The sequence below is a fragment of the Hyalangium sp. genome, assembly GCF_045802625.1.
Taxonomy (GTDB): domain Bacteria; phylum Myxococcota; class Myxococcia; order Myxococcales; family Myxococcaceae; genus Hyalangium.
The window spans coordinates 1-57671 of the sequence record NZ_JBJMQP010000043.1; the positions used below are offsets into that span (position 1 = coordinate 1).

Genomic DNA, 57671 nt, shown 5'->3' on the forward strand with positions numbered 1-57671 from the left:
CTGGTAGCCCCCCTGCTCCCGAAAATCCAGGTGGGCCAGCACCGCCTCCACCCGCTCGGTGGCGATCCGGTAGGCCACGCCCCAGCAGCGCGCGCCGGGCTCGGGCACCAGCGTCACCACCCGCCCGGGGGCCTCCGGCACACCCCGGTGATCCGTCGAGCCCTGCCAGAATCGCCGCGCCCAGCCCCTCAGCCACGCCTCACGGCGCTCTTCGTACGGGAAGGAGGGACGGAAGATGAGTGAGCCGTAGCCGAAGATCCACATGGGTGCGTCCGCGGCACCCAGGCTCTCCAGGCTCTGCCCCCATGTCAAAGTCTTGTTGCCGGAATGGGCACTCCCGGAGTGATGGCCGCGGTGCCCGGGGGAAGGGGCACCTCGTTGAGGGTGAAGGAGAAGCAGGCGCCCTGCCCGGGCTGGCCTCTACCCCAGATGCGGCCACCGTGGCGGCGGATGATGCGCTGCACGGTGGCCAGCCCCACGCCGTTGCCCTCGAACTCCGCCTGCGCATGCAGCCGCTGGAAGACGCCGAAGAGCTTGTCCTGGTACGCCATGTCGAAGCCGGCGCCGTTGTCCCTCACGAAGTAGGTGAGAACGCCTTGCTCCTCCTTCGTGCCGAACTCGATCTCGGCCACCGGGCGCTCGCGCGTGAACTTCCAGGCGTTGCCCAAGAGGTTCTCCAGCACGGAGCGCAACAGGTGCGGATCCCCCCGCTCCACCAGCCCTTGCTGGATGGTGAAGCGCACCTTGCGCTCGGGCTGCTGCTCCTGAAGCTGCCCGGCGACGATTCGCGCCAGGATGGACAGATCGCACAGGCTGGTCACCAGCACCGTGCGGTTGACCCGCGAGAGCGCCAGGATGCCGTCGATGAGCTCGGCCATACGCTGGGCTCCGCCGCGGATGCGCCTCAAGTAATCCAGGCCCATCTCGTCCAGGCGGTCGGCGCAGTCCTCCGTCAGCGCGTCGCTGAAGCTGGCGATGCTCCGCAGCGGAGAGCGCAGGTCATGCGCCACGGAGTAGGCGAAGGCCTCCAGCTCGCGGTTGGAGAACTCGAGCTGGGCGGTGCGCTCGACGATACGGCGCTCGAGCTCGGCGTTGAGCTGGCGCACCTGCTCCTCGGCGTTGCGGCGGGCGGTGACGTCGGCGATGGTGGCCAGCGAGCCCGCGTAGCGGCCGTGCTCGTCGACAAACGGCGAGGTGGACATGTTGGTCCAGATGGACGAGCCGTCCTTGCGCAAGAACCGGAAGTCCATGACCTCGGCGACGCCCTGACGGCGCCGCTCGATGTTCCGCGCGGCCAGCTGTCTTCCCTCCTCGTCCATGAAGGAGAAGATGGGCCGGCCCAGCATCTCCTCCACGGTGTAGCCGAGCATCTCGGCCATGAAGCGGTTGACGTAGGTGGTGCGGCTCTCGGTGTCGATGCTCCAGATGCCTTCCCGGGCCGTCTCCACCAGGAGCTGGAAGCGCTGCTCGGTGCGGCGCTTCTCCTCTTCGCTCTGGCGGACCTTGTCCATGTCCTTGATGAGCGCCATGCCCCCCACGAGCTGGCCCTGCTCGTCGCGCAGGGGGATGCAATGACAGCGGATGTGCCGGCCCTGCGGCACGTTCGAGTTGCGGACGAACATGTCCACGTCCCGGACCTCCTCTCCCTTCAAGGCGCGCCAGATGGGCATCTCATCGATCGGATAGGGCGTCCGTTCGTCGGACCGGAAGATCCCGGCGACATGCCACTCCGAGGGAGGAATGGGCTCGCTGGAGGCGCCAAACAGCCAGTCGGAGTAGGGACTGGTGTAGATGAAGTTTCCCGTGACATCCGCAATGGAGATGCCTTCGGAGAGGTTGTTCAGGATGGCTCGGATGAGGTGCCGATTCCGGACATGGAACAGCTCCACGCTCAGCGTGTCCCGAATAAGCGTCGCGGGCGCATTGGCGGTCATGGCCGCCTCCGTACCCATAGAACGCGCCTGGATTGTGACATGGCTACCCCCGGTGCATGCCCCGCAGCGTTCAGTTCTATAAAGCGTTGGCCGAACTCCTGTCATCGCACCGCCGGGCACTCCTTGTTCTAGAAACCGACACTCGAGAGGCCCATCCTCGAAGCGCCCGAGAGGATGCTTGCAGTGCCTGGGAGACGGGTTTCGTGCTACCGGAGGGCTGTGGAGACCTGGGTCACTCCCATCCAGCCGCAACCCATCGCTTGCGACGACGCCGAGGCGTTCCCGAGCCCCTTTGACGAGCTCGGTCCCCACCCGCTCGCGCGGCGGGCCGCGGAGCTGATGCAGGCGGAGCTCCGGGCCGGCTTCATCGCTCCAGGCCTTCCTTCCTCGACGCTCGAAGGCCCCGAGGGCGGGAAGATGTTCGGCGTCCTCGTCGTGCAGGAGCCCCAGGGACGCATCGGGTTCCTCCGCTCCTTCTCCGGCATGCTCGATGGGAAATGGGAGCTCCCTGGCTTCGTCCCGCCGCTCTTCGACCGCGACGCGCGAGCGCGGGTGGAGCCCGCGGGCGAGGCCGTGGTCAAAGCGCTGCTCACGCGCGCCGAGGAGCTCCGAAGCTCGCCGGAGTTCGTCGCGCTCCGGGCTGCCCATGAAGCCCAGAAGGCACGCCATGCTCAGGAGCGCGAAACGCAGCGTGTCCTGCACGAAGAGCGGCGGCGGCAGCGCCACGTACGGCGGGCGGAGCTCTCAGCGTCGACAGGGCTCTCGGAAGAAGAGAAGCGCCAGGCCCTCCATGCGCTCGATCAGGAGAGCCGAGGCGACAAGGCGGAGCGGCGCCGGCTGGAGGCGCTCCAGGAGGAGGAGCGGCGAGCCATCGAGCCCAAGCGGGCGAAGCTCGAGCGGCGCCTTCGAGCTCTGGAGCGCCTGCGGAGGATCGTCTGCCGCGCGCTGATGACGCGCATCCACGACACCTATGTGGTCCCCAATGCGCGGGGCGAACGCCGTCCCCTCCGGAGCCTCTTCTCCAGTGGAGAGCCCCCCTCGGGCGCCGCCGACTGCGCGGCACCCAAGCTCCTGGCCCACGCCTTCACGCATGGGTTGCGTCCGCTGGCGCTCGCCGAGTTCTGGTGGGGCGCTCCGCCGCCTGCGGGAGGGCGCATCGCCGGAGCGTTCTATGCCGCCTGCCGGGACAAGTGCGGCCCCCTGCTCCCCTTCCTGCTCGAAGGGCTGCGTGTCTTGCCCCCGAGGGCCTTCGCGCCACCGGCGGTCGCGGCCGAGTACCTGTCCGTCCTCTTCGAGGACGCGTGGATTGTCGTGATCGACAAGCCCTGCGGCCTGCTCTCCGTCCCCAGCCGGGACACCTCGGTGACGGACTCGGTGCTCGCTTGGCTGCGGACACGGTATCCGCAGGCGACGGGCCCGCTCCTCGTGCACCGGCTGGATCTGGACACCTCGGGCCTGCTCGTCGCGGCGCTCGATGCTCGGACGCACGCGGATCTCCAGCGGCAGTTCACCCACCGCGAGGTTCAGAAGCGGTACGTGGCCTGGCTCCAGGGCACCGTCCGTGGCGAGCGAGGCACCATCGACTTCCCGATGCGCGTCGATCTCGAGGACCGGCCCCGGCAGATCTACGATCCCATCCACGGCAAGCCCGCCGTGACCGAGTGGCACGTCCTGGCCCGCAGCCAGGAGCGAACCCGAGTGGCCTTCTTCCCTCGCACCGGGAGGACCCACCAGCTGCGCGTCCATGCGGCGCACCCGCTCGGCCTCGGCGCGCCCATCGTCGGGGACCGCCTCTACGGGCACGAGGCGGACCGGCTGCACCTGCATGCGGAGTCCCTCTCCTTCCGGCATCCGCGGACGGGACAGCGCGTCTCCTTCGAGCGGCCCGCTCCGTTCTGAGCGGCCCCTCTCTCCGTGGCATTGAGGAGAGAGACACCCGGAGCGCACTGAAGTATGCCGGAGAGTGATGAGCGCTCCCCTCCAGTTGGATGACTGGGGCGGCACCGGACCGGTGCTGCACCTCGCCCACGCCAACGGCTTCCCGCCGGGCAGCTACCGCAAGCTCATCGAACTCCTCAAGCCGCGCTACCACGTCTTCACCCTCCGCAGCCGCTCCCTGGTGCCGGGGACGGATCCGCTGGCGATGCGGACCTGGGACGACCTGGCGGACGATCTGGCTCAGGCCCTGCGGGCGCAGGGGCTGGAGAACGTGCTGGGCGTGGGGCACAGCATGGGCGGCGTGACCACCCTGCTCGCCTCCGCGAACCACCCGGGGCTCTTTCGAGCCGTGGTCGCGTTGGATCCGGTGCTGTTCACAGGCCACAGGCACCTGCTGCACCATGCGCTGCTGCTGCTCGGGATGCAGAGCCGGATCCCTCCCGCGCGCCTCGCCCGTCGTCGCCGGGAGTCCTGGGGCTCTCGCGAGGAGGCCGCCACGAGCTACCGCAAGAGGGCCCTCTTCCAGCGGTTCGATCCCGAGTGCTTCCAGGACTACCTCACCCATGGGCTCACCGAGGTGCCCGGCGCAGGCTTCCGCCTCACCATCCCCACCGCCTGGGAGGCCCGCATCTTCGAGACCGCAGCGCGTGCCGTCTGGAGCCGGCTGCGATCCGTGGAGGTGCCAACGCTGGTGATGCGCGGAGGCGACTCGGACACGCTCACCCCGGCGGCCCTGGAGCGCGTGCGCCGCACCGTGCCGGGGGCCCGCACCGAGGAGCTCCCCGGCACCAGCCACCTCTTGCCGCTGGAGCAGCCAGCGGAGTGCGCGCGGCGGATCCTCGCGTTCCTCGACGCGGTGGATGAGGAGCGGCCCTCGGGGAGTTGAGCCGGCGTTACGGCGCAGCGGGGCTCACTTCGGCCAGAGCGTCACGGCCCGAGCGGTCTCGGAGCTCCAGACGAGCTTGCGGCCCCGGTACATCCGTGGATGCGCGCCGGAGTCCGCCAGCGAGACGAGCAGGTACTGCCCACGCGTCCGCAGGCTGATCATGTCGTTTGGCCGGTAGGGGTACGCGGGGAGCGCCACGGCCTTCCCGTTCTCCAGGCGGCGGATGAGCCCGGTAGCCAGCGTGTCCTTCCCGAAGGGCGTGCCCCAGACGGCCAGCGTATAGGCCCCGCTCTTGAACTCGGCCCACTGTCCCTCGGGCTGCTCGGGCGAGAGCTCGTACAACGAGTCCAGGATGGCGTCGTCCTCGACCTCGTGGGTCTCGATGCGGGGATCCAGCGTGCGGATCGAGCGCTCGCCCAGCTCCTTGCGCAGCTCCAGGGCCGCCGTGCCCAATCCCTCCGTGGAGTCCTTCGATTCCATCCGGAGCCACTTTCCGCCCAGGAAGGCGAAGCCGTGGGCCTTGAGCCGAGTGCCGCCTGCGCCGCCGACGGTGGACTGACGCCCCACCCCATCCAGCTCCACCGTGTGAGCGCCCTCCTGGGCCGGGGCCGCGCCCTGCAGCGAGAGCCCCACCAGCCTGCCTCCGGGATCGAAGCCGTACTCGATGAGCTCTCCTTCCGGAGGCAGCGGCAGCTCCTCGACTCCGCCCGTGACGAGATCCACGAGGAACAGCCGATCCCGGAACGCGTGCGAGGGGAACGGCTCCGGGAAGGTGGGCTTGCCCACGATGGGCATGCTGACCGCGCCGCGCCAGAACCGCACCGCCCCCCGCTTGCCGTCCCGGCTCAGCGCGGTGCTTCCACCCTGGCAGTCCGCCGCGAGGCGCGCGAGCACCCGGCGCTTCGATGAGAGGGGATCCCACTTGCTCCACTCGCACTGGCCCCGCGCGGGCTCCAGCACCGAGACGGTGGTCTCGGTCGTGGGGAAGTCCGGCGCCATCGGCTCGGTGGGGGCGGGGTGTTCTTCCGGGGGGTTCGCCGCGTGTCCTGGAGCGAAGGGAGCAAGCAAGAGCGCGGCGAGCAGGACCTGGCGGAGTGTCTTCAAGGTGCGGACATTGTTCCACAAGCCCTCGCGCTCGCGGGAGCCCAGCCTGGGAGCTGGGAGTAGACGGGAGCGGAAAGACAGGCCACTCTCCAGATCTGGAGGCTGTATCGCTGATGCCGGATTCCCCCAGTCACGAGAGTCGCTTTTACACCGAGGTCCTCAAGCTGCTGTTGCAGGTCATCACGAGCGATGGGGAGCTGGCTCCCGAGGAGCTTCAAGAGTTCTCCACGGTGGCCAGCCAGTGGAAGGTGCCGGCCTCGGAGCTCACGACGCTCCTGGGGTACTTGAAGGAGGGCAAGCCGCTGCCGGCGCCCGACATAGGCCTGCTGCGCTCGCGGCCGAAGGATGTCATCGAGGCGGCGCGGCTCATCGCCGCCAGTGATCAGCACGTCGACTCCGACGAGATCGACATACTCATGCAGATCCGAGAGCTGCTGGGCATCTGAGGGACTCGCTCCATGCCGGAGACCGCTCAGGGCTTCTGCTTGGGAATGAAGAACTCCCAGCGGAACGGCTCCTGGAGACACGTCGTATCGAGCCCCTCCGCCGTGCCCGCGGCGATGAAGTCCGAGACCACCTTGTCCACGCATCCGCTCGGGTTGATGTGCGTCGCTCCGGGCATGACGATGTGCCGGCTGCGGGAGAGGTGGCTCGCGACCTCCTGGCCGAACCGGGGGGGCGTCGAGGGATCACGAGTCCCCGAGAAGAGCAGCGAGGGGACGGAGCTCTGCACGGGCTGCCAGTAGTCCGCGGGCATCCGGGCCTGGGGCCACTCGGCACAGATGAGCTGGTATGAGTGGATCAGGCTGTCCCCCAGGAACGTCCCGGGAGTCTCCCGAGCCACATCCTCCGGAGTGATGCGCGCCAGATCCTCCGGGCAGACGACCGCGAGCTGGAGCCCCCAGTAGATCTGCGCGGCGATGGCGTCCTCGAAGGCGACCGCGAGCCCGGCGAACTCCTCGAAGTGCCCTTGCGCCGCGCGGTGGATGAGGAACGGGAGCTGCCGGGCCAGCGGCGTGATGAACAGGATCAGGTGCACCAGCTGCGCGAACCGCTCTCGCGAGACGCGCACCGTCTTGGCGGGGCCTTTCTCGGGCTTCAGCTCCACGGTGGCAGGGCTCTTCTGGAGCGTGTCGAGCACCTGCTGGAACTCCGCGCCGACGTTCGGGAACGCGCTCGCGCACCGGGCGTCCTCCCGGCAAGCCGCCAGCAGCGCATCGAGCGCGGCCTGCCCCGCCTGGGAGAACGGCAGCGGGTTACGGAAGTCCGTGGGAGAGACGCCTCGCAGGACCATGCTCCGAACCCGCTCGGGGTAGCGCCGCAGGTACACCAGCGCGAGCCGCGTCCCATAGGAGCCTCCATCCAGGTTGATGCGCTCATGCCCCAGCGCGAGCCGCACGGCCTCCAGGTCCGCCGCGGCGTAGGGCGTGGTGTAGAAGCGCACGTCCGCCGAGGCCGCATGACGCTCCAGACACGCGTGGGCCCGTTGGCGGAGCACATCGTCCGGATCGTCCTCCTGGGGAGTGTCGCAGCGCAGCGGGTTCGAGCCTCCCGTCCCACGCTGATCCACGAGCACCAGATCCCGCCGCACACGGGTCCGAGCCTGTTCGTGGGCGAACGCGGCGATGCGCTCCGTGGCGGCCTGTCCCGGGCCTCCGGTGAGCAGGTAGACGGGGTCTCCCACGGGAGCCGGGCCCGTCGCCCTCAGGACGATGACGCGCAGGGGGATGTGCCGTCCCTCGGGAGCGCTCCAGTCCTCAGGGACGCTCAGGGTGCCACAGAGCGCCACGCCCTCCACGCCCTCGATGGGACACGGCGAGAGCGCCAGCGGCGCGGCCAGCCCCTGAACCTCGGGCCACCCCAAGTCCCCGCGCGCTCCCTGAGCGGACGGATGTAGACAGCCCGCGAGAAGAAGGAGGCACAGCCCTCCTCCGAAGAGACGGCGACGAGGACTCAACGGGCTCTCCATGATCGATTCCTCCACTTCGATGGTCTACCCTGCCAGCAACACCTCATGCCCCCTGCCCAGATCGTCCCGAAGCTCCTGACCCGCTTGCGCCAGGCCCACCCGGATGCGCGCTACGAACTGAACTGGTCGACGCCCTACGAGCTGCTCGTTGCCACCATCCTGGCTGCCCAGTGCACGGACGAGCGCGTCAACAGGGTGACCGCCACGCTATTCCAGAAGTACCCGGGTCCTCAGGCCCTCGCCCAGGCGGACACCGCCGAGCTCGAGGAGGACCTCAAGCCCACGGGCTTCTACAAACAGAAGACAAAGACGGTCCAGAGCATGAGCCGGGAGTTGCTCGCGAAGTTCGGCGGCGAGGTGCCTCGCACGATCGATGAGCTCACCACGCTGCCCGGCGTGGCGCGGAAGACCGCGAACGTGGTCCTCAACACCGCCTTCAACCTCCCCTCGGGCGTCATCGTCGACACTCACGTGGCGCGCGTCAGCCAGCGCTTGGGGCTCACCCAGAAGGAGAAGCCCGAGGAGATCGAGCGGGAGCTGATGACGCTCGTCCCCCAGGATCAGTGGACCTTCTTCGGCCCCGCGGTCGTGCTCCACGGCCGGTACACCTGCACGGCGCGCAAGCCGAACTGTGCGGAGTGTCCCTTGAACGATCTCTGCCCGAAGATCGGGGTGTAGCGGATGGATGGCATGGAGGGAGTCTCCCAGGCCGCCTGCGCGGTCCACCCCGAGCGCGTGGCCCTGCAGCCCTGCGGCCGCTGTGGCACCTTCGCCTGCGAGGAGTGTCTCCGCGACTCCCCTCCGGGAGAGACGCTCTGCGCCGCGTGCGTGGCGCGCGAGGGCACCTACCTTCTGCCGTGGGACGAGCGCCAGGAGCTGGGCATCGTCCGCGCCTGGTTCAAGTCGGTGCTCCCCATCATGCTGCGGCCTCGAGCCACCTTCTCGGCAGCCGCTCGGCGCCCAGGAGATGCCGGAGGGTCGATCCTGTTCGCCCTCATCGCGAACTTCCTCGGGTTCTTCACCACCCTCCTGCTGTTCACCCTCCTCATGGCGTTCATGCCGATCCCCATGGAGCCGACCCCGGGGGCGATTCCCTATCGAGCCCTCATGGTGGGCACCTATGGCTCCATGATCGTGCTGGCGCCGCTCTTCGGGCTGGCGGCGACCGTGCTCATGGCCGCCATCGATCACGTGGTGATGCGGATCTTCGGCAAGCCTCAGCCGTTCGAGACCACCCTGCGCGCGGCCTCGCTCGCCCAGGCTCCGCTCGCGCTCGGGGTGATTCCCTTCTGCAGCCTCTACATCGCCCCGTTCTGGGTGCTGGTGGCGAAGGTCTTCGCCTACAAGGGGCTGCATCGCACGACCACCGGAGTGGCCGCGGCGGGCGCGCTCCTGGCTCCCGTGGTGGCCACCGTGCTGTTCTGCGGCGCCTACGCGATCCTGATCGCCGCGGTGATGACGATGGCCTCCGGCGTGAAATAGGAGCGGCGCGGCTCCGCCTCAGTCGTGCGAGGCCGCCAGCCGCTTGTCCTCTCGCGTGAGTTCGCCCAGCTCGTGGGTGAGCTCCTCCAGCTCTCGCCCGCCCGCCATGCGCTGGATGAGCTCCTCGCGAGAGATCTGATCCTTCGAGAACGTCCCCTGGCTCCGGCCCCGGTTGAGGATCGTGAAGCGATCGCCGATGAGCCACGCGTGGTGCGGGTTGTGCGTGACGAGGATCACCCCACAGCCCCGGGAGCGCGCCTGGGCCACGTAGCGCAGGACGATCCCGGCCTGCTTCACGCCCAGCGCCGAGGTCGGCTCGTCCAGGATGAGCACCCGGGCGCCGAAGTAGACGGCTCGCGCGATGGCGATGGACTGGCGCTCTCCACCCGAGAGCGTCCCCACGGGCTCCGACGTGTCTCGCACGTGGATGCCCATCTTCTCCAGCTCGGCCCGGACGATGGTGTCCGCCATGCGCAGATCGAAGCGCCGGAAGGGACCGAAGCCCTTCATCGGCTCGGCGCCCATGAAGAAGTTGCGCACGATGGAGAGCATCGGGACCATGGCCAGGTCCTGATAGACGGTCGCGATGCCGTGGCTGCGCGCGTCTCGCGGAGAGCGCAGGCGCACCTCACGGCCAGAGATGAGCATCCGCCCTCGATCCGGCAGGTGCACCCCGGAGAGCGTCTTGATCAGCGTGGACTTGCCGGCGCCGTTGTCGCCGAGCACGCACATGACCTCGCCCGCGCGCACGCTCATCGAGACGCCCTCGATGGCCGACACCTTGCCAAAGGACCGGGTCAGCCCCTCCACCTCGAGCAGCGGCGGCCCCACCAGCTCATCGCTCATCGCCGGGCCTCTACCATCCGGCCGCGCACATAGGTGTTCACGAGCACCGCGACGATCAACATCACCCCGAGGAACACCTTGTACCAATCGGAGTCCACGCCCGCGAACACGATGCCCTGCTGCACCATGCCGAACAGCAGCGCCCCGAACGCCGCGCCGATGACCGAGCCGTGGCCGCCCGTGAGCAGCGTGCCGCCGAGCACCGCGGCCAGGATCGCCTCCAGCTCCTTGCCCGTGCCGCGCAGCACGTCCGCGCCGGTGAACTTGACGGCCTGGAACGTCGCGATGAGGCACGCGCAGAGCGAGGTCATCATGAACAGCGCGATCTTCACCCGGCGGACCGGGACGCCCAGGTTGCGCGCGGCGTCGGGAGCGCCCCCCGCGCCGAAGATCCAGTTGCCGAAGCGCGTGCGCAGCAGCACCCAGGTCGCCAGCGCGGTGATGCCCACCCACCAGAGGATGGAGATGGAGAAGCCCCCCACCCGGCTGGCGAACACCACCTGCGCCGAGCCGTAGTGGAGCGCCTCATGCAGCCCGCCCACCTGGGTGCGGCCGGTGATGAGGCGCGTCATGCCAATGGTGCCGCCGCTCAGGATGAACAGCGAGCCGAGCGTGACGATGAACGACGGCAGCCCCGTGCGGACGACCACGAGGCCATTGGCGAACCCCACCGCGAGCGACAGCACCATGGCCACCGCGATCCCCGCCCAGATGGACCAGCCCCACTGCTCGCACAGCAGGGAGAGGGTCATGCCGCTGGCGGCGATCATCGAGCCGACCGAGAGATCGAACTCGCCCGCGATCATCAGCAGGGAGACCGCGGCGGCCAGGATCCCCAGCTCGGAGGCGATCTCGAGGTACGTGGCGGAGCCAGCCCAGGACAAGAAGCCGGAGCCGCCGGCGTAGAGCGAGAAGAAGAGCCAGATGGCGATGACGCCACAGGCTGCGCCGAACTCGGGGCGGTGGAGGATTCTACGCATGTACTCGCTACCGGATGCCCTTCTTGCTGAGCTCGATGACCTGAGCCGCGTTCTCCTTGGTCACGAAGCCAGGGCCGGTGGGCAGGATGCCACCTGCGGGCAGCACGCCAAACTGTTTGTACTGAGCCAGGAGCACGATCGGCAGGTAGCCCTGCAAGTACTGCTGCTGGTCGATGGCGAACTCCAGCTCGCCGTCCTTGATGCCGCTGAGCACGTCCGGCGTCAGATCGAACGTCCCCAGCTTCACCTTGCCCAGCTTGCCTCCCTGCTTGAGCGCCGCGAGCGCCGCCCGCGAGCCCAGCGGGCCCAGCGTCATGATGCCGTCCACGCCCTCGCCCACCGCGGCGGTGACCTTCTGCTGGGAGTCCGTGGGGTCCGCCGCGTTCACCGCGAGCACCTTGCCCGTGCCGCCCGCCTTGGTGATGGCGTCCAGGAAGCCCTTGCAGCGCAGGTCCAGCGAGGAGTTACCCACCTCGTGGTTGACGCACAGCGCGTTCTTCACGCCCGCCGCGGCCATCTTCTCGCCGCCGCCGAAGCCGGCCTCGTACTCGGTCTGGCCCACGTGCATCAGCACGCCCAGCTGCCGGTAGGCGTCGCTGCCCGAGTTGATGGAGATGACGGGGATGCCCGCCGCCACCGCGTTCTTGATGGACTGGCCCAGGGCGTTGGCGTCGGGGATGGAGACCACCAGGCCGTCCGGCTTCTTGGCGACCTCGGCGTCGATCAGGCGGCTCATGGCCACCATGTCGAAGGTCTGCGGCGAGTTGTAGGTGACGGAGACCCCCGTGTCCTTGGCGGCGTTCTCCACGCCATTCTTCACCACGGACCAGAACGTGTCGGACGCCTGCCCGTGCGTGACGACGGCGATCTTGATGTCCTTGTGCGCCGCGCTCGCCGCCGGGGCCGGGCCCGTCTCCGCCGCCGGCTTGGGCGCCTCGCCCTTGCTGCACGCGGCGGCGAGCAGGATGGCCATTGAACCGATCAGTGCCCGCAGGCTCTGGTGACTACGCATGTTCTGTTCCTCGTCTTCTGGGCCGCGGTCCCCTGCTGGGTTCCGCTCGCCAGGCCCACCGGGTTGGTCAAGCGGCGCGCAATCTAGCCCGGCGAGGGCCCGTCCGTGGAACCCTCATTTTCTACACTCTGCGTGCAGGCAGCCCGGCGTGGGGGGGAAACCCTGGCGCTCGACGCCGGAGGGGGATTTCGCGTAGCTAGGGGGCGATGACTCCACTTCCCGAGCTGCTCATCGTCGGCCATGTCACCCGTGACTTCATCCGAGGCGAGACCCGCCTGGGTGGGGCCGCTTCCTTCTCCTCTCGGGTCGCGGCGGCGCTGGGCATCCAGACGGCGCTCGTCACGTCGGCGCCCGCCGACTTCTCGCTGATGGCGCCCCTGCGAGCGCTGCCTCAGCTGTCGATCCATGTCGTGCCGAGCCCGGAGGCGACCACCTTCGAGCTGGACTACAGCGGGCCGCGCCGCCGCCTCTTCCTTCGCTCGGTGGCCAGGCCCATTGGCATCAATGACATTCCGCCCGAGTGGCGCGACATCCCCGTGGCCTACGTGGCGCCGGTGGCGGGCGAGGGCGACCGCGCGCTCGTGGAGGGCCTGAAGTCGCGGCTGATCTGCATTGGCCTCCAGGGCTGGCTGCGGCGGCAGGGGCCCAATGGAATCGTGGAGCCGACCATCCTCAGCGAGGCCTCCCAGCCGCCACGGGGGCTGGGAGTGGCCGTCTTCTCCGAGGAGGACCACCCCGAGGCCGAGGCCCTGGCCTCGCAGCTCGCCCGCCAGAACCTCACCGTGGCGCTGACCCGGGGTCGGCGCGGCTCCACCGTGCAGCAGGGCTCGCAGCGCTGGGAGATCCCCGCGGCCCCCGCCAACGAGGTGGACCCGACGGGCGCCGGAGACGTGTTCGGGATCGGCTTCACGCTGGCGCTGGCGCGCGGGGCCTCGGCTCCGGAGGCCGCCAAGGCCGCCGCGGCGATTGCCGCCCGGGTCGTCGAGGGCCCCGAGCTCGGAAACCTCACGGCGGCGGATGCCCGGCACCTGCCTCCGCCGAGCGCGAAACCCTGAGACTTCCGGTCAGGGCTTCTCCAGCCCGGCCCGCTGCGCCGCCAGCGTTCCGAGCGCCGCCCAGTCCTTGTCTCCCAGGCCGCGTGCGACGCCTTCGACGAAGTGGTCTCGGAGGAGGCTGGCCAGGGGCATGGGGACCTCGGTGCCGCCCGCCGCCTCCAGGACCAGCCTCATGTCCTTGAGCCCCAGCCGCAGCGCGAACCCCGCGGGCTCGAACTTCCCGGAGGCGATCAGCCCGGCGTAGCGCTCGAAGATGGGGGACTTCGCGAAGACATTCTGGAACACCTCCAGGAACGTCTGGGGCTCGATGCCCGCCTTGCGCGTCAGGGCGAACGACTCCGAGAGCGCCTCCATCACCGAGGCGATCAGGAAGTTGCCCGACAGCTTCACCACGTTCGCCGCGGAGGGCTTCTCTCCCAGGACGGAGAGCCCTCGCCCCACGGCCTCCAGCAGCGGCCGGCAGCGCTCCACGTGGGCCTTGGCGCCCGCCGCCAGCACCCAGAGCTGCTTCGCCTCCGCCGCATCCGGCCTGCCGAAGACGGGAGCCGCCACGTACCCCTGCCCCGCCTGGGCGTGGGCCTCGGCCAGACGCTCCGAGAGCGCCACCGAGATGGTGCTCGAGGAGACGTGGATCGCTCCCTTCTCCAGCCCGGCGATCAGGCCCGTGTCGCCGAAGGCCACCTCCTCCACCGCGTGATCGTCCGCGAGCATGGTGAAGAGGACCTCCGCCCCTCGCGCCGCCTCCCGAGGTGTCTCCGCGACCCGCGCCCCCTGCGGTTGAAGTGACTCGGACTTGGCTCGCGTGCGGTTGTAGACCGCCAGCGAGTGCCCGGCCTTCAGCAGGTTCTTCGCCATCCCGTGGCCCATGTTCCCCAGGCCGACGAAACCGATCTTCATCTGGCTCTCCCTCCGAAAAAAGAGAGCCTCCCTCTAACAGCGCTCAGCCGTCCGTGCCGTCGGAATTCCGAGAGAGCCGGAGAAGGGTATGAAAGAAGACCTCGGCCTCCTTCCCGAGTCCCAGCTCGGCGCCCCAGCCACGCCGCTGCTCGAGGAGCGCCTGCTCGCGAGCCGGCTCGCTCCCCTTCCCCTCGCGGGCCTCGGCCCGGGCGGCGCGCTGGGCGAGCTGGAGCCGCCGAGCCAGCAACCCCATCATCTCCCGATCGATCTCATCGAGGCGCGCCCGGTACTGAGCCAGCTCCGTCGAGCCGGTCTCCGTGGCCGGAATCGCCATGCTCCTGGCTTCCCGTGAGCTGACCTCGGGAGGCAAGTGCTCGAGCTGCTCATGGATCTCACCGAGCGCCTTGAGCAACTGGCTCCGCGCCTCCGAAGCGAAGGGGTTCTCCCGCTGGATGGCGGCGAAGAGGTGCCCGGCGTCGGAGCGGACGGTCTCGATGGTGCGCGCCAGGGCCTTGAAGCTTGCGGGAGCGAACGGCACGTCGAGCCCCGCGCCCGCGTCGATCATTCCCTTGGCCACGAAGAACGTGAGCGCGTGGGTGTAGGCCATCACGCGATCATGGTTCTCGGGTGTTTGATCGATGATCTCGCAGCCGAGGCGCTCGTAGAAGCGGCGCGCCCGGCCCGCCGCGTCCGGGTGCATCGGGTTGGGGCAGAGGACGACGCGCAGCGGCCGCTCGGCCATGGCCAGGCTGCGCGGTCCGAAGAGCGGGTGCGTCCCCACCCAAGGAATCTGGGAGCCGAGCACCTCGGTGAGCGCCTCCACGGGCTTCATCTTCACGCTGCCCACGTCCATCACGAGCTGCGAGGGCCGCAGGTGCGGGCGCAGATCCTGGAGCACGGAGCCCATCTGCGGCACGGGGACCGCCACCACCACGAGCTCGGCCCCGGTGACCAGCTCCGGCAGCGAGATGGCTCGATGAGGCTCCGGCACTCCGCCCTGGGGATCCAGGGCTCGGAAGCCCATGCCGGCCTCTCCCAGCAGCGAGCCGAGTGCCCGACCGAACCGCCCGTAGCCCAAGAGAGCAACCTGCGTCATGCGAGAACCTTCTCCCTCGAAGGTCAGCCAGCGCTACTGGGAAATCGCTTCTTCAACGAGGCGCGGCAACCGGTGGGCTGAGCACCTTCATGGTGCCCTTCGTCACTCCGAACTGCTCGTGCACCGCGGCGCGGCGAACGGCCTCGGCCGGAGCCAGCCGGCCCGCGAGCAGCTCCTGGTAGGCCCCCAGCACCCGGGCGGCCTCCTCCTGGGACTCGCGCACGAACTCGACCCGGAAGCGGCGCACGCCGCGCTCCAGCAACTGGGGCACCAGCGAGGCGGCGCTCTGGGCCTGGGCGTTGAACACCGTGTTGCGGCAGCCCACGTCGACGATGACGGGGTGATCCAGGCCCAGCCGGTCGCGGAGCGAGATCTGGTGCTTCTCGCAGGGCCGCCCGCAGGTGCGGAAGTCCCGCCCGTTGGAGAGGGTGTGCGAGTACACGCAGTGCTCGGTGTGGAACGTGGCGATGTGGTGATGCAGCGCCACCGTGAAGCGGTGGGCGGGCGCGTGCTCCAGCAGCGAGAAGAGCTGGGTGGCGTCCAGATCGTGCGAGCACGTGAGCGTGTCCAGCCCCAGCCCCAGCAGGTACGAGGCGGTCACCGAGTTGGTGACGTTGAGCGAGAAGTCCCCGTGCAGCACCGGGCGCGGCTGGCCGGCGGGGCGCTCGAGGAAGTGCATCATCGCGCCCCAGTGGCGCACCAGCACGGCGTCCGGGCGCAGCTTGTCAATGCGCTGGTCATAGCCCTCCTCGCCCGGCTTCTGGACCCGGACCGTGGCGATGGTGACGCGCAAGCCAGCGGCGCGGGCCCGCTCCACGGCTCGCTGCAGGCCCACCATCTCCATCCAGTCCAGCTCCACCTCGCGCAGCCCCGCGGCGATCACGGCCTCGAGCTGCGCCTCATTGCGGCACAGCGGGAGCAGGCGCGCGGTCTCCTCGGCGGGGACCGAAGGCACGCGCTCCATGGACGCGGCGCGCACCGCATCGAGCACCGGCGTCTCCACCACGGTGCGCCGGTAGCCCTTCTCCACCGCGGAGGTGAGCTCGGTGACGAGCTGGCGGCGAAGCGCCTTGAGCTCGGAGACGGGCAGGTGCAGCCCCGAAGCCAGGCCCGAGCAGTCCAGACGCGACAGGTGGAAAGGCGTGCCTCCGAAGGCGCCCAGCTTGTCCCGGAGCAGCGCCTCATCCAGTCCTCCTCCGCGCGCCGCAGCGAGCGGGACCGGGCTGGCGGCGGAGGACTCATGTCCCCACGCGCTGGCCTGGATGCGAAGCGGACTCCCGTCCGAACCCGAGACCTTCAGCTCGAGGGGGACGCGGCCCTCCGGCTCTCCCTGCGCAATCAGGCTCTCGACGCGGCGAGCCATGGCCGGATCGCTGTTGAGCCACACGCGCTGCCCCGTCGCCACGCGCTCCAGATCCGGCCCCGGGTGGCCGAAGCCCAGCACCCAGCCTTCACCGCGGCGCTCGACACGGAAGATGGGACCCCCGGGCTCGTTCTTGTCCTCGGGCCGGCCCGCATCGAACACGACGCCCATGCCCGGGCGCGGATCCACCGCATCCGGCGCGGGCTCGCCCTTCAACGGCGAGGACACCTGCCCGGCGGGGTTCTCCGGGCGCTCCTCTCCCAGGCCGAGGCCTCCCGTCCACGGGCGCTCATCGGGGACGACCAGCACCTCCTTGCCGGAGATGGACCGGACGCGCCCGAGGTACACGCCTCGGTGCTTGGGGAAGCGGCCCTCGACGAGCGTCTGGTGATCCGAGCCCGCGAGGAAGCCATTCGAGAACCCTCGGCTGTAGGCCAGGGACATGTCCGCCAGATCCCGCTTGAGCCGGGCCTCGTCTGGAGCGCCCGCGAGGATGCTCTCCACCCAGCGCCGATACCCCTGCACCGTGGCGGAGACGTACGCCGGACCCTTGAGCCGGCCCTCGATCTTGAGGCCATGCACGCCAATGTCGATCAGGTCCGGCACGGCCCGCACGCCAGCGAGATCCTTGGGGCTGAGCAGGTACTTCACGTCCCCGAGATCCCGCGTCTCGGTATCGACGACGAGCTCGTACGGCAGGCGGCAGGACTGCGCGCACTGGCCGCGGTTGGCCGAGCGGCCTCCCCACGCCTCGCTCGTGAGGCACTGGCCGCTCCAGGACATGCACAGCGCGCCGTGGATGAAGACCTCCAGCTCCACATCCGTCTGCCCGGCCAGCTTGCGGATCTCGGCCACGGAGAGCTCGCGCGGGACGACGACCCGGCAGATGCCCAGCCCCTGGGCGAAGCGCACGCCCTCGGCGCTGGAGATCGTCATCTGCGTGGAGGCGTGCAGCTCGAGCTGGGGACACAGCGCCCGGGCCAGCAGCGCCACGGCGGGATCCTGGAGGATCAGCGCATCCACGCCCGCGGCGGCGGCGCCCCGCACGAGGTGCTCGACGATGGGCAGCTCGGGCTCGAAGACGAGCGTGTTCAGCGTGAGGTAGGCCCGAGCCCCCGCGCGGTGGATGAGGGCCACCGTCTGGGGCAGGCGTGCGAGCGAGAAGTTCTCCGCACGGGCTCGGGCATTGAAGCCCTCGTCGAGCCCGAAATAGACGGCATCCGCTCCGCTGGCGAGCGCGGCCTGAAGGGAGTCGAGATCCCCCGCGGGAGCAAGGATTTCAGGGCGGCGGGGAGGCATGGCCCCTCCTTAACACGCGAGGCACTCAAAACCTGCGCGCACAAGCCCGGCGCCGCGAGCCGCCCCGCCTCCATGGCGCGGTGCAGCGTAGCCATGCGCTGCTCTAGAGAAACCGACCGATCGAACGGAACGAGAGCGGCCAAACAAGTCAAGCTCGGATTTCCCGTGGATTCCTCTCCGACGTTCGGCATGATCCGGATCCATGGGGACTGTTGGACATCAATCGTTGGCGTGAAGGGAAGCCTGTTTGGCGCTGCCGAGTCCTCCCATCCGATTTCTGACCTACCCCTTGCTGGGAGTGGTGAAGGAGCACGTCCGGGCGGAGTTCTTCGCCCGCGTCCTGTCCCAGCGCGTGGGCCGCCCGGTGATCATGGAGCAGGCCCGCACGTACGAGAGCGTGGAGCATGAAGTGGCCTCGGGCCGGGTGGACATGGCCCTGGCCACCGCCGAGCAGTGCAACCTCTTCGAGTCCCAGTCCCGCGCCGTGCTGCGCGCGGTGAGGGCCGGCCGCTGCTACTACCACTCGGCCTTCATCTGCCGCGCGGAGGAGCCCCTCTCGTTGAACACGCTCCACGGCCGGCGCGCCGCGTGGGTGGCGCCGCTGTCCACCGCGGGCTACCTGCTGCCCAAGCGCTACCTGGAGGCCTTGGGCCTGTCCCCTTCCGAGCTCTTCGCCGAGCAGCGCTTCTACGGCACCTACCGCCAGGCGCTGCTGGCCGTGCTCTCCGGGGAAGCGGACGTCACCGCCCACTTCACCACCCACAAAGAGGAGTACATGGTCCGGGCCCTGCTCGCCGAGCGCGTGGGGCCGGATGAGCGCCGGCTGCGGCCCTTCGCCTTCTCGGAGCCGACGCTGGCCGACGGCATCATCATCACCCACCGGATGCCGCCCCCGGAGGCCGCCGCGGTGGTCAAGGCCATCACGGCGATGAGCTACGACGAGGACGGCGGCCTGAAGCCCGTGCTGGCCCCCTTCGACATCCAGGGCTTCGCGCTCGTGCAAGGCGCCGCGGTCCAGGCCCCCGCCCCGCGCGCCGCAGTCAACTCGGACTACCTCACGCTGGATGTGGACACGCAGGAGCGCTGCCAGCACGTGTGGTCCTCCACGGGGACGATCTTCGGCCGGGATGTCCGCAACAGCCAGGGCCTGAGCTTGAGGGAGCTGCTGCCTCCGGAGGCCAGCATCCCGCTGGAGTCGCTGGTGCGCTCGGCGCGCGTGAACAACGTGAGCGGCCGGATCCACTTCCGCATGGAGGCCGGTGGGCAGCCGCGCCTGTTCGCGGCCGAGGCCACGCTGCGTCCCTCCGGCCCGGGAGAGGAGCCGCCCCCCCTGGGCCTGCTGGTGCGCGACATCACCGAGCTGGACACGCTGGAGCAGGAGCTGTACCGGCTGGCCTCGTTCCCCCTGCTCCACCCGGATCCGATGCTGGAGCTGCGGCGCGACGGCCAGCTGCGCTACGCCAACCCGCCCGCCCACAGCCGCTTCCCGGATCTGCTGGAGCTGGGCACGCAGCACCCGCTGGTGAAGGCGGCGATGATGCACGCCCGGCGGAACTCCCCCTCGGATGGGCCCGAGCTGGTGCAGCTGGCCGGCCGCTTCTGGGAGGTGGTGGCCACGCCGCTGCAGGACAACGAGAGCCTGCGCGTGTTCGCCAAGGACGTGACGGCGCGCAAGCACATGGAAGTCAGCCTGATGCACGCCGATCGCATGGCCTCGCTGGGCACGCTGGCCTCGCGCGTGGGCCACGAGATGAACAACCCGCTGGCCTTCCTGATGGCGAACCTGTCCTTCGCCCGGGAGGAGATCGGCCAGCTACAGGAGGCCCTGCGCGGCGGGCGCGAGGGCGTCCAGGCGGTGGCGGTGGACGAGGTGATCGACGCGCTGAGCGAGGCGCTGGAGGGCGCCGACCGGCTGAAGGTCATCGTCCAGGATCTCCGCCAGCTCACGCGCGAGGCGCCAAGCCACCGCGCGCGGGTGGACGTGGTCAACGTGCTGGAGGACTCCCTCAAGCTGATCCGCAACGAGCTACGCCACCGCGCCCGGCTGGAGAAGGACTTCCAGCCCATCCCCCCCGTGGAGGCGGACGAGGCGGGGCTCGGGCACGTGTTCCTCAACCTGCTGCTCAACGCCGTGCAGGCCATGTCCGAGCAGGATGCCGCCCGCAACGTCCTGCGGGTGTCCACGCGCGTCACCTCGGCCGGAGAGGTGATCATCGAGGTCCAGGACACCGGCGCCGGGATGGCGCCCGAGGTGCTGTCCCGCCTCTTCGAGCCCTTCTTCACCACCCGCGCCAGCAGCACGGGGCTGGGGCTGTCCGTGAGCCACGCCATCGTCACCAGCCTGGGAGGCACCCTGCGAGCGGAGAGCCACCCCGGCGTGGGCACCCTCTTCACCGTGGTGCTCCCGGCGGCCGGCAGCCCGGTCACCACCAACCCTCCTCAGCCCGAGCACGGGCTGGCGAGCTGACCCGCGTCCGCGCCCGCGGCTTGTGCGATAGTGCGGGCATGGAGCCCGAAGCGCGCCTGGAGATCCGTCACGCTCCCCGGGAGGGATAGGCCGGGATGCTGCGTCGGCTCCTGCCCATGCTCGTGGCACTCGGATGTGGCCTGCTCGCGCTCGGCTGGGGGCTGGTGAGCCTGCAGCGCCTCTTCGCCCAGGAGACCTGGGATGCCCGCGCGCAGCTGCGCGCCCACCGCGAGGAGCTGGAGCGCTACGCCGCGGAGGCGCTGCGGCAGAAGCTCAAGCAGCAGCTCGTGGCGAGGAGCCCGGACATCAACAAGGCCGTGGAGGATCCGCTCGTCCAGGCCGATGGGCTCTATCTGTTCTTCCGCAACCATCAATTCCTGCCACGCCTCCCCCGCCCCCAGCCCGGCTCACGGATGCCCGCGGGGAAGCTCCATGGCGAGCTCAGCCAGCTCCTGGATTCCCCCTCTCCGCCCCCGGGCCCCTGGCAGGAGCGGATGGAGCTGCTGCGCTCGGTCGAGGCCGCGCTCTCGAGGAGGAATGCGGCGGGCGCCGAGCAGCTCCTGGAGGCGCTGCTGCGCTATCGGGCCGAGCACCCGCTGCCCGCGGAGCAGGAGATCCCCTTCACCGTGGTCCTGGTCGATCGGCTCCAGCGCCATGAGGCGGCCTTGCCGCTGGTGCGAGGGCTCATCCACGGCGGGCTGGCGGATGAGTTCGGAGGCACGGCGCGGGGAGCCGGGTTGCAGCGGGATCTGCTGCGCGAGTGCCAGCGCTTCACCCAGGCCGACTTCAACTTCCTCTATGAGCGCATCCGCGAGCTCAGCCTCCGGCTCGGCGAACCCACCGAGGACTTCCAGTCGCGCGTCCAGGAGCTGGGCACGGGCGCGATCGTCCTGCCGGGCAACCTCTCCGAGCCCACCCTGATCGGCGAGCGCTGGTACCTGGAACCGGACGGAGAGATCGTGCGCGGCGTCGCCATCCATCCCGAGGAGTTCCTGCGCGCCATCACCCAGGAGATGCGGAAGCGGGAGCTGCTGGGCTCCAAGGACGAGGTGCGCCTGGGACGGCTGGGCACGGTGCAGCGGCTCTCGTCCTTGCAGGTGGAGGCGATCATCCCCCGCTGGGCCGCCGAGGAGGAGGCCATCTCCCAGCGCTACGGGCTGAAGACGATGCTGGTGGCCATCTGCGGGGCGCTCGCCGTGGCCATCGTGGTGCTCGCGGGGCTGGCGCAGCACCGCAAGTACCGCTTCCTGGAGCTCAAGAGCGACTTCGTGGCCACCGTCTCCCATGAGCTGCGTACGCCCCTGGCCTCCATCCGGCTGCTGGCGGAGACGCTGGAGATGCGCGCGGGCGGCTCCCCGGAGGTGCGGGACTACCCGACGCGCATCCTCCAGGCCACGGACGGGCTGCACTTCCTCGTCGAGAACATCCTGTCCTTCAACCGCATCGACAAGGGCCGGTGGGTGCCGAAGTTGACCCAGGTGAAGCTGGAGGAGCTCATCGGCACGCTGCGGAGCGATCTGGCCAGCGCCGCCCGCGGCCCGGTGCAGCTCACGGCGGACGTGGGAGACACGGAGCTCCAGGCCGACCCGTCCCTGCTGCGCCTGCTGCTGTCCAACCTGGGCCGCAATGCCTGCGCCTACAACCACCGCAGCCCGGTGGAGATCTCCGTGCGCGTCCACGCTCCGCCCGGCCAGGGCTGCACGGTGCTCTTCGGAGACAACGGCGTGGGCATCCCCGAGAGCGAGTGGGAGCACGTCTTCCTGGACTTCTACCGGCTGACACAAGCCGGCCCGGAAGTGCACGGCAGCGGGCTGGGGCTCGCGCTCTGCCGCAGGATCATGCATGTCCATGGAGGCCAGATCCGCGTCGCCGCCTCCAGCCCGCAGGGCACCACCTTCGCGCTGACCTTCCCCGAGCCGCACCCATGACGAACCAGAGCCCTCCTGCCTCCACTCGCCCCTCCATCCTCATCGTCGAGGACGACGCGAACCTGCGAGTCGGCCTCCGGGACAACCTCCAGGACGAGGGCTACGACGTGGCCGCCGCCTCCAACGCCCGCGAGGCGGAGGCGATCCTGCGCGGCAAGGACTTCGATCTGCTCATCCTGGACGTCATGCTCCCGGGCGAGGACGGGTACTCGCTGTGCCGGAGGCTGCGCGCCGGGGGCCTGCAGAGCATGGTGATGATGCTCACCGCGCGCACGCTGGAGGATGACATCGTCAAGGGCTTCGAGGCCGGCGCGCAGGACTACCTGACCAAGCCCTACCGGCTCCGGGAGCTGCTCATGCGCGTGCGGGCGCTCGTGCGGCGAGCTGGCACCCCGCCTCCCCAAGTCATGAGCTTCGCCGGCTTCTCGCTGGACCTGGGGCGGCGCACGCTCAGCCGGGCGGATGGGAGCCTCATCGAGCTGACTCGCACCGAGTTCGATCTGCTGGCCTACCTGGTCCGCCACCGGGACAGGGCGCTGACCCGGCAGGAGATCCTCGACACGGTGTGGGGCCAGGACGTGGTGGTGGACCCGCGCACGGTGGACAACTTCGTCTCCAACCTGAAGAAGAAGCTGGGCTGGACGAGCACCTCCGGCTTCAGCATCCACACCATCCGAGGGGTGGGCTACCGGATGGAGATCGACGCCATGACAAAACCATGACGGAAAAATGGACCGGCCACGGCCATCGGAGCGCCTCGCTTCTCTACCTTGAGAGGTGCGTGGACAGGGGCGCTCCAGACCTCAGCCCACGCGGGTGAGGGGCCGCATGGTGCGGCCTGCCCCTGTCGGGAGCGCCCGTGGGAGGCAGTCATGTTCCAGTCAGTCATCGAGCAGCAGCCGTGGAGAAGCCGTCGGTTCGGGACGGGAGCGGGCGTGTCCTTGGTGGTGCACGCGGGAATCTTCGCCGCGGTGCTGGTGCTCTCCTCCGGGGTGGCGAAGCCGCCCGAGCCCGATCACCCGCTCGTGCAGTTCATGCAAGCCCCGCCGCGTGGCAACCCCAACCCTCCCGTCCAGAAGGCGGCGGCCCAGCCGCCCAAGCCCAAGGACCACAAGCCCAAGACGCCCAAGACGCTGGTGGCGCCCACCAACATCCCGCCTCCCAAGCCGCTGGACGAGACGCCTCCCAAGCCGCCGGAAGATCCCGACGAGGAGCTGCCCTACATCCCCAACAGCGATCCGAACTCCCCGGTGACCGCCGCCGCCTGCGCGTCCTGCACAGCCCTCACGAACCTGCCTCCCATGCCGGCGGAGCCCACGGGTGAGGAGACGCTCCCCTTCTCCATGGGCACCATGACGCCGCCCAAGCTGGTGTCCGGTGCACCGCTCCAGTACACGCGCGAGGCGCTCGAAGCCCAGGTCCACGGCCTGCTCATCGCCAAGTGCGTGATCACCCGTGAAGGCGACGTCGAGAACTGCCGCATCATCAAGGGCCTGCCGCACATGGAAGAGGCGGTGCTCTCCGCGCTGAAGACCCGCCACTACACGCCGGTGACGTACCAGGGCAGGCCCATCAGCGTGTCCTATATCTTCAACGTCCAGCTCGAGCTGCCCCGGTAGGCGCGACCGGCCCCAGCGGAGCAACACCCGACCCACAGGCAGCCGGTTCACGCCGGCTGCCTACAGCGTCTTCAGGTACTCGATGACGGCGTGGCGCTGTTCCTCCGAGAGTTCGTCGCCAAAGGTGTGCCCCTGGTTCGAGTATCCCGGCAGGGTGGTGTCGTAGATGCGCTTGCGGAGAGAAGGGTCGGTCTCGGCCGCCTTTCCGTGTGAAAGGACCTGGTGCTTCCAACCCAGGGCCACCGGATCGAACTGGCGCTGGCTGAACGAGCGGCGCCACCAGGTGGGGCGCTTGCGGCTATCGAGCACGGCCTCCACCGTGGGCACCGAGCCGTTGTGCAGATACGGAGCGGTGGCCCAGATGCCATCCAGCGGCGGAGCCACGTACCCAGGCCCCGGCACCAGCCGCGCCGTGCGCCCGTAGAACGAGCGGTTGAACCACTCCACCATGGGCAGCCCCTCGCGAGCGGTGGCCTGCCACAGCAGCGGATCCGTGCCCACCTCCTCCAGCGGAATGATGAGGTTGGGATAGGACTCCTTGTCTCCGTAGGTGCCGTGGCACTCGGAGCAGAAGGCCTCGAAGAGCTCGCGCCCCTCGGCGGCCAGCTTGCGATCGATGGGATACGGGTACCGGGGAGGCCGGAGCGTGGTGAGGTAGGCCCGCACGTCGTTGAAGGTGCTGTCGATGCGCTCGGCCTCCTCCACGCTGTCGGTGCACAACATGGAAGCCGACATCATCAACCGCGCATGGTCTCCCCGGCCGATGCCGGTGTGGAACATGGCGTGCTTCTTTCGCAGCAGCCACCATGCTGGGACATCCGCGGGCACCGGCGCTTCCCGGGGCAGCTCGTGGCGGGGCTCGTCGGACCAGGCGAGCGTGTCCGGATCCCGGTGCGCCGAGAGCACCGCCGCCAGGTTGTCCGCGGGGTTGACTCCGATGGTGTCCGGCCGCGTGTAGGGGCTGACGGCGCGGATGCGCCCGGACCAGCGCCACCACTCGGCCAGCTCGCCACTGTCGCGCACCAACAGGCCGGCGGCCGTGGCGAAGGGAGCGAAGTCCTCGGTGAGATCCAGCGCCGAGTTACCCAGCCCGATGATGACGCCGTCCTCCGTGGGCGTGGCGTGGCAGCCCAGGCAGTTGGCCGTCACCACCTCCACGCCTCGCGAGGTCTTCAGCGCCGTCACGTCATAGGAGAGCCGCGCATTATGGCCACGCCTCCCCGGGAGCCTGCGGCTGGCGGGCGCGTCACCGAAGGCCATGCGGTAGATGGACCAGGGCACTCCGCAGCTCACGTAGTCGCCATTCACCAGGGTGTCGTAGCCAGCCTTGGGATCTCCCGGGCGCTGAGGCTCCTCGGGGATCGCGAAGCGCACCGAGCCCGCGGGCGGCGCCTTCGGAAGCGGCTGGGAGGGAAGCTCCGGGTGGCCCGCTTCCATCGTCAGGGACAGCAGGCCCAACCCGATCAGCAGCAGCGGTCTCATGCCAGGCTCCAGGCAACGCCGCTCCGAGGTGTGGAGCGGCAGAACGGAGCGAGGCTGCCTCAGGCCCCGAGGGACTTGGCTCTCACGCCTCCCAACGGTCGCGGCAGGCCGCTGGGTGGTCGCCGCGCCCCGCCGAGCTGCCCTGGGCCGCGATACACCCACCTCAAGGGTCGATCGGTATCGAGAAGAGGAACGTGGCCCCCTGCCCCACCATGCTCTCGACCCAGATCGTCCCTCCATGGGACTCGAGGATCGCCTTGGAGATGGCGAGGCCCAGCCCGAGGCTCTCGCGGGCCCGCCTCTTCGCCTGCCAGTACCGGTCGAAGATATGGGCCCGGTCCTCTTCGGCAATCCCCGGGCCCGTGTCGCTGACGCTGAACACGACCCGCGTTCTCTCTCCCCGGGTCCGTACCTTGACGACGCCACCCGAGTCCGTGAACTTGATCGCGTTGCCGATCAGGTTCGAGAGCACCTGCATGATGCGCTCGCGATCGCAGCGGACCTTCAGCAGCGACGAGTCCAGCTCCTTCGCGAGTCGGACCTCCTTCTCGTCCGCACTGGGTTGCAACAACTCGATGGACTCTGTCACCAGCTCATCCACGTCATGCTCGGCGAGGTCGATCCGGAGCTGCCCCACCTCGATGCTGGAGAAATCGAGCAGGTCCCGAATCATGTGGATCATCCGATCGGATGCGCGCCTGATCCTCTGGGCGATCCGCTTCGTCTTCGAGGGCTGATCGGCCTCCTGTGTCTCGGAGAGGAGCTGAGCGGCCCCTGCCTGGATCGTCCCCAGCGGATTGCGGAGATCATGCGATACGACCGCCAGGACCTCCTCCCGCATGCGGACGGCGGTCTGGGCCTGCTCGTACAGCCGCGCGTTGTCGATGGCGAGCGCGCCTCTGCGGGCGAGCTCCGCGGCCAAGAGGGGCTCATCCGAGGAGTAGTGCCTGTCACGAGCGGCCAGGAAGAGCATCGCGCCAAAGGTCTTGCCCCGCGCCGTCAGCGGAACGCACATATAGGACTGAACTCCCAGATCGCGCAGGATGTTGGGGTTCTCGAGCCCGAGAGCCTCGCCGACCCAGCCCGCATCGGAGATGTCCGGCATCAACTCCGGCTGCCCGGTGTGCACCACATGCGCCACTCCGCGCGCCAACTGGGATTCGCTGGGCAGGGATCGCATGGCCTTCTGGACGATTCGCTCCTGCCCCGGGTCGACATGCGCGACTGCGACGGGCTGGATGCTCGGGTCGTCGACGATCTCCACGATGCACGCCTGGGCCAGCTCCCGCGTTGCCAGACGGGCCACCGTGTCCAGAGTGGTCTGATAGTCGAGCGATCCGGCGAGCACCGTACCGACATCGGCCAGGAAGGCCATGGCGCGCTCGGTCAGCATGCGCTCTGTCAGGTCCCTGGCCACGTTGGAGAAGCCGCGCAGGCGGCCATCCGGATCCCGCACCGCGCTGAGCACGAGGCTGGCCCAGAACATGGCTCCCCCCTTCCGGACCATCCAGCCTTCGAACTCGGCGCGTCCCTCCGCCCCGGCACGCTGTAGCAGCCGCTCGAGGACCCCCTTCTCCAGCTCCTCGGCCCGGAAGAAGACCGAGATCGGCATCCCGATGGCCTCCGCCGCCGTGTAGCGCTTCATCCGCTCCGCGCCGGGGCTCCAGCTCGCGACATACCCGTCCGGGGACACCATGAAGACGCCGAAGTCCTGGAGGCTGTCGATCAGCAGCCGGAGCCGCTCCTCGCTGTTGCGCAGGGCCTCCTCGACCTTCTTGCGTTCGGACAGATCCCTGGCGACGTTGGAGATGCCTCGGAGCTGGCCGTTCTCGTCTTCCACCGCGCTCAGGGTGACGAGCCCCCAGAACTGAGCGCCGCCCTTTCGAACCAGCCACCCCTCATAGGTGGCGCTGCCATTCGCGAGCGCCTGCTCGACGAGCCGCTCCGGTGTGCGCTTCTGGCGCTCCTCTTCCGGGAAGAAGTGCGAGATCGTCGAGCCGACGATCTCCTGGGCGCGGTACCCCTTGAGCCGCTGCGCACCTTGATTCCAGCTCTCCACCTCACCCTGCGTGGACACCATGAACACGCCGTAGTCATGAACGCTCCCGACGAGCAGCCGGAAGTACTCCTCGCTGCGTCGAAGCTCCTGCTCGGTACGTTTGCGCTCGGTCACATCCCTGGCGAGCATGGAGAAGCCTCGGAGGTGGCCGCTCTCATCCTCCACGGCGCTGACGGTGATCAGCCCCCAGAAGGTCTCTCCGCCCTTGCGGACGAGCCAGCCCTCGTAGTCCGCGCGCCCCACCCGCGCCGCGTCCGTGAGGAGCCGCTCCGGAATGCCGTTGCCGGCCGCGTCGTGAGGGAAGAGCCCCATCATCGGCGACCCGATGATCTCGTGGGCCCGATAGCCTTCGAGCCGCTGCGCGCCGCGGTTCCAGGTCTCGATGATTCCAACGGGCGACACCATGAACACGCCGTAGTCCTGACTCTCGACGAGCAGCCGGAAGTGCTGTTCGCTCTCCTTCAGCGCCTGCTCCGTCTGCCTGCGCTGGGTCAGGTCCCTGGCCACGTTCGAGAAGCCTCGCAGGCGCCCTCGCTCGTCGGTGATGGCGCTCAGGGTCAGGTTCCCCCAGAATTGCGTGCCATCCTTGCGCACCAGCCAGCCCTCGTACTCGACCTGCCGCTCCAGCTCCGCTTTCTCCAGGAGCCGCTTGGGCGTCTCCTTCTCGAGTTCGTCGGCTGGAAAGAAGCGCGAGAGCGGCATCCCGATGGCCTCTTCGGCCCGGTACCCCTTGAGCCGCTGCGCCCCAGGGGTCCAACTGGCCACGCTCCCGTCGAGCGCCAGCATGAACACGCCATAGTCGCGGAGGTTCTCAATGAGCAGGCGGGAGTGGGCCTCCTCATCTCGAAGCGCGTGCTCCGTCTTCTTGAGCCTGGAAATGTCGACGGTCAGCCCGGCGAGCAGAAACCTTCCATTCGAGCGGCTGCTGCGATGCACGGTGGTCTGGGCCCAGAGCACCTCACCGTCGAGCCGGCACAGCCGATGCTCGCACGTCTGCATGCCGCCCTCGGAGACCACCTGGTGCAGCGTCTCCAGGAAGCGGCCCCAGTCCTCGGAGTGGACATGCTTCTTCAGGAAGCCCTCTTCAGGCTCCCACTGCTCCGCGGGATAGCCCAGCATCACGGCCGCGGACTCGCTGATGAACAAGGGTTGGACAGCGGCGATATCCACCTCCCAGATGAAGGCGCCACCCAGGTTCCTCAACAGGTCGTCAGCTCGGAGCTCGGACGAGTGAGCATCGGCCTGGGCATCCATCATTGGCAGCTTCCTCCATCTCCGCTGGCCCAAACGATCCAATGATCTTTTGAAATCCCTCTGATGAGGTGGGAGTGCGCAGGCGAATCCGCAATGGCATGACCGGTCGGCTCCGTATTGCTGGCATGCTTGGAGGGGCGCGCGACCCCATGAAACTTGATTTTCCGGAAGAAACGGATTTTACTGTAGTCCGAGGTTAACCTTGGACCCGATCCTTGCCCTATGAGTCGCTCGGCCATCCAGCAGTGGACGGAGTCCTTCGCTGAGGCGCTGATCCGGCGCGCCACGCAATTGGGCGCCACGCAGCGTGACGAGACGGGGAAACACTCGCGCGAGATCCTCAGCCGGCTCCACAGCGCCGCCATGCGCTTCGAGTCGCTCCACTTTGGAGGACCCGATCTGAGCTGGGGCCGGGCGCGGGAGGAGGACGTGGCGGCCCTGCCCCATCCTCCGGTGTCCTCGGGACGCATCGTCTGCATTCCGTTCAGCGTCAACCAGCACCCCGACCTCCCCGAGGCCTGGGACTACGGCGCGGGCGTGGCGCTGGTCCACGATGAGGACGAGGCGGCGGCGATCAGCTTCGGCCGGGGGCGCCGGACGATCTCCGTCTCCCGGAGCGAGGGCGAGGCGCGCATCGGCTTTGGCGGCGACATGCCGTTGATCGATGACGTGCCGGGGCTGGACACGCTGGCGCCTCCCGCGCAGCGGGTGATGCATCCCTACTGGGCCCTGGCCTGCTGCCTCCTCAGCGTGGATGGGTATGGCACCTGCTTCCTCGAGGGCCACCGGGTGTCCGCGCGAGGAATGAGCCCCGAGGCCAACATCATCTCGGTGTTCCGTCGCACGCTCGGGCTGCACATCGAGAACGAATACGGCGAGTCCTCCTGGCACGATCACGTCTACTGCGCGCTGGCGTGGACTCCCGAGGCGCTGGGGCGCTGGCGCCGGCTGCGCGATCCGGCGGTCCGCGCCAGCGCGGGCGATCCCTGCCCGCTGTGCAGAGGCCGGCTGGAGGACACGGATCTGCTCGAGCCCGCCGCGGCGTTCACGGGCAAGGGCTCCGCCACGGGAGGCATGGTGCGCCTGCGCTGTGCGAGCTGCACGACGATCTTCCGCACGTCCCGGTGGCGCACCTCGAAGTTCGAGCCGGCGCAAGCCTCCGGCATGGCCAAGGGGCTCTGAGGGAGCCAGCGGTCCTCGGCGGACTCAGCCCAGCGACTTGTGGGCGTCCGCGAGGCTCTGGACCACGAGCGCCGTCCAGCCCGTCTGGTGCGCGGCGCCGAGCCCCCGGCCATTGTCTCCGTGGAAGTACTCGTAGAAGAGCACCAGCTCCCGCCAGTCCGGATCCTCCGCGAAGCGCCGATCGTCTCCATGGCAGGGCCGCCGGCCCGTGCCGTCGGGCATGAAGATGCGGCAGAGCCGCGAGGACAGCTCTCGCGCCACCTCGGCCAGCGTCATCATCTGCCCGGAGCCCGTGGGACACTCCACCTTGAGCCCCTCGCCATAGAAGTGGTGGTAGCGCTCGAGCGCCTCGATGAGCAGGTAGTTGAGCGGGAACCACACCGGGCCCCGCCAGTTGGAGTTGCCTCCAAACATGCCGCTGTCGGACTCGCCGGGCACGTACGCCACGCGGTAGTCCTCGCTCCCCACGCGGAACACGAAGGGATCCTCGGCGTGGGCGCGCGACAGGGAGCGGATTCCGTGGTCGGAGAGGAACTCGCGCGGATCCAGCACGTGGCGCAGCACCCGGACCAGACGCTCCTTCGAGGGAATGGCCAGCAGCCGATGGCCACCCGAGCCCGCGTGCTCGGACGAGGCCATATAGGAGGTGTTCTGCGCCAGATCAGCCCGGTTCTCCAGGAACCAGCGCAGCCGCCGGGCGAAGCCGGGCAGCCGCTCGATGAGGCGATCCTCGAGCACCTCGGCGGCGAAGAGCGGCACCAGCCCCACCATGGAGCGCACGCGGAGGGGCACGTCCTGCCCGTCCACCCAGAGGTGATCGTAATAGAAGCCGTCCTGCTCGTCCCAGAGGCCGGAGCCGCCCAGGTGGTTCATCGCGTCGACGATGGCGACGAAGTGCTCGAAGAACTTGGAGGCGATGTCCTCGTAGGCCGGATCCTCCTGGGCCAGCTCGAGCGCCATGGAGAGCATGGTGGTGCAGAAGAAGGCCATCCACGCGGTGCCGTCCGCCTGGTGCAGGTGGCCGCCGGTGGGCAGCGGCTTGGAGCGATCGAAGACACCGATGTTGTCCAGGCCGAGGAAGCCTCCGGAGAAGAGGTTGCGCCCGTCCACGTCCTTGCGGTTGACCCACCAGGTGAAGTTGAGCAGCAGCTTGTGGAAGACGCGCGCCAGGAACAGCCGGTCCCGCTTCCCCTTCGAGCCCGTCATCTTGTACACGCGCCAGCACGCCCACGCGTGCACGGGCGGGTTCACGTCCGAGAACTCGAACTCGTACGCGGGGAGCTGGCCATTGGGGTGCATGAACCACTCGCGCAGGAACAGCACGAGCTGCTCCTTGGCGAAGAGCGGATCCACCCGCGCGAACGGGATCATGTGGAACGCGAGATCCCACGCGGCGTACCAGGGATACTCCCACTTGTCCGGCACCGAGATGATGTCCCGGTTGTAGAGGTGGCCCCACTCGCGGTTGCGCCCCTGTTTGCGCGAGGTGGGCGGTGGAGGTGAGTTGGGATCTCCCTCCAGCCAGGGCTGCACGGCGTAGTGGTAGAACTGCTTGCCCCACAGCAGGCCCGCGTAGGCCTGCCGAGCCACCCGCCGCTCCTCCTCCGGCAGCGTGTGCGGCAGCCGCGTGGCGTAGAACTCGTCCGCCTCGGTGATGCGCTGCTCGAAGGTTCGATCGAAGGCCTCGCCGAAGATCTGCTGCGGGGCCTCGGCCTCGGCGAACAGCCGCAGCGACAGCAGCACGGAGCCGCCCGCGGGGATCTCCAGCGTGTAGTGGAACGCGGCCTTGGTGCCCACCCGCTCTGGGTTCACCGCATCCTTTTGGCCGTGGACCACGTAGTCGTGGAAGGCGTCCTTCACGTGGCGCGCTTTGTTGGGCACCCGGTAGAGCCGCTGGAGGTTCGTCTCGTTCTCGGTGAACAGCCGCTCGGGACGCGCTCCACCCTCGGGCGCCTGGGCGTGGAGCCGGTAGCGCCCGAGCGAGTCCTGCTCGGCGAGGATGGCGTCCTCTCCCACGGCGGACATGTTCGGCTTGGACCAGTAGCCCTCGCCCTGGCGGCCCCAGGTCCAGGTGTTGCGGCACCAGAAGGTGGGCAGCACGTGGATCCGCGCGGGTCTCGGCCCCCGGTTGGCCACGGTGATGCGGATGAGCAGATCCTCCGGGGTGGCCTTGGCGTACTCGGCGAAGACGTCGAAGTAGCGGCGGTCGTCGAAGATGCCGGTGTCAGCCAGCTCGAACTCGGGCTCGTCACGGCCCCGGCGCTGGTTCTCCTCCACGAGGCGGGCGTAGGGGAACTGCGCCTGCGGATACTTGTAGAGCGCCTTCAGGTACGAGTGGGTCGGCGTGGAGTCGAGGTAGAAGTACTCCTCCTTCACGTCCTCGCCGTGATTGCCCTGCGGCCCCGCGAGCCCGAAGAGGCGCTCCTTGAGGAAGGGATCCTGCTCGTTCCACAGCGCCAGCGAGAAGCACAGGCGGCACTGCCGGTCGGTGATTCCCAGCAGCCCATCCTCGCCCCAGCGGTAGGCGCGGCTGCGAGCGTACTCGTGCGGGAAGTCCGTCCAGCTCGTCCCGTCCGGGGAGTAGTCCTCGCGGACGGTGCCCCACTGGCGCTCCGAGAGGTACGGCCCCCACCGCTTCCAGTTGTGCGAGCGGCGCTCATCCTCGGCCAACCGGCGCGCCTCGGCGCCGAGCCCACGCTGGGGAGATGAATTGCTCATGATCTCCAACATACGCCAACCGGCGAGAGGAGGCCCGATCGACACTCGATCCGAGCGGCTGTAACGTGCCGCGCCCATGCGCCGCCTCCCGCTCGCCTCGCTCCTGCTCGCGGCCCTCGCGCTCTCGGGGTGCCCTCGCGAGCTCCGCCCTCTTCAGCCCACCCTGACCCAGACGGCGGAGGAGCTCTTCGCCTCCGTCGAGGCCGAGGGCGCGATCACGAGCGTCATCGTCCTGGATGCCCAGACGGGAGCGCCCCTCTACGCGCACCACGAGCACGCCCGCTCGCTCCCGGCCTCGACGATGAAGATCGTCTCCACCTCCGCGGCCCTCTCCGCCTTCGGGGCCGACTTCCGCTTCCGCACGCCCGTGTCGCTCGCGGGCAACCACAAGGGCGAGCTCTTCGAGGGGGATGTCGTGGTGGAGTCGTCCGGGGATCCCTCGCTGGGCTCGTGGCGCTTCCCGGACACCGCGCTCGCCTGCGATCAGATCGCCGACGCGCTGTGGGGGCGCGGCATCCGGCGCTGGCGGGGCTCGCTCCAGGTGAAGGCTCCCGACACGGGGCTGGATGGGCCGCTCGGCCCCGGGTGGGCCTGGGATGACGAGGCGTACTCCATGAGCGCCATGCCCATGCCGTTCGTCTTCCGCGAGAACGTGGTCGACTTCTCCCTGCTGCGCGCCGACGGCGCTCCCTGCTCCGCCCAGCCCACGCTCCAGATCACTCCCCGGTTCGCGCCGTTCTCCGCCGTCGTGCAGCTCGACACCAGTGGCGCCAGATCCGGCTTCGCCTGCCTGCGCGAGCACAACCCCTCCCGGGTGCGCTGCGTGTGGCGCTCGGCCGCCAAGCAGTGCCCGCGCGTCAACTCGACCCGCCTCGCCATTGACGATCCCCAGGCGCTCTTCAGCGCCTGTGTGGAGGACGCCCTCACCCGCCGCGGCCTCACGCACCTGCCCTCGCCCACGCCTCGGGAGCCGGCACCCGCCCCGGCCCCCGCCACCACCGAGCCGCTCCTGGAGCTCGTCAGCCCCCCGCTCTCGGAGATCGTGAAGGCCACCAACAAAGAGTCCCTCAACCTCTACGCCGAGCGCCTGGCCCTGCGCTTCACCCGCGAGCGCACCGGCTACGAGCGCTACACCGATCTGCGCAAGGCGATGGCGGACGAGCTGACGCGCCGCGGTGTCTCCTCGCGGGATCTGCGCCCGGTCGATGGCAGCGGGCTGTCGCGCTACAACCTCGCCACGGCGAACGGGCTGGCGCGCGTGCTCTTCACCAGCCTGCAGGAGCCCTACGGGGCCGCGCTCCTGGAGAGCCTGCCCATCGCCGGGGTGGATGGGACACTGGCCGGCAGCGGGAGCTCCGCCGAGACCGTGGGGCGCATCCGAGCCAAGACGGGCACGCTCTCCAGCCAGAAGGCCTACGTGGGCGTCGCCGAGCGGCCTCATGACGCCGAGCATCCCCGGGTCGTCTTCTCCCTGATGCTGGGCAACATGGACGAGCAGCCCGCTCTCTCCGCCGCGGGCGTCTTCGACAGGTTCGCGCAGGCCTTGATCACCCAGCCGCTGCGGTAGTCCGCCTGGCTGCCGCTCCAAGCCCCTCCCTCGCACCCAACGGTGCCTGTGTGTATTGTCCCAGCGTGCGCCTGCGCCTGGGTTCGAGGGGAGTCATGATCGTGAGCGCCCTGCGCCGCTGGCGCTCGGGGTTGCCACCGGCGGCAGAGCAAGCGCTCAAAGTGCTCCTCGGCTTCGTTGCACTCTTCGGTGCCTACCTCGCCTTCGCGGAGGTCAGCTACGTCTTCGTCTTTCCTCCTCGGAAGAACTCCATCTTCTGGCTGGCCAGTGGCGTGGCCCTGGCCTGGTTTCTCCGCACGCCCTCCTCTCGCTGGCCCGCCTGGGCCCTCGCCATCTTCGGCGCAGAGGGGTGGGTCTGCTTGCAGAATGGCCTCCCACTCCCTGTCGCCATGACTTGGGGGGTGGTCGCCGGCCTCCAGCCTCTCGTCGGCGCCTGGCTCTTACGCCCGCCGGCAGGCCGCCGTTTCGTGTTTGGGCACGCCGGGGACGTCGTGCGCCTCGCCTTGCTGGGCGCTGGGGCCGGCGCATTTCCAGGCGCGCTCCTCGCGGCGGCTGCCAACGTCGCATGGCTGGAGCCAGGCGCGTACTGGACCAAGGTGGCCGCGTGGTGGAGCAGCGACGTCCTCGGGGTGATCCTCCTCAGTCCCTTCTTGCTGGCCTGGACAAAGCCCGCGCGGCCTCGCTTCGGCCGCGCGGTCGAAGCCCTGGCCTTGCTCGCGCTGCTGGCGACCGCGGGTTGGTGGGTGTTCGCCACCCTGCAGTCGCGTGAGCTCGACGCGGCGCTTCCTTTTCTCCTGCTCCCCTTGATCACGTGGCCGGCCCTGCGTCTTGGAGTGCAAGGCGCGACGGCTGCCACGGTCATCCTCGACCTGATAGCGACCTGGAACACGATTCACGAGCGCGGTCCCTTCGCGATGCTGAGCGCCACCGTCGGCACACGCATCCTGAACCTGCAGCTCTACATCGCGTTCCTCAACTTGTTCGTGCTGATCCTGGCGGTGGTCGTCGTCAAGGAGCAGCAGGCGCGCACCGCCGCTCAGCAAGCGGAGCAGCGCGCCCGGTTTCTCGCCGCCGCTTCCGAGAGCCTGTCGGCCTCGCTTGACTACGCGGCGAGCCTCTCTGCTCTGCCGCGACTGTGCGTGCAGTCGCTGGCGGACTGGTGCGTGCTCGATCTCGTCGAGGACAAAGAGCTGCGGCGCCTGGCCTCCGCGCATCGAGATCCCTCGAAGCAAAAGCTCCTCAAGGAGCTCGCGGAGCGCTATTCGCCCGGCAGCCGCTCGCCGCAGCCCGCGGCACAGGTTCTCCGCACGGGTGAGCCTGTCCTGTTGCCTCAGACGACCCACGAGCTCATCCGGACTTTCAGCGTCAGCGACGAGAACGCACGCGTCATCCAGGAGCTCGGCACGCACTCGGTGATGGCCATCCCGCTCGCCGTCCGCGGGAAGATGATCGGTGTGCTCACCCTCGCCTCGATGAACCCTGACCTCCAGTACGGCCCCACCGACATCGCGTTCGCGAGCGAGCTCGGGCGCCGGGCCGCGATCGCGATCGAGAACGCGCGGCTGTACGCGGACGTGCAACGCGGCAAGGCGGAGCTGCGCCGGGCCAACGATGAGCTCGAGCAACGGGTGGAGGAGCGCACACACGAGCTCAAGCAGGCCCAGACGCGGCTGGTGGACACGGCGCGCGAGGTGGGCATGTCGGAGGTGGCCTCCAACGTGCTGCACAGCGTGGGCAACGTGCTCACCAGCGCTGTCATCAACTTCGAGACCATGTCCAGGGCGGTAGGCTCCTCTCACGTCAGCCGCTTGAAGCGGGCCACGGCCCTGCTGCAGAAGCACCGCGAGCACCTGGCGGACTTCCTGGCCCCGGGAGCGCGCGGCAGCCACCTGCCGGACTACCTGTCAGCGGTGGCTGACGAGCTGATGGGCGAACAGACCCGCCTGCGGGAAGACCTGGAGGCGATGGGCCGGCACATCGAGCACATCCGCACCATCGTCCAGGTGCAGCAGAACTACGCCAGGACCGCGCTGATGCTGGAGGAGTGCGACCTGGCGCAGCTCATCGACGACGCCCTGCGCATCCAACTGGCGGCGCTCGATCGCCACGGGGTGTCCATCCAGCGCGAGCTGTCACCGGTGCCCAGGCTGAATGTGGACAAGCACAAGGTGCTGCAGATCCTCGTCAACCTCATCAGCAACGCGAAGGACGCGCTGGACGCGGTCCCCGAGGGGAGCCGCACCCTGAGCGTGCGGCTCAGCGCTGAAGGGAAGCTGGCGCGCATCCAGGTGAGGGATGATGGGAGGGGAATCGCGCCGGAGGTGCGAGGGAAGCTCTTCGTGCACGGCTTCACCACGCGCAAGGACGGACACGGCTTCGGGCTGCACACCAGCGCGCTGGCGGCGCAGCTGCTCGGGGGCCGCCTCATGCTGGAGAGCGAGGGGCTGGGCAAAGGCGCCGTGGCGACGCTGGAGCTTCCGCTCTCCTGATTATAGAAACGCTGCCCAACCCATCCCGAGGTGCCGAATTTGAAGCTCAAGCCCGCGCTCACCGCGCTCTCGCTGCTGCTGCCCCTCACCTCTCTCGCCGGCAAGGCGGCCTCCGGCCCGCCCGTGGCGGAGAAGAAGGTGGTGGTGGACACCTACCAAGACACGAAGGTCGAGGACCCATACCAGTGGCTCGAGTCCTCCGCGGATCCCAAGGTGCAGGAGTGGACCCAGGGCCAGAACGCCCATACGCGCGCCATGCTGGACAAGCTGCCGGGGCGCGAGGCGATCCGCCAGCGCGTCACCGAGCTGATCACCTGGCAGTCCGCCTCCTACTTCGATCTGGAGGACCGAGGCGGAACCCTGTTCGGCCTCAAGGCCCAGCCGCCCAAGCAGCAGCCGATGCTGGTGACGATCGGCTCGCTGAGCGACACCGCGAGCGCGCGCGTCCTGCTCGATCCGACGGTGGTAGACCCCTCCGGGAAGACGACCATCGACTTCTTCGTCCCCTCGCCGGACGGCAAGAAGGTGGCGGTGTCGCTGTCCAGGGATGGAACGGAGAGCGGCGACGTCTACATCTATGACATGGCCACGGGCAAGCAGATGCCCAACGAGATGGTGCCCCACGTGAATGGCGGCACGGCGGGCGGCAGCCTCGCGTGGACCGGCGACAACCAGAGCTACTTCTACACGCGCTACCCGCGCGGCACCGAGCGCCCCGCCGAGGACATGAACTTCTTCCAGCAGGTGTACTTCCACAAGCTCGGCACGCCGGCGGACAAGGACACCTACGCGATCGGCAAGGACTTCCCGCGCATCGCGGAGTCGGCGCTGGAGACGTCCAAGGACGGCAAGTACATCTTCGATCTGGTGGGCAACGGGGACGGCACCGAGCACATGCTGTACCTGTACGGGCCCTCGGGCCAGTGGCAGCAGGTGTCGCGCTTCGAGGACATGGTGGTGGGCGCGCGGTTCGGCGAGGACGGGGCGCTGTACCTGAAGTCGCTCAAGGACGCGCCGCGCGGCAAGGTGCTGCGTCTGCCGCTGGCCACGCCGGCGCTGGACAAGGCCACGGTGATCGTCCCCGAGGGCAAGGCCACCATCATGGGCTTCCTGCCCACGCAGGGGCGGCTCTACCTCGTCGAGCAGCTGGGCGGTCCGTCGCAGCTGCGCATGGTGGATCTGAAGGGCCAGGACCTGGGGCTGGTCCCCACGCTGCCGGTGTCCACGGTGGGCGGGCTGGTGAACCAGAGCGGGGATGACGTGCTCTTCGCCAACGTGAGCTACGTGGAGCCGATGGCCTGGTATCGCTACTCGGCGAAGGAGGGCAAGGCGACGAAGACGGCGTTCGCGCAGACCTCGCCGGTGGACTTCAGCGACATCGACGTGGTGCGCGCGGAGGCCACCTCCAAGGACGGCACGAAGGTGCCGCTCACCATCCTCAAGGCCAAGGGCGTCAAGCAGAACGGCAACAACCCCACCCTGCTCACGGGCTACGGCGGCTTCAACATCGCCATCACCCCGGGCTTCAACAAGCTCAGCCGGGCGTGGCTGGAGCAGGGCGGCGTCATCGCGATCGCCAACCTGCGCGGAGGCTCGGAGTTCGGCGAGGAGTGGCACGCCAACGGCTCGCTGACGAAGAAGCAGAACGTGTTCGATGACTTCTACGCGTGCGCGAAGCTGCTGGTGGATCAGAAGTACACGCAGCCGAAGAAGCTGGCCATCGAGGGCGGCAGCAACGGCGGCCTGCTCATGGGCGCGGTGCTGACGCAGCACCCGGAGATGTACGGCGTCGTCGTGGCGCGCGTGGGCATCTACGACATGCTGCGGGTGGAGACGACGCCCAACGGCCAGTTCAACGTGACCGAGTACGGCACGGTGAAGGATCCCGAGCAGTTCAAGGCGCTCTACGCGTACTCGCCCTACCACCACGTGAAGGATGGGGCGAAGTACCCGCCCACGCTCTTCACCTCGGGAGCGAACGATCCGCGCGTGGATCCGTTCCACTCGCGCAAGATGGTGGCGCGGATGCAGGCGGCCACGGGCGGCAAGGGCCGGATCTACCTGCGCGCGGCGGGCGGCGGCCACGGCATCGGCAAGCCCCTGTCCGATCGGATCGAGGAGGAGGTGGACATCTACTCGTTCCTCTTCAACGAGCTGGGGGTGAAGTACCAGCCGGTGAAGCCGGTCGCCGCCCCGGCATCCAAGTAAGCACCACGGAAGGGGCCGCCTCGAAGCGTTTCCGGGGCGGCCCCACTGTACGTCACGGCTGGATCCCTTTTCCTCAGTCCTCCATTGCACAGCCCACCCCAGGGGTTCTCTGAATTTCATAGGACATAGGGTGAGATTCGCCCCCATGTCCGACCCCAAGCAGCCCCCTCCGGCTCCCAACGCCCTCAATCCTTCCACTACCGTGTCGTACGGGGCCGGTACCGCGCAGCGCCCACCTTCGGCTCCTCCGCCCAACACGGTCGCGGCCCAACCCAACACGGTGGCGCCCAAGGGCCCGGTGAGCCCGCGCAGCGTGGAGCTCGTGCAGCGCACCTGGTCCCAGGTGCTGCCCATCTCGGATGCCGCCGCCGGCCTCTTCTATGACCGGCTCTTCGAAATGGAGCCCTCGCTTCGCTCCATGTTCAAGAGCGACATGGGGCAGCAGAAGAAGAAGCTGATGCAGACGCTCAGCATCGCCGTGGATGGGCTGAACAACCCTCAGCGCCTCATCCCCGTGCTGGAGCAGCTCGGCGTGCGCCATGCCGGCTACATGGTGCAGGAGCACCACTACGGCCTGGTCGGTGAAGCCCTCCTGTGGACCCTTCGCGAGGGCCTCGGCGACTCCTTCACCCCAGAGGTCGAGACCGCATGGCGGGAGGTCTACGGCGCCGTCGCTGGCGTCATGAAGAAGGCTGCTGCTTCGGCCGGCAAAGTCTCCACGCCGCCGCCGGCCTCCTCACGTCCGACAGCGTCCGCGCCTCCGGTGCCGTCCGCGCCTCCGGTGCCGTCCGCGCCTCCGGTGCCGTCCGCGCCTCCGGTACACGCCGCTCCTCCTCCCATCCCCCTTCCCTCTCCGGCAGTCGCTGCCCCGCGCTCGGCCGCGCCCCCGGTGGCACCGCCCACCCCGGTGGCGGCACCGTCTGGCTCGACCTCGGTCAAAGGCCCGGTGAGCCCGCGCAGCGTGGAGCTCGTGCAGCGCTCCTGGGCTCAGGTGATGCCCATCTCGGATGCCGCCGCCAGCCTCTTCTATGACCGGCTCTTCGAGCTGGAGCCCTCGCTTCGCTCGATGTTCAAGAGCGACCTAGGACAGCAGAAGAAGAAGCTGATGCAGACGCTCAGCATCGCCGTGGATGGGCTGACCAATCCCCAGCGCCTCATCCCCGTGCTGGAGCAGCTCGGCGTGCGCCATGCCGGCTACATGGTGCAGGAGCACCACTACGGCCTGGTCGGTGAAGCCCTCCTGTGGACCCTTCGCGAGGGCCTCGGCGACTCCTTCACTCCGGAGACCGAAGCCGCCTGGAAGGAGGTCTACGGTGTCGTCGCCGGCGTCATGAAGAAGGCCGCGGCCTCGAGCCCGGTGTCGAAGCCTCCGGTGAGCGCTCCCGCCCCGGTGCCCTTTGAGCCCCCCGTGCCGGAGTTGGATGTGTCGGAGGTGGAGTTCTCGCCGCCAGCGGAAGGCCATGCCATCGGTGACCAGACGATCCCCTACCCGATGCTGGCCCAGACCCGGCTGCTGGGCCTCCAGCCCTTCGCCCAGCCTCCCGTCCCCAGCGAGGCTCCGCCGGAGAACCGAGCCGTCGCTGCTCCCGCGGCGGCGCCCTCCGCCGCGATCTCCATCCCGCTGAACGTCCCGAAAGAGGTGACCTTCAACGTCCACCTCAACATCAAGCTCGAGGCGGACGCGGCCCTGAGCGCCCTGGCGATGCGGGCCGCGGCCCCAGAGCCCCCCGCGCCCAAGCCCGCCCCGGTCCGGACTCCTCCGCCCGAGCCGCCCGCTCCTGCTCGCGCCTCGGTCTCCCCGGTGCTGCTCGTCGCCCTGTGCGTGCTCGTCTCGGTCAGCACCGTCGTCGCGCTCGGGCCGCTCGGGCAGGCGGCGTCCTCACTGGCCCTGACGGATCTGCCCAGGCTGGCGGCTCCCATCTTCACCCTGGCAGCGCTCGCGGTGGGTTACCTATGGGGTCGTGGCCGCGGCTCCGAGCGTCAGAAATAATCCGCCGCCGGGAAAGCCGCTGAATGGATCCGACGGGACAACGTATTGGCGCCTTCGAGATCGTCCGCGTGCTCGGCGCGGGCGCCATGGGAATGGTCTATCTCGCGCGCGACAACATGCTGCGGCGCGAGGTGGCCCTGAAGCTGCTCACCAAGGGCTCGGATGAGGCCGACCACGAGCTGCAGGAGCGCTTCCTCCGAGAGGCTCGCGCCGCGGCCCGGCTCATCCACCCCAACGTCGTCCAGGTCTTCCAGATCGGAGAGACCACCCGCCACCGCTTCATCGCCATGGAGTACATCGAGGGCGCCTCGACGAGGCACGTGGCCAAGCAGTACGGGGGCCGGCTGCCGGTGCCCTTCGCCTTCGAGAAGATGCGCGAGGCGGCCGATGCGCTCCGGCTCGCCGCTTCCATGGGGATCTGCCACCGGGACATCAAACCGGCCAACCTGCTGCTCACCTCCGCGGGCGTGCTGAAGATCACGGACTTCGGCCTGGCGGCCCAGGTGGATGCCAGCGGCACCATCGGCCAGGCCTCGGCGCAGATCGAGGGGACGCCCTTCTACATGGGGCCGGAGCAGTGGACCGGAACCGCGCCCACCCCGGCCGCTGATCTCTACAGCCTGGGCTGCACCTTCTATCACCTGGTCACGGGGCACCGGCCCTTCGCGGCCAATGACTTCTATGGCTCCATGCAGGCGCACTGCCACAGCCCGGTGCCGGATGCGCGCGCGCTCGTGCCGGATCTGGATCCCGCCTTCGCGGAGCTGCTCAAGCGCTGCATGGCCAAGCAGCCCCAGGATCGGCCCACGGCCGCGGAGCTCGTCGAGCGGCTCGATGAGCTCCTGATGCTCTGGCGCAACCAGGCTCGCGCCATGGGCTCGGCGCCGCTGATGGTGAGCCCCGCGCCGCTGACGGGCTCCTTCGAGGGCCCCGGCACGGGCCCGCGCTCCAATCCCGCCGCGCGCTCGCTCTCCGCCTCGCAGACGAGCTGGCGCGAGGGCAATAGCATCTCCAACCGCGCGGCCTGGTCGTCGCCCTCGATGCTGGACAGCTCGAGCCAGGCGATCGACGTGCTCGGCAACCAGAGCTATCACCGGTACTTCGCCCTCAAGGGCTACCCCTTCAGTGACATCCGCCAGCCGGCCTCCTTCTGGGACGGAGGCCCCTATGGCCCCGCGCTGTTCGCGCTCGCCTCGCGGGTGGAGCAAGGCCAGCGGCTCAACATCCTGGTGGGCCCGCCAGGCAGCGGCCGGACCTTCCTGTGCGAGATGCTGCAGCACAAGCTCCCGGGCACGTCCGTCTTCTCCATCGAGCCCCAGCTCCTCCTCGGCTCGAAGCTCTTCCTGGCGCTCTGCAGGCAGGTGGGCGTCCAGGCCAACCCGAGCTCCAGCCAGCGCTTCCTCACCGAGACCTTCCTGGCGCATGTGCTCCCGGACCGGCCGGAGGCCACGGCCGCCATCGTCGTGGACGGAGTGGACCCGAATGATCGGGAGCTGCTCGCCGAGCTGGGGCAGATCCTCCAGGCCACGACGCGGCGCAGGTTCGCGCTCGTGCTGGTGGGCGAGGAGACGCTCCCGGAGAAGCTTGCTCAAAACCAGGCGCCCGCGAGCCTGCTCGAGGGCGGGCCTCCCGTGGCCCTGCGGGCCATGACCCAGCAAGAGATGATGGAGTACATCGACTTCCGGATGCGGTGCATTGGCGGCGTGGCTGGCTTCACGCTCGACGCCGCCTCCCGGCAGATCCTGTACCTGCGCAGCGGGGGCATGCCCCGGCTCGTGAGCGTCTACTGTCACAACGCACTTACACTTGCTATGCTCCGTCAGGAGCGGATGCCCCGGCTCGACACGCTCCGGCTGGCCGTGAAGAGCAAGAGCTATCTGTCGCCCGAGGCCGCGCGCTCCCTGCTCGTGGCAGGTTGAGCGCTCTGGCTGCTTTGGCAGTCCAGGCCCCGAATAAATTACATTCCCCGGAAGAGTTGCAATCGCGGTTGGATTCCTTGGCCGGATGGGCTGTAATGCCTCGCGAGGAGGGGGGGACATGAAAAACCAAGCGAGGATGACGGAGCCGGATCTCACACAGGCTCTGCAAGCCATTGAAGCCAACCCTGGGGCCTCCGACGAGCTGCGGCACCTGGTGCACGAGCTGCGGCGCCACCAGCTCGAGCTGCGGCAGATGCAGCTGCGCGTGGGGCTCGTCGAGCGGCTGGCGACTGTCGGTACGATGGCGGCCAGCATCGCCCATGAGATCAACAACCCGCTGGCCTTCCTCATGGGCAACCTCACCATCGCCACGCAGGCGCTGCAGACGGTGCCTCCCGCCCTGGCGGAGCAGGCACTCCACGCCCTGGCCGAGGCCCAGAACGGCGCCGAGCGGATCCAGGAGATCGTCAAGAACCTGAGCACCTTCGTCCGTCCGGGCGCCACGCAATCCGGCCGCGTCAATGTCCAGCAGGTGCTGGAGCTGTCCGTGAAGCTGGCCATGCCGGAGATCCGCCACCGCGCCCATCTCGTGCGGGACTACGTGGAGGTGCCCGAGGTCATCGCCGACAAAGCCTTGCTGGCGCAGGTCTTCCTCCACTTGCTGGTGAACGCGGCGCAGGCCATCCCCGAGGGGACCGCCGACAGCAAGAAGATCCACCTCTCCATCCGGGCCTTGGAACAGACCGTGCTGGTGCAGATCCAGGACACGGGTGGGGGCATGCCCGTGAGCGTCCTCGAGCACCTCTTCGATCCTGCCACCAAGGATGTGGAGAAGGGTCCAGGGCTGGGGTTCTCCATCATCCACAACCTGGTCTCGCAGCTGGGAGGGAGCCTCACCGCGGAGAACCCGCCCGACCGGGGAAGCATCCTCTCCATCCGGCTTCCGGTGGCCCCGCCGCTGCCCCCAGCGCCTCTCCCGGTCCCCCAGGCACCGGCGATCACGCCTCAGCGCGGACGGATCCTCATCGTGGATGACGAGCACCGGTTCGGGGCGACCCTCCAACTGCTCCTGGGACGCGCCCACGAAGTCGCCTACACCCCCAGCGCGCGCGAGGCCTTGTCGTGGATCCACGAGGGAAAGCCCTACGACGTCATCCTCTGCGATCTCATGATGGCGGAGGTGACGGGGAGACAGTTCCATGAAGCGCTCTCCCAGCACTCTCCGGAGTTGGCCCGCCGCGTCATCTTCATGACGGGAGGTGCCTATACGCCGACCTCGCTGGACTTCGTGGCGAAGCTGACCAACCCCGTGCTCAACAAGCCGTTCAAGGCCGAAGAGTTGGAGAGGCTGGTGGCCTCCTTGTTGTCGTCCGTTTAGTTGAAGCGAGGTCCCATCTCGTCAATCCTCCGGGGAGCAGGCGCGCTTCAAGGGCGCCCCCACGCCGCAACGGGAGATCGACACTTGGCCCAGCGCATTCTCGGAATGATCCTCGCCGGGGGTCAGGGAACCCGGCTCGCACCGCTCACGTCGAGACGCTCCAAGCCCGCGGTGCCGTTCGGCTCGAAGTTCCGCATCATCGACTTCGCGCTGAACAACTTCATCAACTCGGGGATCTACTCCATCTACGTGCTGACGCAGTTCAAGGCGCAGTCGCTCACCGAGCACATCCAGCGGGGCTGGCGCTTCGGCACGTTCCTCTCGGACTACTTCATCACGCTGGTGCCGGCGCAGATGTACCGCTTCGAGGAGCTGGGGCCCGTCTGGTACCGAGGCACGGCGGACGCCATCTACCAGAACCTGCACCTGATGGAGAACCACACGGCGGAGCACGTGGCCATCTTCTCGGGCGATCACATCTACAAGATGAACGTCGCCCACATGCAGGAGCTGCACGAGTCCCAGCGGGCGGACATCACCATCGCCGCGTACCCCGTGCCACTGGCCGAGGGCAACCGCTTCGGGATCATGCAGGTGGACGAGCGCGGCCGGGTGACGGAGTTCCAGGAGAAGCCGAAGGAGCCCAAGCCCATGCCGGACCGGCCCACCATGGCGCTGGCCAGCATGGGCAACTACATCTTCCGCCGCCAGGTGCTGCAGGACTTGCTGGAGATCGACGCGAAGGAGACGGACTCGCAGCACGACTTCGGCAAGAACATCCTCCCGCGAGCGCTGAAGGACGGCTACCACATCCAGACGTACGACTTCACGCGCAACCCCATCCCCGGCCGGAGCACGCCCAACACCTACTGGCGGGACGTGGGGACGCTGCAGGCGTACCACGAGGCCTCGATGGATCTGGTCTCGGTGAACCCGGAGTTCGACTTGTACAACCCGCAGTGGCCGCTGCGCACGGCGAACGAGTACAGCCCGCCGGCGAAGTTCGTCCACGAGTCCGGGGATCGCGTGGGCCGGGCGCTCAACTCGCTGATAGCGGGCGGCTGCATCATCTCCGGCGGCGTGGTGCGCGAGAGCATCCTCTTCCGGTGGGTGCGCGTGAACTCGTACTCGGAGGTGCTGCGCTCGGTGATCTTCGACGAGGTGGACATCGGCCGGCACGCCCAGATCAAGAACGCCATCATCGACAAGGGCGTGCGCGTGCCCGCCAGCACGAAGATCGGCCACGATCTGGAGCAGGACAAGGCGCGCGGCTTCACCGTCACCGACAACGGCATCGTCGTGGTGCCCAAGGGCTACAAGTTCGCCTGAGGCCCGCCTCATGCGGCGCGGACTCCGAATCCTGATCCTGGGGTGCCTGGGGGTGGGCCTGATGGCGGCCCTCTTCGTGGGCCCGGCCTGGCTGCGCGGAGCGGCGCTGGTGGTCCGCGCCGCGGGCCTGCAGGAGGGCTGGGCCCAAACCCTGGCGCAGTGGCGAACCGTGCCGTTCGAGGTGTCGGAGCTTCAGGTCCCTTCTCGCTACGGGCCTCTGCGCGCTCGGCTCTACCGCCCCCGGGAGGCCCGAGGCCATCCGGTGGTGCTGACCTCTGGGGTGCATGCCGACGGGATTGATGAGCCTCGGTTGGTGAAGCTGGCGAAGGATCTCGCTACCGGAGGCCAGGTGGTCCTCACCCCCGAGCCGCCGGATCTGCTCCGCTACGAGATCACCCCACGCCTCCCGGACATGATCGAGGACGCGGCCACGTGGCTCTCGGCGCAGAAGGAGTTGGCTCCGGATGGGAAGGTCAGCCTGTTCGGCATCAGCTTCTCGGGAGGGCTCTCCATCGTCGCCGCGGGCCGGCCCGGGTTGAGGAACAAGGTGGCCGCCACCCTCTCGCTGGGAGGCCATGGAGAGCTCTCGCGAGTGCTCTCCTTCCTGTGCACCGGTGTTCTTCCAGACGGGAGAGCGATGAAGCCTCACGACTACGGCGTGGTCGTCATCCTGCTCAACGTGGCCGACCGGCTCGTTCCCGCGGAGCAGGTGGAGCCCCTGCGCGCGGCCATCCGCACGTTCCTGCGGGCCTCGCACCTCACCTTGAGCGATGCGAAGCGGGCGGAGGAGAAGTTCGAGGAGGCCCGGAGGATGCAAGGCCAGTTGCCCGAGCCCGCCTCCACGCTGATGAAGTACGTGAACACGCGGGATGTGGCCGCGCTCGGGCCGCTGTTGCTGCCCCAGGTCCGAGCTTTCGCCGCGGATCCTTCGCTCTCGCCGGAGCGCTCCCCGCCCCCCTCAGCGCCCGTCTATCTGCTGCATGGAGCGGATGACACGGTCATCCCGGCCATGGAGGCCTCTCTGCTGGCGCAGGCGCTGCGTCCCCATACGAAGGTGGATCTCCTGGCCACGCCGCTCATCACCCACGCGGAGGTCGACCGGAGCGCCCACTTCAGCGATACCTGGAAGCTCGTGGCCTTCTGGACGCATCTGCTCGCGGAATAGGCTCCCCAAGCTGGGGACTCTGGGAGTGTTCGATGAACCTTCACACATCGCGGCTGTCCCTCGCGGGAGCACCGGCCCTGACTGTCCATCAAGGCTCGCGCGAGGAGGCGCTCGAACGAGGCACGGTGCTCTTCTTCCATGGCCTGAACGGCTCCAAGGAGGTCCACGAGCGAGAGCTGAACCTCTTCGCGGAGCACGGCCTCTTCGCGGTGGGAGTCGATGCCGTGGGGCACGGCGAGCGGCGCTATCCGGATTTCTCCATACGCTTCGCCGACGACAATCCCCGAGTGGATGAGGAGTTCGCGGGCGTGGTCCAGGCCACCGCGCGCGAGGTGCCAGCCCTGCTCGACGCGCTGGTCCAGGAGCACGGGGCCACTCCACGGCGGATGGGAATCGGCGGAGCCTCGATGGGCGGCTTCATCACCTACGCGGCCCTGGCCGAGGAGCGACGACTGCGAGTGGCGGTGCCGCTCATCGCCTCCCCTGAGCTGGGCCGCGCGGGGAGCCCCCACGAACGGCCCGAGCGGTTCTTCCCCGTGGCCCTCTTCAGCCAGACCGCGGGCAGAGACGAGGTGGTGCCTCCACGGCAGGCGCGGGAATTCCACGCGAGGCTGGAGCCCTTCTATGCCCAGGCCCCCGAGCGGCTGCGCTACCGCGAGTTCCCCGAGTCCTCACACATGATGCGGCCCCAGGACTGGAAGGAGGCGACGAAAGACGCGGCGGAGTGGCTCGTGCGCTTCCTGGCCTCGGAAGCCGCGCGCTGAAGTTCAGACGCAGCGGCGTCGGCACTGCGGTTCACGTCCCCAGGGTGGAGAGAAACTCCTCCAGCATCTTCCGTCCATCGCGGAACACGCACCAACCGTCTCCCAGGAGCAGGGCCTGCAGGCGCTCGTAGGCGAGCAGCCGCCGGAGAGAGGCCGCCGCCCGGGCTTGATCCTTCATCCCCTGCTCTGGCTTCAGCAGCATCAGCTCCCCCGCCCGGTGCGAGCGCAGCAGGTCACCTGAGATGAGCGTCGTGTCCTCCAACACGAGGGCCAGCTCGCCCGGAGTCTTCGAGCCATCCAGTTCGTGGATCCGGAGTCCCGGGAGAAACTCGTCTCCTTCTTTCAGCCAGCGCTCACAAGGGATGGGGAACCCTTCCCTCTCTGCTGCAGGACCGGCGATGTGAGCGCCAAACTCCGCTGCGATCTCCTTCGCGCCGCGAACATGACTCGAGTTGGTCAGCACGATCCAGGCGGCCCCGCCCAGTTCTCGGAGATGCTTGCGGTCGTGCTCCGAGAGCGGCAGGGGATCCACGAGCACGTTTCCGCCCTCGCGGATCCACGCGAAGCCGTTGAAGTCGATGTCGAGCCTCTCGATGAAGGTGGACCAGCAGAAGAGGTCGCGGCGGTGCAGTCGCTTCATGGCGGGCACTCCTTGAGCCGGGGCTGCGCAGCAGGCACTCCTCCCTCACCCTAACCTTTCCTGGGACAAAGCAGGACGCCTGGGTCGACGTCTTTACGGCGGTTCCGAGGTGGGCTGGCGAGCCATGTCGTAGGCAGGCATGTAGCAACGCCCCTCGTATTCGACATGCTTCGGGCTGCACGGCGCTTCCTCGTCACCCAGGAGGGCCCAACATCCGTCATTGATTGCCCGCTCTCCACGCTCGCACGGTGGCTTCCGCTGCCCTGGGAACGGAGTCTTGGGCATTCGCACACCTATGGCGTAAGAGGGAACTCCTCCCCGTGGCACGTCCGTAGCCTCAGTGAGCGCGACATCTCCCACTCCCCCGTCAGGAGCTTCCATCGGAGGGGGCTTACGCACCTGCTCCTCCCTATCAGGGAACGTCTCCGAGGTTGTCCCAACCCCGTGAGGCAACTTCGCGACTCCCGCCACCAGCACCACCCCCACCATCACGACGCCGGCCCATGGGACCCAGCCCGGAATCGCCCACCGCCGAGGACGACCCGGGTGCGTCGCCTCTTCAGTGGGAATCGCAGAGGGGCTGGAACGAATGGGAGTGTTGGCAGCGCGGCCAGCGCTCCTCGCGGCCTGCTCCATCGCCTGGGCAAGCTCGCCCGCCGTACCTCGTGCCCCGGGCTTTTCGGAGAGCATGCGGAGAATGAGCACTTCCAACTCCGGCCCCACGCTGGCCAGCTCGCTGGGAGGCGGCAGGCGCGCAGGAAGTGGACGCTCCGGGTCATCCGCGCACTCTGGGTCCGTCCCGGGCGGAGGATAGGTGCCCGTCACCAGCCGGTAGGCCATCACCCCGAAGGCATAGACGTCGTCCTCGGGGCGGTAGGCATAGTGAGCCGCGGTGTCCCGCCGGTAGTGGTACCGGAAGCGAAGGAGTTGGGGGCTGCGATACGGCTCGGTGCCCGGGGGAATGACCGTGTCCGTCATGGGGCGAGCCCCGGAGTAGAAGCCCAGGCCGAAGTCCACGAGCATGGCCCTACCCTGTCGGTCCACCAACACGTTGTCCCCCTTTACGTCCCGGTGAACGCCGTGCTCGTGGGTCGCCTCCAGCGCGCGTGCCACCTGGGCGAGCAGCTGGAACACCTGGCGCTGGGTGAGGCTGCGGTGCCGAGCCCAATCGTAGAGAGGGACTCCCTCGACGAGCTGCATCACCACATAGGGATAGCTCTGCCCCTGAGCCCCGCGCCAGGAGCCTTTGCCGTGATAGCGGGGCACGTGGGGGTGGTGGATGCGGGAGAGCAGCTCCGCCTCACGTTCGAAGCGTGCATCATCCGCGTAGCGAGCGAGCTTCAGCGCGTACTCGCCGGCCTCCGGCCTGTCCGCCAGGACCACTCGATACACAGAGCCATAGGTGCCGTAGCCCGAGCGACCGACGACACGCCATGGCCCGAGGAGTTCTCCGTACTCGGGGCCGTCAGGATCTCTGAGAGCAGGGTTCATCATCGCGCCTCTCCTGGTGCTGGCGGGCGGGCCCGCGGGCGCACCCTACCGCATAGGTGAGGAAGGAACCACCCGCTCTATCAGGTACTGAGCGGCTCAGACGATGCGGAACACCTTCCCCTTGGGAACGAAGGGCAGGTGCCGCCCCTGGGGGAGCAGGAAGGCGTGCTCGCGCCGGAGCTGGAGCCGGTCGCACTCGCCGTCCGTGATGATGAGCAGCGGCCCATGCTTCGGGAAGTCCTCGGCCTTCTCCAGCAGATCGATCCCGGGCTGGAGCACCGTGCCTCCTCGCCCGCGGACCCGTACCCGCTCGGCGATCACCTCCGGCGCCACGTAGCCCTCGTCGTAAGCCACCGCGTCACAGAAGACGAGCCGCACCCGCGTCACGTCCCGAGCCATGCTGAAGCTGGCAATGGCCCCCAGCGCCTTGGCGAGCAGCTTGCGCTCCATGGAGCCTGACGTGTCCAGCACCACGCCGAAGGTCCTCCCCTCCTGGGCGTCCGCCTTGGGAACCCAGCGCGGCCGGGGAATATCGGGCGTGGAGGACTGGCGCCGGCTGAGCCGGGTATAGGTCCGGTGCTTCTCCAGCGGGGAGAAGTGCTCGTCGAACCACTGCGCCAGCTCCACGTCCCAGGGGATGGGAGGCTGATCCAACGCGCGGATCTCCTCCACCAGCCCCGCGGGCAGCAGCCCCCGGCCCTCCGACTCATGGTGCGCCAGCCCCTGCGTCAAGCAGCGCCGGTAGAAGGCATCGAGCGACACCCCGTCGCCGTGCATCCACCACTCGGGGGTGTTGCCCTCCAGCATGTCTCCGAGCCCGTAGCCGCGCAGCGTCTCCAGCTTCCGGTAGCGGCGCATGTCCGTGACGATCAGATCGTAGATGGACTCGGCGGACATCCCCTTGAGCTGGGGATCGTAGAGCACGCCGAACTTCGGCAGCTCCCCGACTCCCATCTCCACGAGCCACCCGTTCACCACGTAGTCACAGGCGACGTTCCACAGGTACGGATCCCGGCCCATGCGGCGGGACTGGTGGCGCAGGCCCACGTGGAGCAGCTCGTGCGCGATGACGAAGCGGGCAGACGCCTCGTACAGGCCCGCCGCGGGGTTGATGTAGATCTCCCGCGCCTCCTCATCCACCGCGGCCACGGCGATCTGCATCCGCGTGCAGACGTGCGGATCCTCCACGAGCGTGAAGTGCGCCGCCAGCGAGCCGAGCAGCGGGAACTTGGAGATGAACCACGAGCGCGCCCGCGTGGCCTCCGTCTGCACGCGCTCGCGCGAGCTCATCGACTGCCGCAGCCCCGCGGCCAGCTCCACCGCCGCGTCCACCGCCTGCACGAGCCCCTCGGCCAGGGTCTGCTCCCAGTTCCAGGGGTCCTCGGGACGATCGTCGGCCTGCCCGACGTCGATCATGTCGTAGGAGTGCGGGCCCGCGGCCCCACAGCCGGCCAGCTTGGGAGGAATGCCCTCGCGGACGAAGCTCTCGTACAGCCGCTCCTCGCTCCTCGAGCCGAAGTCCAGCTCCACCAACATGTCATCCGGCGGGCGGCCGAACTTGAGATCCTTCATGAAGCGCGCCACGAAGCAGTCACACGCCGCCTGCCAGGCGATGGGCTCGGGGACGTTCTTGAAGTGCCCGAGCCCCAGGTGCAGCAGGCAATGGGCAATGGCATAGGCCCACTCGTCCGCCGAGCCTCGCCGCTTGGGGTGCGCGTAGATGGTTCCGCGCGGGCTCACCACCGCCCAGCCGTTGTGCGGGTACGGCGTGCCCTCGCGGCGCTGGATGGACACGCGCCACATCAGCGGCCCGAAGATGGGGTGGGCGCGCACCTTCTCGACGCCCTTGTCGAAGGCCTCGGTGGCGGGATCGGCCGCGCGCTTCTTCTCGTCCTTACGCGCCATCCTTGCGCTCCACCAGGCGAGGCAGATCGCGGACGATCTCCAGCAGGAGCCAATCCGGCAGCCCCTCGCCGTCCTGCCGGGCGACGATCATCTGCGCCATCTCGAAGCTGATGGCCGCCAGGCTCTTGATCAGCCCCTTGGCCCGGTGCGCCAGCTCGCGGTGGTGCTCGGCGAGCGCCTCCCGCGTGCGAGGCAGCTCCTTGATGAGCTGGGCGCGCAGCGACTGGGAGAGGAAGTAGAGCACGTCCCGATCCTCGGGAGCGTGGGGCCAGCCCATCTCGCCGCGCAGGATGGCGTTGAGCCGGTACTTGCTGCGCGCCTGCTTCACGAAGGCCTTGAACTGCCCGGCGTGCACGGGAGACAGGCACCCGTAGGCCAGCACCTCCAGCGTGGCGTCCGGCACGTCCTCGCCGTACTCCTTGAGGGCATCGCTGAGCATGTGCCACGAGCGCGGCGTGGAGAAGGGCTCCTCGTGCTTGGGCGGCATGCTCCAGAGGTGGTCCGGGCGCAGGCGGATGTAGTCGAGCACCGTCGGATGCACCTCGCTCTGCTGGGCCCACTCCAGCCAGTCCTTGTGCGAGGCCTGGAGCTGCACGTGGATCATCCGGTTGATGAGCGCCGAGGACATGGGCTTGACGATCGCGCTGTCCTGCGCGCGGTTGCCCGCGCCGATCACGATCGAGCCCGAGGGCAGCTCATACTCGCCGATGCGCCGCTCGTGGATGAGGCTGTAGAAGGCCTTCTGCACCTCGTGCGAGCAGGCGTTCAGCTCGTCCAGGAACAGGCAGTAGGGCTCGTCGCGGGCGATCATCGTCGGCGGGCAGAAGCGGCTCTTGCCGTTGACGATCTGCGGCACGCCGATGAGATCCTCGGGCGCCAGCTGGCTGCCCAGCAGCGACACGCAGGGCAACCCCACCTGCTTGGCGAACTGCTGGACGATGGAGGACTTGCCGATGCCCGGTGGACCCCAGATGAACACGGGCCGGATGACCGCGACGTGGAGGAGGTACTCGGCCAGCGACTTCTGGGTCAGCGTCTGAACGGCGTTCACTCGGGCGGCTCCTGATGCCGGGGGCTGATGCGGGCCCATGACGACAGGAGTCGAGCCGGCTGACAACCACTCCTATCAGGCATCCCTTGGAGGTCATGGACTTCCTGCCGGTCCTGGGCTCTACTTCTCCCCCGCCCTCGGCTCATCCGTGAGGGTGAACAGCGCGGGAGATACCCATGAGTGCTGGCGTTGCGCACAGGCTCAGGCCACAGGCCGCTCCTCCTTGGGCTGTCTTTATCGTCTGTTGGCTGCTTACCGGATGCGCCGTCGTCCCCGCCAAGCAGACCCTCCAGAGGAAGTCTGCCGAATGCCAGAGCAAGCCGCCATGCGTTGCGATGACCTGTCGCGATCCGAATGATCTGGCGACCTGCTATTGTCCAGCAGAGCTCCCAGATGGACGCCGCCAGCCTCTCTCGCCGGAGGAGTGCAATTCAACGCTCGACGACCCGAACTACGATCATCAGGTTGATTCTGCTGGGGTACCCGGCGGTGGTGGGAAGGGCGAGCGCGGAAAGACAGCCAAGCCGGATGGGACAAACAATCCCTTCAAACATACGAGACCGCATCCTACCCGGAAGGGGTGGATTCTGGAGGAGGATCCGCACACTGGCAAGTGGAACCCTAGAGCAGCACCCCCTGGGTGGCAGGAGTGGTGGGACGCAAAGAACAAGCCATGAAACGTAACGGCAAGCAGCGGAACCCCTGGCCCCTGGACTCGCTTGTTATTCAAGCCATTGAGCTGGCCGATGCAGGCAAGAACAGGGAGGCTGTGCCATTGCTGTTGAGGGCGGCAAGAGCCGGAAACCTGAGTGCACAAGTCACCTTGGGGAATCATCTGGCTCATGGGATGGGTGTGCGCCAATCGAGGGAACGAGCCCTGTATTGGTACAGGCGTGCGGCAAAACGAGGGGATGCCGCCGCCGCCTCGAATGCTGGTTGTGTCTACCGGGACGAAGGGCGCATCAAACTGGCTCTGCGCTGGTTTGAGAAAGCCGTAGCTCTGGGCCTAGACGATGCAATGCTCGAAATTGCAAAGCTATGCCTGGGTCCCCTGGGGGACGCCAAGAGAGCCGGGCGGCTGCTTGCGAAGGTCTTGTCCTCCAAGGAGGTGGCCGTTTTCACTCAGGAAGAGGCGGTTCGACTGAGAAAGGAGTTCCACCTGGAGTGAGTCGAATGATCTCGACCCGGGGGCCTCATCCTCCGAGCAGCTCCTTCACCTCGCGCTGCCAGCGCGCGCCCAGCTCCGGGTGCACCATCTTCACGTAGGCCGCATAGCCTCGCAGCCAGCTCTCGAAGTCCTTGCGGCCTCGCGTCTGCGAGGCCACGCCGTGCTTGCGGCAGTTGGCCAGGATGGCCTTGAACCGGCGGCGATCGGCGCGCGGAATGGAGACCTGCTGGTTCACCGTCAGCCCCGTCACCCGCTGCCGGTTCGCCTTGCGCATCACCCGGCGCTTCGGGTGGTTCTCGGCGAAGCCCTCCTGCTGGAGGATGGCGTTCACCCACCAGAGGAAGCGGCCCGTCTTCTCGGGCGGAGCCTTGAACGAGAAGGACAGGTCATCCGCGTAGCGCGTGTAGGTGGCTCCGTGCTTCTTCGCCAGCGCCGTGAGCCGCGCGTCCATCCGCCGGCACACCAGGTTGGCGATCGCCGGAGACGTGGGCGCTCCCTGCGGCAGCGCGCCCGGCCACACCACCGTCCCGTCCGGCAGCTTCGGGCGGTGCGTGGTCAGCCCCGCCAGCGCGCTGGCCACCTCGAAGCCGTAGCCGTGGGCCTGGAACAACCCGAGCACTCGCCGGTAGTGCACCGTGGGGAAGAAGTTCTCCAGATCCACGCGCACCACCACGTTGGCGCCCGTGTGCGGCTCGGCGTTGCTCACCGTGGAGCGCCCCTTCACGAAGCCGTGCGCCGCCGGGTGCGCGGGCATGTTCGCGAGGATCTTCTCCAGGATGGCTCGCTGCACCTGCTTGAGCTGGGCGCGCGGCGCGGAGATGCGGCGCACTCCCCCCGAGCGCTTGGGGATCTCGAACTCCACGTAGCCCGAGCCCGCCTCCGTGCCCGGGCGCATCAGCGCGTCCAGCTCGGACCCCTTCACGCCCACCAGCTCCGCCACATCCCTGCGCAGGGCCAGCTTCGGCAGCTTGCCCGTGGTGGGCGGCTGCTTCTTGGCCTTTCCGCCGTGGAGGCCGAAGTTCCAGCCGGTCGGGTTCCAGCCGCCGGGGGCCATGGGGCGCGGAACGCGCGGGGGCTTGAAGCGGCGATCCGGCGGCGAGACGTCCGTCAGCCCCAGCTTGTGCACCGCCCCTCGCGCGGCTCCGGACACCCGCCGATCCGAGTCCTTCACCAACCGCCGGAGCTGCCCCGCGGCCGTGGTGCGCGCGAAGATCAGGGGAATTTGCCGGGTGCCCTGGAGCCGCTCGCGCGGATCGACGCTGCGCAGCATGCGCCCCACCGGCTCCAGCCACTGGCGGCTCACGTAGAAGCGCGCCACCTCGTACTCGGCCAGGCCCTGGTGACGCTCGAGCAGCTCGGTGATGCGCTCGAAGTTGGCCTCGGGATCCGCCATCAGCGGCTTCAGCTCGAGCAGGAGGCCCACCAGGTTCATGTCCATGCTCTCCTGGGGTGCTCGCCCCCCACGCGGTGGAAGACACTGCGCTCCTGGGGCCGCCGCCACCTGCACGGCAGATGCGCGCGAGGTCGAAAAGCCCGCAAGGCGGACCTCGCGTTGCGTCGTTCTTCAATGGGTATCGCTGGCAGCCGCGACGTGACATCGCGGACGGAAGGCTGGCTGCACGCGACCCCAGGAGCACTGTCGACTCCAGCACATTCCCCACAGCGTGGGAAGACTGCATCAGGTCGGGGGCACCTCGTCCTCCTCCAGGAGTGCCAGGAACGTGTCGCGCGTGCCGCCGGGAGCCTGGCGGATGAGGCTGTTGAACTGCTGGTTGCGCGTGCGGACCCGAGCGCCGTGGGCGCGCATGGCCTCCAGCGCCTCGGGCATCATCCTGGGCCGGGCGAGCACCTCCAGGTTCTGCAGCAGCTCGCGATGGCTCCGGGGCGCGGTGAGGCACGCGCTGACGCCCGGCTGCGAGAGGCTGTAGCGATAGCAATCCACGGCGCTCGGGAGCGCGGAGTCCGCGGGCATCCCAGGGACGGGCTGGAGGAGCCGGCCGTAGCAGGTGGCGGTGAAGGTCAGCACCCCTGTTCCTTTCGCGAGCGCCTCCGGGAAGAAGGCTGTCTCCGCGCCCGGGTGTGCTGCGCTGTGGCGAGTCATCACCACGGGCCACGGGTGGCGGCGGAGCGCCGCGGTAGCCAGCTCGCGCAGGTGGGTGGAGAAGCCGAAGGCGCGGAGCTTGCCCTCGGCGCGCAGCTTCTCCAGGGCCTCGAAGTCCTCCGCGTTGAGGCGCTCTGGCGAGCGCACCCAGAACAGCAGGAAGACCTCCAGCCGGTCCGTGCGGAGCCGGCGCAGCGCGGACTCGACGTCGCGCCGGAGCGCCTCGGCCCCCGAGTGGTACGTGCCTCCCATGAGCACCAGCCCGTCGCGCCGCCCCCGGTTCGTCCGGAGGAAGCTGGTGAGCTGCGTGTAGTCCGGCTCCCAGAAGAAGGAGTTCACCCCTGCCTCGTGGGCCTCGGCCAGCGACGCGGGAGACAGGCCGTTCGCGCCCGAGAGCACGAGCGGCGAGACGGCCAGCCCCGTGCTCCCGAGCAGGCGCCAGGAGGCACGCGGTGCGATCTCCGGGGTGGTCCGCTTGGGGGCCGTCTTCTCGCGGCGGGGCTTCACGGGCCGGCGCTTCTCGATGTCCGGCGACGTCGCGACGAGCTCATCCGGGAAAACGAGGGTCATCGCCTCCAGGTGGGCCACGACACGCTCCGGCTCGGAGGAGTCTCGCAGCGCGGTGCACAGATACTCGAAGGCGGCGGTGTCTGCTCGCCGCAGCAACCAGGTATAGGCGGAGACCCGGACCTCGGGAGTCTCGGTGCGCGCGAGCCCCCGCAGCAGCGCGGCCAGGAGTTCATCGAGCGTCTCGCATTCCTCCAGCACCGCCGCCGCCGCGGAGCGGACCATCGGCGAGGAATCGAGCGACAAGCGCAGCAGCGCCTCCAGCTCTTCTCTCGCTCCCTCTGCACGGAGCAGCTCCGCCCCACGTGCCCGCATCCAGGGATCCGGAGAGCGCGCGCTGGCAAGGCCGATGCTGCGAACCTCGGCGTCCGAGAGCATTTCGGCCTGGGATGCCAGGAGCGCCAGCGCCGCGCGCCGGACGGAGAGCTCCGGATCGTCCTCGCAAGCCACCCGCGCCGAAGCCACATCCAGCGCCGCCGTGCGAATCCACGGATCCTCGTGCGAGAGGGCCTCGCGTCGCTCCTCCGGCGTGAGGCTGCCCCGGACCGAACGCTCTCCCAAGGCCACTGCTCGGACGGAGGTGTCGGCGTCTACTGAGAGCTGCGCGAGCAGGGCCTCGTCTCCCACAGACCCGGCACCTTCCGCCACGGCGCGGCGCTCATGCGGAGTCCTCGCCCGAGGCGCGAACGCCACGAGCGCCCGAGCAAACGCCATGATGGCCGAGGGAGCGGGAGGCCGACGCTCCCAGGCGGCGATGATCTCCTCGCGCACCGTCTCGTCCGGATCCTCGAGCGCCGCGAGCACCTCTTCGCGACTCGCGGGATCGAAGGCGAGCGCCGACAGGGCGGCACGCCGAACCTCGGGCTCTTCATCCTTCGCCAACGTACGCACGCGCTCGATCAGCTCGGCCTCATCCCTGCGCACCGCGATGCGCGAGGCCCAGGCCACGGCTCCGGGCCTCGGAGACTCCCCCAGGATGCGCGAGGCCAGCGAGAGCTCATCCACATCGATCCGCCCAAGCAAGCTCCGCACCTCTTCGGCCGCATGAGGGACCCGGGGCTCATCCAGCCAGCGCATCGCGAGCCGAAGGCTCTCGGGATCCCGCCGTTCGATCAGCCGCCGCCGCGCCAGGGCTCGGAGTGGTTCGTGCGGATCACCCAGCCACTCCACCAGCTTCAGGGGCGGCACCTCCGACGCGGGCGTCCGCTCGAGCCGAGCTGTCACCACGGCGGGATCCTCATCGCCCAGCCCACCCTCCTGAAACACGGGAGCCGACTCCGGAGGCAACGAGCCCTCCGTAGGCGCAGACGCGGCGCCCCAGATCCCTTCGAGATACGCGGCCGCCGCCCTCACCGGCCCAGGCCCCGCC

Annotated in this window: 40 protein-coding genes and 1 pseudogene (1 of these 41 running past the window's edge); 22 read left to right on the forward strand and 19 right to left on the reverse strand. The window is 68.8% G+C overall.

Features of this window, described 5'->3' with window-relative positions; genetic code table 11:
* A partial coding sequence (locus ACJ8AT_RS08060; RefSeq protein WP_407737052.1) for a gamma-glutamylcyclotransferase occupies positions 1 to 264 on the reverse strand: 264 nt, incomplete at its 3' end.
* Positions 265 to 308: 44 nt separating this feature from the next.
* A complete protein-coding gene (locus ACJ8AT_RS08065; RefSeq protein ID WP_407737053.1) occupies positions 309 to 1934 on the reverse strand; it encodes a PAS domain S-box protein in 1626 nt (541 codons plus the stop codon).
* A gap of 219 nt (positions 1935 to 2153) precedes the next feature.
* On the opposite strand from ACJ8AT_RS08065, the gene ACJ8AT_RS08070 reads away from it, so the two are divergent.
* Both ACJ8AT_RS08070 and ACJ8AT_RS08075 read left to right on the forward strand, forming a co-directional pair.
* Positions 2154 to 3833 (forward strand): pseudouridine synthase, encoded by a 1680-nt coding sequence (locus tag ACJ8AT_RS08070; protein WP_407737054.1) that lies wholly within the window; start codon positions 2154 to 2156, stop codon positions 3831 to 3833.
* A gap of 67 nt (positions 3834 to 3900) precedes the next feature.
* Entirely contained in the window at positions 3901 to 4758 is an 858-nt protein-coding gene (locus ACJ8AT_RS08075) for an alpha/beta fold hydrolase (RefSeq protein ID WP_407737055.1), read from the forward strand.
* Positions 4759 to 4782: 24 nt separating this feature from the next.
* Here the strand turns inward: ACJ8AT_RS08075 and ACJ8AT_RS08080 are convergent, their stop codons facing one another.
* Positions 4783 to 5862, reverse strand: a complete 1080-nt coding sequence (locus tag ACJ8AT_RS08080) for a hypothetical protein (RefSeq protein WP_407737056.1) — start codon at positions 5860 to 5862, stop codon at positions 4783 to 4785.
* Positions 5863 to 5975: 113 nt separating this feature from the next.
* Here ACJ8AT_RS08080 and ACJ8AT_RS08085 point away from each other — a divergent pair, with 113 nt between their 5' ends.
* The gene (locus ACJ8AT_RS08085) at positions 5976 to 6308 is read left to right on the forward strand and encodes a TerB family tellurite resistance protein (RefSeq protein ID WP_407737057.1); all 333 of its coding nucleotides are present in this window, start codon (positions 5976 to 5978) and stop codon (positions 6306 to 6308) included.
* 26 nt (positions 6309 to 6334) lie between these two features.
* On the opposite strand, the gene ACJ8AT_RS08090 is transcribed toward ACJ8AT_RS08085, so the two are convergent.
* The gene (locus ACJ8AT_RS08090; protein ID WP_407737058.1) at positions 6335 to 7726 is read right to left on the reverse strand and encodes an alpha/beta fold hydrolase; all 1392 of its coding nucleotides are present in this window, start codon (positions 7724 to 7726) and stop codon (positions 6335 to 6337) included.
* A 150-nt stretch (positions 7727 to 7876) separates the two neighbouring features.
* Between ACJ8AT_RS08090 and nth the strand changes: the two genes are divergently transcribed.
* Together nth and ACJ8AT_RS08100 are read left to right on the forward strand one after the other, a co-directional pair.
* Positions 7877 to 8509 (forward strand): endonuclease III, encoded by a 633-nt coding sequence (nth, locus tag ACJ8AT_RS08095; RefSeq protein WP_407737059.1) that lies wholly within the window; start codon positions 7877 to 7879, stop codon positions 8507 to 8509.
* Between the two features lie 3 nt (positions 8510 to 8512).
* Entirely contained in the window at positions 8513 to 9313 is an 801-nt protein-coding gene (locus ACJ8AT_RS08100; RefSeq protein ID WP_407737060.1) for a YIP1 family protein, read from the forward strand.
* An 18-nt stretch (positions 9314 to 9331) separates the two neighbouring features.
* Here the strand turns inward: ACJ8AT_RS08100 and ACJ8AT_RS08105 are convergent, their stop codons facing one another.
* The 3 genes from ACJ8AT_RS08105 to ACJ8AT_RS08115 are packed head-to-tail and all read right to left on the reverse strand — an operon-like array spanning position 9332 to position 12151.
* On the reverse strand, positions 9332 to 10159 hold the full coding sequence (locus ACJ8AT_RS08105) for an ATP-binding cassette domain-containing protein (protein ID WP_407737061.1): 828 nt from the start codon (positions 10157 to 10159) through the stop codon (positions 9332 to 9334).
* Positions 10156 to 11139, reverse strand: a complete 984-nt coding sequence (locus tag ACJ8AT_RS08110) for an ABC transporter permease (RefSeq protein ID WP_407737062.1) — start codon at positions 11137 to 11139, stop codon at positions 10156 to 10158. The genes ACJ8AT_RS08105 and ACJ8AT_RS08110 overlap by 4 nt, the downstream gene beginning before the upstream one ends.
* Before the next feature lie 7 nt (positions 11140 to 11146).
* Positions 11147 to 12151, reverse strand: a complete 1005-nt coding sequence (locus ACJ8AT_RS08115; protein WP_407737063.1) for a sugar ABC transporter substrate-binding protein — start codon at positions 12149 to 12151, stop codon at positions 11147 to 11149.
* A gap of 206 nt (positions 12152 to 12357) precedes the next feature.
* Between ACJ8AT_RS08115 and ACJ8AT_RS08120 the strand changes: the two genes are divergently transcribed.
* Entirely contained in the window at positions 12358 to 13206 is an 849-nt protein-coding gene (locus ACJ8AT_RS08120; protein WP_407737064.1) for a PfkB family carbohydrate kinase, read from the forward strand.
* A 9-nt stretch (positions 13207 to 13215) separates the two neighbouring features.
* Here the strand turns inward: ACJ8AT_RS08120 and ACJ8AT_RS08125 are convergent, their stop codons facing one another.
* From ACJ8AT_RS08125 to ACJ8AT_RS08135, 3 genes are read right to left on the reverse strand one after another with little or no spacing between them, the layout of a single operon-like run.
* Positions 13216 to 14103 (reverse strand): NAD(P)-dependent oxidoreductase, encoded by an 888-nt coding sequence (locus ACJ8AT_RS08125; RefSeq protein ID WP_407737065.1) that lies wholly within the window; start codon positions 14101 to 14103, stop codon positions 13216 to 13218.
* Positions 14104 to 14146: 43 nt separating this feature from the next.
* Positions 14147 to 15199 (reverse strand): prephenate dehydrogenase/arogenate dehydrogenase family protein, encoded by a 1053-nt coding sequence (locus ACJ8AT_RS08130; RefSeq protein WP_407737066.1) that lies wholly within the window; start codon positions 15197 to 15199, stop codon positions 14147 to 14149.
* A 52-nt stretch (positions 15200 to 15251) separates the two neighbouring features.
* The gene (locus tag ACJ8AT_RS08135; RefSeq protein ID WP_407737067.1) at positions 15252 to 17861 is read right to left on the reverse strand and encodes a DUF3656 domain-containing protein; all 2610 of its coding nucleotides are present in this window, start codon (positions 17859 to 17861) and stop codon (positions 15252 to 15254) included.
* Between the two features lie 247 nt (positions 17862 to 18108).
* Here ACJ8AT_RS08135 and ACJ8AT_RS08140 point away from each other — a divergent pair, with 247 nt between their 5' ends.
* The 4 genes from ACJ8AT_RS08140 (at position 18109) to ACJ8AT_RS08155 (ending at position 23875) form a co-directional block, all read left to right on the forward strand.
* Positions 18109 to 20328, forward strand: a complete 2220-nt coding sequence (locus ACJ8AT_RS08140) for a PhnD/SsuA/transferrin family substrate-binding protein (RefSeq protein ID WP_407737068.1) — start codon at positions 18109 to 18111, stop codon at positions 20326 to 20328.
* Positions 20329 to 20423: 95 nt separating this feature from the next.
* Positions 20424 to 22256, forward strand: coding sequence for a sensor histidine kinase (locus ACJ8AT_RS08145; RefSeq protein WP_407737069.1), 1833 nt, complete (start codon positions 20424 to 20426; stop codon positions 22254 to 22256).
* Positions 22253 to 22978, forward strand: a complete 726-nt coding sequence (locus ACJ8AT_RS08150) for a response regulator transcription factor (RefSeq protein ID WP_407737070.1) — start codon at positions 22253 to 22255, stop codon at positions 22976 to 22978. Before ACJ8AT_RS08145 ends, ACJ8AT_RS08150 begins: the two co-directional genes overlap by 4 nt.
* A gap of 150 nt (positions 22979 to 23128) precedes the next feature.
* A complete protein-coding gene (locus ACJ8AT_RS08155; RefSeq protein ID WP_407737071.1) occupies positions 23129 to 23875 on the forward strand; it encodes an energy transducer TonB in 747 nt (248 codons plus the stop codon).
* A 60-nt stretch (positions 23876 to 23935) separates the two neighbouring features.
* Here the strand turns inward: ACJ8AT_RS08155 and ACJ8AT_RS08160 are convergent, their stop codons facing one another.
* Positions 23936 to 25357 carry a hypothetical protein gene (locus tag ACJ8AT_RS08160; RefSeq protein ID WP_407737072.1) on the reverse strand — a complete coding sequence of 474 codons (1422 nt, stop codon included), beginning with the start codon at positions 25355 to 25357 and terminating at the stop codon, positions 23936 to 23938.
* Positions 25358 to 25520: 163 nt separating this feature from the next.
* A complete protein-coding gene (locus ACJ8AT_RS08165) occupies positions 25521 to 28673 on the reverse strand; it encodes a PAS domain S-box protein (RefSeq protein WP_407737073.1) in 3153 nt (1050 codons plus the stop codon).
* Positions 28674 to 28892: 219 nt separating this feature from the next.
* Here ACJ8AT_RS08165 and ACJ8AT_RS08170 point away from each other — a divergent pair, with 219 nt between their 5' ends.
* Entirely contained in the window at positions 28893 to 29852 is a 960-nt protein-coding gene (locus ACJ8AT_RS08170; RefSeq protein ID WP_407737074.1) for a hypothetical protein, read from the forward strand.
* A 24-nt stretch (positions 29853 to 29876) separates the two neighbouring features.
* On the opposite strand, the gene ACJ8AT_RS08175 is transcribed toward ACJ8AT_RS08170, so the two are convergent.
* Positions 29877 to 32570, reverse strand: coding sequence for an MGH1-like glycoside hydrolase domain-containing protein (locus ACJ8AT_RS08175; protein WP_407737075.1), 2694 nt, complete (start codon positions 32568 to 32570; stop codon positions 29877 to 29879).
* Positions 32571 to 32646: 76 nt separating this feature from the next.
* Here ACJ8AT_RS08175 and dacB point away from each other — a divergent pair, with 76 nt between their 5' ends.
* The 10 genes and pseudogenes from dacB (at position 32647) to ACJ8AT_RS08225 (ending at position 47379) form a co-directional block, all read left to right on the forward strand.
* Positions 32647 to 34137 (forward strand): D-alanyl-D-alanine carboxypeptidase/D-alanyl-D-alanine-endopeptidase, encoded by a 1491-nt coding sequence (gene dacB / locus ACJ8AT_RS08180; protein WP_407737076.1) that lies wholly within the window; start codon positions 32647 to 32649, stop codon positions 34135 to 34137.
* Between the two features lie 95 nt (positions 34138 to 34232).
* A pseudogene (locus tag ACJ8AT_RS08185) lies at positions 34233 to 35141 on the forward strand (MASE1 domain-containing protein); the annotation flags it as partial.
* Positions 35136 to 36626: an ATP-binding protein gene (locus ACJ8AT_RS08190; protein WP_407737131.1), complete on the forward strand. Its 1491-nt coding sequence runs from the start codon at positions 35136 to 35138 to the stop codon at positions 36624 to 36626. The pseudogene ACJ8AT_RS08185 and the gene ACJ8AT_RS08190, both read left to right, overlap by 6 nt.
* A gap of 123 nt (positions 36627 to 36749) precedes the next feature.
* Positions 36750 to 38834: a prolyl oligopeptidase family serine peptidase gene (locus tag ACJ8AT_RS08195; RefSeq protein ID WP_407737132.1), complete on the forward strand. Its 2085-nt coding sequence runs from the start codon at positions 36750 to 36752 to the stop codon at positions 38832 to 38834.
* Positions 38835 to 38979: 145 nt separating this feature from the next.
* Positions 38980 to 40824 carry a globin family protein gene (locus tag ACJ8AT_RS08200; protein WP_407737077.1) on the forward strand — a complete coding sequence of 615 codons (1845 nt, stop codon included), beginning with the start codon at positions 38980 to 38982 and terminating at the stop codon, positions 40822 to 40824.
* A 23-nt stretch (positions 40825 to 40847) separates the two neighbouring features.
* Entirely contained in the window at positions 40848 to 42743 is a 1896-nt protein-coding gene (locus tag ACJ8AT_RS08205) for a protein kinase domain-containing protein (RefSeq protein ID WP_407737078.1), read from the forward strand.
* Positions 42744 to 42861: 118 nt separating this feature from the next.
* On the forward strand, positions 42862 to 44121 hold the full coding sequence (locus ACJ8AT_RS08210; protein ID WP_407737079.1) for an ATP-binding protein: 1260 nt from the start codon (positions 42862 to 42864) through the stop codon (positions 44119 to 44121).
* 84 nt (positions 44122 to 44205) lie between these two features.
* Positions 44206 to 45450, forward strand: coding sequence for a glucose-1-phosphate adenylyltransferase (glgC, locus tag ACJ8AT_RS08215; RefSeq protein ID WP_407737080.1), 1245 nt, complete (start codon positions 44206 to 44208; stop codon positions 45448 to 45450).
* A 10-nt stretch (positions 45451 to 45460) separates the two neighbouring features.
* The gene (locus tag ACJ8AT_RS08220; protein ID WP_407737081.1) at positions 45461 to 46615 is read left to right on the forward strand and encodes a hypothetical protein; all 1155 of its coding nucleotides are present in this window, start codon (positions 45461 to 45463) and stop codon (positions 46613 to 46615) included.
* Positions 46616 to 46647: 32 nt separating this feature from the next.
* Positions 46648 to 47379: an alpha/beta hydrolase family protein gene (locus tag ACJ8AT_RS08225; protein ID WP_407737082.1), complete on the forward strand. Its 732-nt coding sequence runs from the start codon at positions 46648 to 46650 to the stop codon at positions 47377 to 47379.
* Positions 47380 to 47410: 31 nt separating this feature from the next.
* Here ACJ8AT_RS08225 and ACJ8AT_RS08230 read toward each other — a convergent pair whose 3' ends face one another.
* The 4 genes from ACJ8AT_RS08230 to ACJ8AT_RS08245 all read right to left on the reverse strand — a co-directional run bounded on the left by ACJ8AT_RS08230 (position 47411) and on the right by ACJ8AT_RS08245 (position 52466).
* Positions 47411 to 48019, reverse strand: coding sequence for an MBL fold metallo-hydrolase (locus tag ACJ8AT_RS08230; protein WP_407737083.1), 609 nt, complete (start codon positions 48017 to 48019; stop codon positions 47411 to 47413).
* Positions 48020 to 48112: 93 nt separating this feature from the next.
* Positions 48113 to 49513 carry a serine/threonine-protein kinase gene (locus ACJ8AT_RS08235; RefSeq protein WP_407737084.1) on the reverse strand — a complete coding sequence of 467 codons (1401 nt, stop codon included), beginning with the start codon at positions 49511 to 49513 and terminating at the stop codon, positions 48113 to 48115.
* A 93-nt stretch (positions 49514 to 49606) separates the two neighbouring features.
* On the reverse strand, positions 49607 to 51415 hold the full coding sequence (locus tag ACJ8AT_RS08240; RefSeq protein WP_407737085.1) for a DUF2201 family putative metallopeptidase: 1809 nt from the start codon (positions 51413 to 51415) through the stop codon (positions 49607 to 49609).
* Positions 51405 to 52466, reverse strand: coding sequence for an AAA family ATPase (locus tag ACJ8AT_RS08245; RefSeq protein WP_407737086.1), 1062 nt, complete (start codon positions 52464 to 52466; stop codon positions 51405 to 51407). Before ACJ8AT_RS08245 ends, ACJ8AT_RS08240 begins: the two co-directional genes overlap by 11 nt.
* 673 nt (positions 52467 to 53139) lie before the next feature.
* Here ACJ8AT_RS08245 and ACJ8AT_RS08250 point away from each other — a divergent pair.
* A complete protein-coding gene (locus tag ACJ8AT_RS08250; RefSeq protein ID WP_407737087.1) occupies positions 53140 to 53634 on the forward strand; it encodes a tetratricopeptide repeat protein in 495 nt (164 codons plus the stop codon).
* A gap of 25 nt (positions 53635 to 53659) precedes the next feature.
* Here the strand turns inward: ACJ8AT_RS08250 and ACJ8AT_RS08255 are convergent, their stop codons facing one another.
* Together ACJ8AT_RS08255 and ACJ8AT_RS08260 are read right to left on the reverse strand one after the other, a co-directional pair.
* Positions 53660 to 55066 carry a reverse transcriptase family protein gene (locus ACJ8AT_RS08255; RefSeq protein ID WP_407737088.1) on the reverse strand — a complete coding sequence of 469 codons (1407 nt, stop codon included), beginning with the start codon at positions 55064 to 55066 and terminating at the stop codon, positions 53660 to 53662.
* 246 nt (positions 55067 to 55312) lie between these two features.
* Positions 55313 to 57671, reverse strand: the 3' portion of a protein-coding gene (locus ACJ8AT_RS08260) for an aldo/keto reductase (RefSeq protein WP_407737089.1). Its footprint extends 512 nt past the window's final position; only the last 2359 of its 2871 coding nucleotides appear in the window; its start codon lies beyond the right edge, outside the window; the stop codon is at positions 55313 to 55315.

Bases quoted from the DNA above. Each gene is read 5' to 3' on its own strand.
- ACJ8AT_RS08065 (WP_407737053.1), bottom strand. From the start codon at position 1,934: ATGACCGCCAATGCGCCCGCGACGCTTATTCGGGACACGCTGAGCGTG.
- ACJ8AT_RS08075 (WP_407737055.1), top strand. From the start codon at position 3,901: ATGAGCGCTCCCCTCCAGTTGGATGACTGGGGCGGCACCGGACCGGTG.
- ACJ8AT_RS08085 (WP_407737057.1), top strand. From the start codon at position 5,976: ATGCCGGATTCCCCCAGTCACGAGAGTCGCTTTTACACCGAGGTCCTC.
- nth (WP_407737059.1), top strand. From the start codon at position 7,877: ATGCCCCCTGCCCAGATCGTCCCGAAGCTCCTGACCCGCTTGCGCCAG.
- ACJ8AT_RS08100 (WP_407737060.1), top strand. From the start codon at position 8,513: ATGGATGGCATGGAGGGAGTCTCCCAGGCCGCCTGCGCGGTCCACCCC.
- ACJ8AT_RS08105 (WP_407737061.1), bottom strand. From the start codon at position 10,159: ATGAGCGATGAGCTGGTGGGGCCGCCGCTGCTCGAGGTGGAGGGGCTG.
- ACJ8AT_RS08110 (WP_407737062.1), bottom strand. From the start codon at position 11,139: ATGCGTAGAATCCTCCACCGCCCCGAGTTCGGCGCAGCCTGTGGCGTC.
- ACJ8AT_RS08115 (WP_407737063.1), bottom strand. From the start codon at position 12,151: ATGCGTAGTCACCAGAGCCTGCGGGCACTGATCGGTTCAATGGCCATC.
- ACJ8AT_RS08120 (WP_407737064.1), top strand. From the start codon at position 12,358: ATGACTCCACTTCCCGAGCTGCTCATCGTCGGCCATGTCACCCGTGAC.
- ACJ8AT_RS08125 (WP_407737065.1), bottom strand. From the start codon at position 14,103: ATGAAGATCGGTTTCGTCGGCCTGGGGAACATGGGCCACGGGATGGCG.
- ACJ8AT_RS08130 (WP_407737066.1), bottom strand. From the start codon at position 15,199: ATGACGCAGGTTGCTCTCTTGGGCTACGGGCGGTTCGGTCGGGCACTC.
- ACJ8AT_RS08135 (WP_407737067.1), bottom strand. From the start codon at position 17,861: ATGCCTCCCCGCCGCCCTGAAATCCTTGCTCCCGCGGGGGATCTCGAC.
- ACJ8AT_RS08145 (WP_407737069.1), top strand. From the start codon at position 20,424: ATGCTGCGTCGGCTCCTGCCCATGCTCGTGGCACTCGGATGTGGCCTG.
- ACJ8AT_RS08150 (WP_407737070.1), top strand. From the start codon at position 22,253: ATGACGAACCAGAGCCCTCCTGCCTCCACTCGCCCCTCCATCCTCATC.
- ACJ8AT_RS08155 (WP_407737071.1), top strand. From the start codon at position 23,129: ATGTTCCAGTCAGTCATCGAGCAGCAGCCGTGGAGAAGCCGTCGGTTC.
- ACJ8AT_RS08160 (WP_407737072.1), bottom strand. From the start codon at position 25,357: ATGAGACCGCTGCTGCTGATCGGGTTGGGCCTGCTGTCCCTGACGATG.
- ACJ8AT_RS08165 (WP_407737073.1), bottom strand. From the start codon at position 28,673: ATGATGGATGCCCAGGCCGATGCTCACTCGTCCGAGCTCCGAGCTGAC.
- ACJ8AT_RS08170 (WP_407737074.1), top strand. From the start codon at position 28,893: ATGAGTCGCTCGGCCATCCAGCAGTGGACGGAGTCCTTCGCTGAGGCG.
- ACJ8AT_RS08175 (WP_407737075.1), bottom strand. From the start codon at position 32,570: ATGAGCAATTCATCTCCCCAGCGTGGGCTCGGCGCCGAGGCGCGCCGG.
- dacB (WP_407737076.1), top strand. From the start codon at position 32,647: ATGCGCCGCCTCCCGCTCGCCTCGCTCCTGCTCGCGGCCCTCGCGCTC.
- ACJ8AT_RS08200 (WP_407737077.1), top strand. From the start codon at position 38,980: ATGTCCGACCCCAAGCAGCCCCCTCCGGCTCCCAACGCCCTCAATCCT.
- ACJ8AT_RS08205 (WP_407737078.1), top strand. From the start codon at position 40,848: ATGGATCCGACGGGACAACGTATTGGCGCCTTCGAGATCGTCCGCGTG.
- ACJ8AT_RS08210 (WP_407737079.1), top strand. From the start codon at position 42,862: ATGAAAAACCAAGCGAGGATGACGGAGCCGGATCTCACACAGGCTCTG.
- ACJ8AT_RS08220 (WP_407737081.1), top strand. From the start codon at position 45,461: ATGCGGCGCGGACTCCGAATCCTGATCCTGGGGTGCCTGGGGGTGGGC.
- ACJ8AT_RS08225 (WP_407737082.1), top strand. From the start codon at position 46,648: ATGAACCTTCACACATCGCGGCTGTCCCTCGCGGGAGCACCGGCCCTG.
- ACJ8AT_RS08230 (WP_407737083.1), bottom strand. From the start codon at position 48,019: ATGAAGCGACTGCACCGCCGCGACCTCTTCTGCTGGTCCACCTTCATC.
- ACJ8AT_RS08235 (WP_407737084.1), bottom strand. From the start codon at position 49,513: ATGATGAACCCTGCTCTCAGAGATCCTGACGGCCCCGAGTACGGAGAA.
- ACJ8AT_RS08240 (WP_407737085.1), bottom strand. From the start codon at position 51,415: ATGGCGCGTAAGGACGAGAAGAAGCGCGCGGCCGATCCCGCCACCGAG.
- ACJ8AT_RS08250 (WP_407737087.1), top strand. From the start codon at position 53,140: ATGAAACGTAACGGCAAGCAGCGGAACCCCTGGCCCCTGGACTCGCTT.
- ACJ8AT_RS08255 (WP_407737088.1), bottom strand. From the start codon at position 55,066: ATGAACCTGGTGGGCCTCCTGCTCGAGCTGAAGCCGCTGATGGCGGAT.